Raw genomic sequence first — 56,131 nt, 5'->3', positions numbered from 1 at the left:
CCCGGAAGGATGATCAGTTGCGCATCGGCAGGCAATGGTTCACCGGCACGAACGAACACCAACTCCACATCCGGCTCAGCCAGCAGCGGATCGAGATCGTCGAAGTTGGCGATCCGCGGCAACACCGGCACGGCGATCTTCAGCGCCCCGGCCTGCCCCCGCGCCAGCCGCTCCAGCGCCACCGAATCCTCGGCCGGCAGCCGTGAGGCGGCCTTCAGCCACGGAACGACGCCGAAACAGGGCCAGTTAGTGAAACGCCCGACCGCACTGATCCCGTCGTCGAACAGCGACACGTCGCCGCGAAACTTGTTGATGATATAGCCCGAGATCATCGCCCGATCCTCGTCGGACAGGATGGTGTGCGTCCCGACCAGCGAGGCGATCACCCCGCCACGATCGATATCACCGACGAGCACGACCGGCACGCCGGCGCGCGTCGCAAAGCCCATATTGGCGATATCGCCTGGCCGCAGGTTGATCTCCGCCGGCGACCCCGCCCCCTCGACGATAACGAGATCGGCACCGCGCGAAATCTCTTGGAAGCTCTGGGTGACATAATCGAGCAATTGCGGCTTGAGACGCTGGTAGTCACGGCCCTTGGCCTGCCCCCAGACCTTGCCCTGCACGATGATCTGGCTGCCGACATCCGATTGCGGCTTGAGCAACACCGGGTTCATGTGCACGGAGGATGGCACGCGCGCGGCCATCGATTGCAGCCACTGCGCCCGCCCGATCTCGCCGCCATCATCGGCAACGGCTGCATTATTCGACATGTTCTGCGGCTTGAACGGGCGCACCGAGATGCCACGATTGGCGGCCAGCCGGCATAGGCCGGCAACAAGCACCGTCTTGCCGACATCCGAGCCGGTTCCTTGCAGCATGATGGCTTTGGTCATTGACGCGGCGCTCCTCAAAACTGAAGACGGCGTACAACGGCGTTTCAGCCCCGGTCAATCGCAACGGCTCAATCGCAAACGTTCTAAATGCGAAAGCCGCGCAGACCTTAAGGTCGCGCGGCTTGCCGAAATACGCTGGCGCTTTGCCCGAACACGGCCAAGCTCACGTTCCCCGGGACGCAATACCTGATCCGGAGAAGCAGCGGTTGTCCCCCGCCACGTCGCTATTCTTAGCGCCACATTGTTACCGGATGGTTAGTGAGCACTTAACCAAATATGAATTCGCGCTGTTTTGACGATTTTGTTTCGGCAACGATATGAGCGGGTTGAGACAGGCTGCCGCACGGGCAACAGGTTTCCGCAAGCAAGCACCTTGCATATAAGTCGCCGAAGACGACTCGCCGCTTCAAGCGACGAACGAATACTGACGACATGGAGAATGACGATGACCTCAGCCCCGTTTCCCGATTCCGAGACGATCGCCGCCAAGTTTTCCGCGCTGGGCGAACAGGACAAGTCCTATCTTGGGCTGATCATGGAAAATCCGGCGCAGGACGACAGCCTGCTCGATGGCATCCACCGTCACCTCGACAATGCGTCGCGCGCGCCGTTCCTGAATTCGCTGAAACTCGAGGCATTGGGAAAATGGGTCGGAGACGCAGCACCGCCGCGTCTCCAGATTCGTCTGATGGAAGCGTCCAAGTCCAGCCAGCATCCCGCTTATGCCGCTTTCCGCAAGGGCCTGACGACATCGGGTGGCCTGGAAAAAGCCTATCCGCAGGCGAAAATCTGAGCCGGCTTACTTCTTGGCAGCGTGATTGACGCTGCGGCCAGCATCCTGCGTAGCGTTGACGGCGTTCGCCGTATCGCGACCGACGCCACGGATGGTGTTGGCGCAAGAGGCAAGAGTGAACAGAAGCATGATGGCAGCACCAATCTTTACCGTGGTGGTCATAGTCGGAAATCCCTTGTTTAAAAAACCGCTCTCCGCAGCCAGTCGCACGACTGCTGCGCGCTGATAACGCACTGAACCCAAAAAGGTTTCAGCCGGACTTCTCTTTTTTAAATGAGCGATATTAGCCGGGCACGAACATCGAGCCCGGTTGGCCGTCAGGCGGCGATGGCCTTGGCCTTTTCGCTGAATGCCAGCCGTATGCTTTCGGCCACCGTTTTCATCGGCGCGGTCATCTGCGAGACGGTCAACAGGCGGATATCGAAGGAGCCGAGCTCGGGCAGTCCGTCCTGCGCGCCGAGGATTTCCATATCCTCTCCGACATAGGAGCGCGGCAGCGGTGCGATCGCGAGATCGGAGACCACGGCGGCGCGCTGCGCCATCGTGTGACCGCTCAGGAACGCCACGCGGAAATCCCGCTTCATTCGCTCGAGCTGCGCAAGCGCCTCAAGCCGCCAGATGCACCCCTCTTCCCAGATGGAGATCGGCAGGGGTTCGCGGCGATGCGCGGTGCCGCATTTGGCGCCGGCCCATACCAGCCGCTCGCGATAGACGATTTCGCCATCGGTCGGCAGCGGGCGCGTGGCGCAATTGATCAGCGCCAGATCGAGCCTTTGCTCCTCCATGCGCTTGCGAAGCCCTAGGCTCATGTCGATGGTCACATCGACCATGATGCCGGGAAAATTCTCGGCGAAGTTCTTCAGGATGCCGGGCAGGATGCGCTCGCCGATATCCTCGGGCGCGCCCAGCCGCACGACGCCGCTCAGCTCCGGCATGATGAAGCGCGACACCGCCTCATTGGAGAGAGCCAGCATGTTGCGCGCGTAGGATAGAAGAACCTCGCCATGCTGCGTCAGCGAAACCGAGCGCGCGTCGCGCAAAAACAGCGTCGCGCCGAGTTGCTCCTCGAGTTTCTTGATCTGCATGGACACGGCCGACGGCGTTCGGAAGACGGCTTCGGCAGCCGTTGAAAAATTGCCGGTCTCAGCGATCGCCACGAAGGTGCGCAGCACATCGTTGTCGAGAAGCGGAATGGGACGGCGAAGCGGAGCTGTCATCATCTCATCTTTCAATTTTCTTGATACATAACACAATATCATTTTGTTTGATTGAAAGTCAACCAAGGTTCAATCTGGCTGGTATCGGATCACTTCGATGAAGGAGACAAACCGATGACCACTCGAACCCTGATAGACAGCCTGCGCGACTTCATCGCCCGCCGCCGCGTTTTGGCGATGCGACGGACCGCCATTGAACAGATCGCCCGCCAGCCCGGCCACCTTGCCGCCGACGTGAGCGTGCCGCGCCGGTATGTGCCAGCGGGCATCACCGTCGTCATCGTCAGCGCCATTGGCTGCCCGATCCACATGCTCGGCCAATCATTCAAAATGATTGATGATAGCCATAAACTCTATTCGTTTGATTGATGGGCCGCAAAGGACCATATCAGTAACAACGAATTCACAAGCGAGAGACGTCGGTCGATACGAGAAAGGACATTCGACATGACCACGATCACCTTCAGAGACAACAAGCTGCCCCATGTGGCTCATCATGATCACTCCCTGTCAGCCTACGCCCGCAAGGTTGCCCGCGCATGGCATCAGTGGCAGGCCGCCCGCGAAATCGAAGCCATGCCGATCGACATGCGCAAGGATTTCGGCTGGCCGTCGGCGGATAATGTAGACGACCACAAGGCGATGTAATGGATGCGACATACCTCCCCGCATGAGAGCGGCGCCTGCTTCCCGGCAGCGCCGCTTTCGTCGTTTTAGGCCCCTCGTGATTTAATCTTGAATATCAGGAACATGTATTTCTGAAGCGGCTTTTGGCGAACATTTGTTCTTGTCAAAAGCCAATTGACCGACGTCAATTAAAGCAATGTCGCATTTTTGCTCTTTGCGGCCGCATTTTTCCATGAGAATGTCGCTTTCTGAATATCTAAGCGGCGCAATCCAAGCACCAATAGCGCATTGGCCCTCCATCATGGATTTCTCGCATGAGCAAGATGTCGCATAAGAAACGCTCCATCGTCTTCTTCATGGTACCGCAGTTTACGATGCTGCCCTTTTCGGCCGCGATCGATACGCTGCGCATCGCCAACCGCATGCTGGGCTACCAGGCCTATACCTGGCGCCTGACATCGGTGGATGGCGAAAAGGTCTATTCCTCCTGCGGCATCGGCGTCGAGGCCAACACGTCGCTGGCGGACGAGCGCCGCAACCTCGGCGGCGAGAACCGCCCGAGCATGGTGCTGGTCTGTTCCGGTATCGACGTCGAGGAATTCAACAACAAGTCCGTCAATGCGTGGTTGCGCGAATCCTACAATCGCAGCGTCGCCGTCGGTAGTCTCTGTACGGGCGCGCATGTGCTTGCCCAGGCCGGTCTCCTGAATGGCAAGCGCTGCGCGATCCACTGGGAAAACCTGCCGGGCTTCTCCGAAGCCTTCCCGCAAGCGGAGGTCTATGCCGACCTCTACGAAGTGGACAGCAATCTCTACACCTGCGCCGGCGGCACTGCCTCGCTCGACATGATGCTCAACCTCATCGGCGAGGATTTCGGCGAGACGCTGGTCAACCGCGTCTGCGAGCAGCACCTGACCGACCGCGTACGCAGCCCGCACGACCGTCAGCGCCTGCCACTGCGCGCCCGTCTCGGCGTCCAGAACGGCAAGGTTCTGTCGATCATCGAATTGATGGAAGGCAATCTCGCCGAGCCGCTGTCGCTGCTGGAGATCGCCGACGGTGCCGGCCTGTCGCGCCGACAGATCGAGCGCCTGTTCCGCCAGGAAATGGGTCGTTCCCCTGCCCGCTACTATCTCGAAATCCGGCTCGACCGCGCCCGTCACCTGCTGGTGCAATCGTCGATGCCTGTCGTCGAAGTGGCTGTTGCCTGTGGCTTCGTCTCCGCCTCGCACTTCTCCAAGTGTTATCGCGAACTCTACCACCGCTCGCCGCAGCAGGAGCGCGCCGAGCGGAAGATGACGATGGCGACCGCACGACAGGCCATCGCCGCCTGAGCCTTACGACAAGTGCCCACGATAGCGGCCGTAAACCGCTATCGCGGATGCGACATCACTCCGCCGCGTTCGTCACCACGCGCGCGTCGGAATAGACCTGGTTACGCCCATGATGCTTGGCCATGTAGAGATACTGGTCGGCGGCGTTGAGATAGTTCTCGAACGTCTCGTAACCACCGATTTCGGCGACGCCAATGGAGACGGTGACCGAAATGTCTTCCTCCTCGGCCACGATCTTCAGCGCTTGAATTTCCTCGCGCACCCGGTCGCAAAGCGCCGTCGCGGCCGCTGAGTCCAGCCCGGCAAATAGCATCGCAAACTCTTCGCCACCCACGCGCGACAGGAGATTGTCAGTGCCGATAAATTCGCTCTGCAGCCGCATCGCAACCGCCTTCAGCACCCGGTCGCCGATCTCGTGGCCATAGGTGTCGTTCAGCCGCTTGAAATGGTCGATGTCGAGAACGGCGACCGACGCGGGTCGCGAGCCGCGCAGACACTCCGTGATGATTCGCGGTCCCTGGTCGTAGAAATAACGCCTGTTATAGAGCCCGGTCAGATAGTCGCTCGCCGCCGCAGCCCGCAGCTGTTTGATCTGCGTCAGCGTCTCGATATTGTGCGAGATGCGACATTGAAGTTCCTCGGGCACGAAGGGGCGATAAACGAAATCGCTGGCGCCGGCCTTCAGAAAGCTCGCGGACAAAAACCGGTCTCCCGACGACGAGATGCCGATCACGCGGATGCGCTCGGTGCTGTAGCGATTGCGGATCCGCCGCGTCAGTTCGTATCCGTCCATGTCGGGCATGTGATGGTCGGTGAGAACGAGCTCGATATCGGCGTGCTTCTCCAGCACCTCCAGCGCCTCGATGCCAGTACCGGCCTGACACACCTTGAACTGCTGCGCCTCCAGAAGCTCGACGAGCGCGCTTCGGGCGGAAACGATATCGTCGACGACGAGGACACGCGTTCTCCGGTTGGAGATGGCGCGGCGCACCGCGGCGATCAGATTGTCGAGCGCGAACTCGTTATCCTTCAAGACATAGTCGATGACATTGCGCGATGTGATGCGGTTGCGCACGTCGGCATTGAACGATCCGGTAAAGACGATGGCCGGGATGTCATGCGCAAGAATTTGGTCAAGCGCTTCTCCATCCCGCGCGCCGGGCAGATTGAGGCCGACAACTGCCATGCTGAAACCGTCCTCGGCCTCCAGAAGCGCTGCATCGAGCGCCTCCTGGGATCCGCAATGCGTCACCGTCAGCCCGAGCTCCGTCTCGAAACGGTGCGATAGGACGGACGAGAACATGCGCGAATCCTCGACCAGAAGAACCGTGCGCCCCTCGCGTTGCGAGGCCTGTCGTTCACGCAGAATGTCTGATTTCATCTCGGTCACCCGCCTTGTTGGGCTTTGCCTGGCAAACAAAAATGCGTCCCGCGTCGCATCCGGTCCAAAGACCGCAGGCGGCGCGCGAAAGGCGATTTTCATCGGTTGGGTATGGGGGTGGACAGCGCTCCCGGGAGTGCTGTCCACTCCCTCAAGAGATGCCTGCACCCCGGTGCATGGATTAGCGAATGCGACCGCTCAGGCGCTCTTGCGCGCCGGCTGCATCGCCTGGATCTGCAGAAGCGTGTCGAGGTTCTGATTGACGCGGCAATAGAACTCTTCGTCGATGAACGGACGCAGCATGAAGTCGTTTCCGCCGGCCTTCAGGAAGCGCGCCGAGAGCAGGCGGTTGGAAGACGACGAGACGCCGATGATCCTCAGCTCATGCGAGCCTATGCTGGAACGGATGCGGCGGGTAAGCTCGAAGCCGTCGATATCGGGCATGTTGTAGTCGGTGATCATCAGGCCGATATCGCGGTTTGCCTTGAGGGTTTCGAGCGCCTTGGCGCCGCTATCGGCCGTGCTGACACGGAAATTGTAGCGCTTCAGGCGGCTGGACAGCAGCGCACGCGCCGTCGGGCTATCGTCGACGATCAGCACGTGGTGACGATGGTTGGTCAGGAAGCGGCAGACGGATTCAGCCAGGAGATCGACGGCGAAGACATTGTCCTTCAGGATGTAGTCGACGATCTCCTTGGCGACCAGCTTGTCGCGCATGCCTTCCTGGAAAGTGCCGGTGAATACGATCGTCGGGATGCTGAGATCAACCAGATATTCCAAAGCCTCGCCGTTTTCGGCGCCCGGCAGGTTGATGTTGGAAATGGCGAGTGTGATTTCCTGAGAGGACTTGTCGTAGCAGAGCTGCAACTCTTCGAAGTTGCGGCAGATCTCGACGTCGATGTCGAAAAGCTCCTTCAGGCGCTTGCTGATCATCGAGGTGAAGACATTGGAGTCTTCGGCGACAACAATACGTACATTCTCAAACGTGCCACCGGAATACTGCATCCCGGAAATACCCAAAAAAGCCATTTCAAAACCCCAAGAAGAAAATCGTCTGCTTGGTTCAAATCGCTACATCAGGGTGTTTGAATAAGTATTAAACGGACACGTTCTTGACCGGACAAACTAGCGTCCGGCGCAAAGGGCGGGGCTTTCTTGGCAACATGATTAAAGGACTATTCAGCGTGTTGTAATCTATAACCTAGTGATCGGTTCACTACATCACGTGCAGTCAACAACGAGCACAAGCAGAGCCTGTGCCCGCATTGATCTAGCCTTCAGACTTGCCACGAAGACGGCGCACCCTGCCATCACCCTCCTCGATATCACGGCTATCGACTGGCTCGTCCGCCACGGGCTCCGGCGCCAGTACCGCCGCATCCGGCGTGACCGTATCGGGTTGACGATGGAAAACCACATCGCTCTGCGGCAGCGGGATCTCGATCGCCTCCTGGCGGAAGCGCTTGAGGATCGCGATCCTCAGATCATTGCGAACCTTCAACCCGTCGCCCATGTCGCCGAGCATGAAGCGCAGCTCGAAATCGAGCGAGTAAGGACCGAAGCGCAGAAACTCGACATGCGGCTCGGGATTGCGCAGCACCAGCGGCACGGCGTTCACCAGCTCGAGCAGGATATCCATCACCTTCTGCGGATCGGAATCATAGCTCACTGAAACAGGGATTTCGGAGCGTCCCATCTTGTTGCGATGGGTCCAGTTGCCGACATTGGCGTTGATCAGCTCCGAGTTCGGCACGATGATCGACTGCTTGCGGAACGTCTCGATCTCCGTCGCACGCACCGAGATGCGCTTGACGATACCTTCAGCCGTGCCCGAGACCACGTGGTCCCCGACCTTGAACGGCCGCTCGACCAGCAGGATCAGGCCGGACACGAAGTTCGACACGATGTTCTGCAAGCCGAAACCGATACCGACGGACAGTGCCGAGGCAACCAGCGCGAAGCTCGACAGGTCGATACCCGCGGCCGACACGCCTATCAGCGCCGCGATGCCGACGCCCAGATAGCCGATGCCCGTCTTGACCGAATTGCGCACGCCAAGGTCGACATGGCTGCGGGCCATGACGTTGTTGTCGAGCCAGCGCTGGATCCAGCGCGTCAGGAGATAGCAGCCGACAAACAGCAGGATACCGGTGAGTATGCCGACCAGCGAAATGCTGATGCCGCCGAGCCGGACTTCCGTGAACAGGCGGTAGGCGATCAGCTGCAGGTCCTGTACGTGGAAGCCCCAGAGCAGCAGGATCAGCGGAATACCGGTCGCCAGCGCCACCCCATAAATGCAGAAGCCGACGAGCAGCCCGACCTGGTCGATCACGACCGGACCGAGCTTGAAGCGCGACGCCAGATATTGGCCCGGCCGCGTATCGCCGAAGGTTTCCGTACGCGAAATCGCCTTGCCCGAGAGCAGGCCGATATAGGTCGTCACGCCGATCGCGCCGGTAAAGATCAGCTGCGATGCGATGAAGCGCGCAAAACCGACATAACCGGTCAGTGCCGCGAAGATGAGACCGCCACCGAGGACACGCAGCACGATCGCCAGCCCCTTCGGCCAATGCCGGCCGGGCGCATCGGGATCACGGCTCTTCGCCATCATCGGCCGTCCAAAGGACGCCGCGATCAGGATCAGACCGATGATCAGCGCCGCGATCCAGCTGCGGACGACGGTGAGCACCAGAGGCGAGCCCATCGATTCGCTGATGCTGCCGAAGAAGAAATCCAGCGCATGGACGATCGCCATCGCCAACAGGCAGGCGCTGATCGAGCTCGCGCCACGATTGGACAGGCGGACGAGACGCCACTGCGGATCGCGTGGCGCGAACACCGCATTGGTGAAGCGCCGTACGAAATAGATGACACCGATCGTCGAAAACAGCGCCGCCACAACGGGCGCGATGTCGGGTCTCAGAACGTTGAAGCTATCGAGGAAGAGATAGGACGTGACCAGGAGCGTCGCGAGCGACAGCGTCCTGACCAGCGTCGACCAGAAGGCAATCGATAGCCGGCTGATATAGGAGGGCGGCTCATCGCTCTCCTTGCGCTGCAGATAGTGCCCGAAGAGCCGGTAGCTGCCCGACAGAAGGATCAGCGCCGTTGCAAGCGACATGAAGATGGCCGCGGCAAAGGCAAAGGCCTTGAACTTCAGCACGAAGCCCAGCCAGCTCGCCAGCGCCTGCTGGAACGCACCCACTTCCTGGACAAACGCGGTGCCGGCGTCGGCAAGCACGGAGGCGGAAATGTCGCTGCGGCGAAGCAGCGTCGCGGCAAACAGCTTGCGGCGCAGTTCCGCGATCTGGTTGCTCATCCGGCCGAGCGAGGCGGTCAGCGTTTCGGCGTCACCCTGCACCACGTTGAGCTGCGCGCGCTCCGCCATCAAGGCGTTTCGCTCGTTGGCGACGATCTCGGCCTCGGGCGGCTGCCCCTCCTTCGGCGGCTCGCCGAGTTCGGCCAGGCGCGCCTTGATCTGATCGAGACGCGGCGTGATACCGCCGGAAATCCCGGCAACGCCGCGATTGAGCTCATCGGCCCGCCCCGCCAGCGCCACCAGACCGTCATCGTCGTCGACGCTCTGCTTCACGCTCTCCTGAAGCGCTGCGAAATCGGCCTTGGCTTTGGCCATATGCTTGGCGGCCTGATCGCCTGGCCCGCTCTGCGCGGCGGCGTTCTGCTCGGCGGCGGGCTGAGCGCTTTGCGTCGGCGCGGCGGGTGGCGGTGTCTGCGCATGGCTGGAACCAGCGCCGGCCAGGGCCAGCGAGACAAACAATAAGCTCTGAAGCAGAAAACGTGTCAGCCGCAAGGTATCCCCGCCAAGTTTGGTAGCAACTTCGGTAGTAAGAACGAGCGCCCGCTTTTCATAGGAAAGAAAGGCGACAGAAAGGCGACACGGCTCGAAGCAATCATCGGAGCCCTCGCTATCATGTCACAATCCGGGCGGCGACGTGGAAATCGGCCGCACCTAGATCACCGTCTAGGCACTACCGCTGACGCTTGTGTCCAGAAACCTCGGCGCCGGCATCATGAGGCAATTGCAAAAACCGCAGCGTCGACACGACGCCGATCGCGCCGATGACAACGAAAGCCCAGCGAAAATCGACAAGTCCGGGATCGCCAAGCCCGCGAACGGCCGCCGACACGTTGAGAACGGCAGCCGCAATCGCGACACCCAGCAACATCGACACCTGCTGCAGCATGCTCGACAAGGTCGAGGCCGAACTTCTTTGAGCGCCGCTGATATCGGCAAAGGCAATCGTGTTGAGCGCGGTAAACTGCATGGAGCGCGACAAGCCGGTGATGAACAGCAGGGCATAGATCACCACACGCGGCGTCTCCGGCACGAGAAAGCCGCAAGCAGCAATCGTCAGCGCCGCGATCAGCCCGTTGAAGAAGAGCACCGTCCGGAAGCCGAACCGCGCAAGCAACGGCGTCGTCACCGTCTTCATGCTCAGATTGCCGAGGAAATAGACCAGCAGGTAGATGCCCGCCTCGATCGAGCTCAGCCCGAAGCCGAGCTGGAACAACAGGGGCAGCAGAAACGGCGGCGCGTTGATGGACGTGCGGCTTGCGGTTCCGGCCGAGAGCGTGGCGATCGCAAAGGTCTGCACCTTGAACGACGACAGATCGAGCAGTGGATTGTCGACCCGCATGAAATGCCTGTAAGCCATGAAAGACAGCACGATACCGGCAACCAGCATGGCGCCGACAGGCGCAACACCGCCATGCCATTTCGCCGATAGCTCAAGCGCCGCCAGAAGCAGCGTCAGTCCGGCGCCGCTCAGGATAAAGCCGCGCACGTCGAGCCGCCCGGCATCCTCCTCGCGCTGCTCCGGCACGAAACGCCATACCAGCGCCATGCCGAGCACGCCGATCGGAAGATTGATCAGGAAGTTCCAGTGCCAGCTTGCGTAGGTGGTGATGACGCTGCCCAAAAGCGGCCCGATGACGGGCGCCGTCAGCGCCGGCCACGTAATCAAAGCGATGGCCCGCACCAGTTCGGACTTGCGTGCGTTCTTCAACACGATGATCCGCCCCACTGGCGTCATCAGCGCGCTACCGGCGCCCTGGACCGCGCGGGCGAGCACGAATTCGGTCAGATTCTCGGAAAGCCCGCAGAGCAGCGAGGCGACAGTGAACACGGCGATGGACGCCATGAAGACGCGCCGTGCGCCATAGCGATCGCCAAGCCAGCCCGAGAGCGGAATGAAGGCCGCCATGGTCAGCATATAGACGGTGATGCCGATACTCATCGATATCGTGGGAACACCGAAGCTCGCCGCCATCTGCGGCAGCGAGGTGGTGACGATCGTGCCGTCAAGGATCTGCATGAAGAAGGATACGGCGACGACCAGCGCCACTATTTTCGAACGGCGCGCGCTGCCCGCGTCACCATCCGCCTCGACCGTCTCAACTGCTGTCATCAATCTGCCAATGTGAAATCTGGATCAAACGGCCGGCAACAGCACGTGCGGCGTGGGGCGTCGGTCGACCCGATCGTAGATAGGCCCATCCCGCCGAGTGGGGAAGAGAAAAACGACCGGCGCGGGCAATTTCCATGCGCCGGCGCACATGACATCAATCAAATCTGCGGCACCATCAGCCGAGGATATTGGTGATCGCCCGCATGAAGACGCCCGCTCCGATCGGGATCAACGCCTCGGGAAAATCATAATCCGGGTTGTGCAATTGCGGATGCGTTTCGCCCGACCCGAGGAAGAACATCGCCGATGGTGCGACGGTTCGAAACAGCCCGAAATCCTCCGAGCCCTTCATCGGCAGCAGGCGGCTATCGCTCTGATGGCTGACGCCCTCGTCATCCAGCGCCCGCCGCAGCGCATCGACGGCTTCGGGCGAATTGAAGCACTGATGAAACACATCCTCATATGTGATCTCGATCTCAAGCCCGGCGGCATCCGCCTCGCTTTTCGCCAGCATCTCGGCGCGCTGCACCAGACCGGCCATCCGCTCGTCGGTCAGCGTCCTCAACGTCGCCCATATCTCGGCCCGCCCGGGGCTGATACCGAAGGCGGGCTCGCCGAGCCGGGCATGAGTGACTGTCACCAGCGCGAAATCGGGACCGACAGGCGCGACGCTCCCGAGCGCGGTCAGCCCGCCAAGCAGGCTCGCCAGCGCAAATGTCGGCGCAATGCCATCCTCCGGGCAAGACGCGTGCGAAGTCTTGCCATCGAGCACGATCTTCATCCCGCGCGACGCGCAGTTGACGGGACCTGCGCGCAGCAGCACATGCCCCAGCGGCACGCCTGGAAGATTGTGCAGCGACAGCGCCATATCGGGCTTCAGCGTCGCGAACTCAGGATCGGCAAGCACCGCAGCAGCACCCGCGCCATTCTCCTCGGCCGGCTGGAACAGGAGGATCACACGCCCCTTGTTCGGCCGCTTCTGCCCGAGCGCGGTTGCGACCGCCATCACGATCGACATATGCCCGTCGTGACCGCAAAGATGCCCCTTGCCCGGGATCGTCGACCGATACTCTTCGTTGGAGATTTCCTCGATCGGCAATCCATCGAGCTCGCAGCGAATAAGCACCGTCGGCCCCGGAATAGCCCCATCATAGACCGCCGCGACACCGTGGCCGCCAAGGTTCGACACGATCCGATCAGGTTTTGCCAGAAGCAGCGCCTCCTGCACCCGGCGCGCGGTCTCGACCTCCTCGCCCGACACTTCGGGATAGCGGTGAAGCTCGCGGCGAAACGCGATGATATTGGAAAGCTCTTCCTGCGTCAGAAACATCGGCGTCATCCTGCAAATCAGCTGCATGCTATGTGCGCCAGAGATGGGTAGCAAGCCGCTTCGTGAAACCGGAAAGTTGTCCCGCACAGGCGATAGCACGTCCGAACTTTCGCTTTTCGGCCTGAGCTTATTTGTATATGTAAAGGCATATTCACAGGAGAACAGCATGGACGCGGATGAAGCCGACCGGTACCGGGCGCCTGCCTTGGACAAGGGGCTTGATATCCTCGAGCTTCTGGCAAGCGTCGAGGAGGGGCTGACCCAGGCGGAAATCGCCAAGCGCCTCGACCGCAGCCCCAACGAATTCTACCGCATGCTCGACCGGCTGGTGCGCCGCGGATATGTCACCAAGCTCGAGGGCGACCGCTTCACGCTGACGCTCAAGCTCTTCGGCCTGTCGCAGTTGCATGCCCCTGCCCGCCGCCTCGCCTCCTTCGCTATGCCGCTGATGCGCGACCTCGCGCAGCGCACCCGCCAGGCAAACCATCTGGTGGTCTTCGATCGCGGATCCGCCGTCGTCATCGCCCAGCACGAAGCACCAAATTACTGGGGCATATCGATCCGCGTCGGCTCACATATGAGCCTGCTCGAAACCGGCTCCGGACACGTGCTGCTGGCCTTCCGCACCGATGAGGAACGCGAAATGATGATCGCCGAGCACGCTCGCGATCCCAAGACCAAGCGGCCGGGAGCGGAGTTCTATCAGCGCCTGAGCGATATTCGCGAACGTGGTTACGAGAAGATGCCGAGCGCCCAGACCGCCGGCGTCCACAACCTGTCGGCCCCGATCCTCGGCCCCGACGGCCGCGTCATCGCCGCCCTCACCTGCCCCTATATCGGCCTCGTCAATGCGCCCGACGCACCCGATATCGAGCAAACGATCGTCATGCTGCAACAGGCCGCCCGCGACCTGTCGTTGCTGGCCGGATCGGACGTGAAGATCACGGGCTGAGCGGGCGCGAAAGCGTTCGCGATACGGCATCGCGCCAGCCGGCGATCTTCGCCTGCCGTTCGGTGTCCGGCATCGTCGGCAGGAACTGGCGGTCGCTGTGCCATGCTTTCGCAAAAGCGGCGCGATCCGGCCAGACACCCGCCCGCGACCCCGCAAGCCATGCAGCACCAAGAGCCGTCGTTTCTTGCGCTGCTGCGCGATCCACGGGATTGGCGACGATGTCGGCGAGACGCTGCATCGTCCAGTCGGAATTCGTCATGCCGCCATCGACCCTGAGCACGGTCCCGATCCGACGTTCGCCCCAATCCTTGCGCATGGCCACCAGCAGGTCCAGCGTCTGGTAGGCAACCGATTCAAGCGCTGCATGCGCCAGCTCCGCTGGCCCGCTGTTGCGCGTCAATCCAAAGATGGCGCCGCGCGCCTGCGGATCCCAATAGGGCGCGCCGAGCCCGGTGAATGCGGGCACCATGTAGACGCATTGCCCCTGGTCGGCCGCAACAGCCAAAGCGCCGCTGTCGGAAGCACGCGAAATGAGGCCGAGCCCATCGCGCAGCCATTGCACGGCGGCACCCGCGATGAAGATCGACCCTTCGAGCGCATAGGTCGTTTCGCCGTCCAGCCGATAAGCGATTGTCGTCAGCATCCGGTTTGATGAGGCAACCCGATCCCGGCCGGTGTTGAGCAGCGCGAAGCAACCCGTCCCGTACGTCGATTTCATCATGCCCGGATCAAAACAGGCATTGCCGATCGTCGCCGCCTGCTGGTCTCCGGCAACGCCCAGGATCGGGATTGCCGCTCCGAGGATCGACTTGTCCGTGACCCCAAAATCGTCAGCGCAGTCCTTGACGTCAGGCAGTAGCGGCGCCGGTATTGAAAGCACGCCCAAAAGCTCGTCGTCCCAGGTCGCATCGGTGATGTTGTAGAGCATGGTGCGCGAAGCGTTGGTCGCATCGGTCGCGTGAACCCGCCCGCCCGTCAGGTTGAAGATCAGCCAGCTGTCGATGGTGCCGAAGCAAACACCGCCCATCCGTGCGCGCTCCCGCAGCCCATCGACATTGTCGAGCAGCCAGCGCAGCTTGGTGCCGGAGAAATAGGGATCAAGCAGTAGTCCTGTCTTGGCACGAACCAGCTTCTCATAGCCATCCGCCTTCAGGCTGTCGCAGATCTCGACGGTGCGCCTGTCCTGCCAGACGATTGCCCTGTAAAGCGGCCTGCCGGTCTTGCGGTCCCACACCACTGTCGTTTCACGCTGATTGGTGATCCCGATCGCGGCGATCGCCGAGGCCGCGATGCCCGCCTTGTCGATCGCCTGCCGCGCGGTGGTGACGACACTCTCCCATATCTCGCACGCATCATGTTCGACCCAGCCCGCCTGCGGATAGTGCTGCCGGACATCCATCTGCGCCGAGGCGACCATCGCCATTGTGCCGTCGAAGATGATTGCTCGCGACGACGTCGTGCCCTGATCGATCGCCAGAATGAACCCGCCCATGATCTGTTCCGACTGAATAGGAGTACCGTTCCCGCCGCTCGATCGGCAGGTTGCCAACATGGATTTGAAAATGGAGAGAGCCGGCGGCAGCCTTCGCACGCCGCCGGCATGGAGATTGGCCGGGGATGCTAATCCCCGGCCGTGGCGCCCGTTACTGGGACTGCCAGCTCTTGACCAGTTCGTCGTAGTTGACGGTGACCGGCTTTTCCTTCTCGTTCTCGATCTTCAGCTGGGGAGCGAGGTTGCCCTTGGCGACCGCGTCCTTGTTCCAGTATTCGAGATCATGCTCTTCGGCGAGCTTCGGACCGATATCGCCCTGCACCTTGGCACGCTCCAGGCGCTGCAAGACCTTTTCCTGCTCGGCGCAAAGCGAATCCATGGCTTCCTGGGCGGTCTTGGCGCCGGAGGACGCATCGCCGACGGCCTGCCACCAGAGCTGTGCCAGCTTCGGATAGTCAGGTACGTTGGTTCCGGTCGGCGACCACTGCACGCGGGCCGGCGAGCGATAGAACTCGACCAGACCGCCGAGCTTCGGAGCGCGCTCCGTGAAGCTCTTGTCGCGAATGGTGGATTCGCGGATGAAGGTGAGACCGACATGGCTCTTCTTCACGTCGACCGTCTTCGAGGTCACGAACTGCGCATAGAGCCATGCGGCCTTGGCGCGATCGTCGGGTGTCGACTTCATCAGCGTCCAGGAACCCACGTCCTGATAGCCGAGCTTCATGCCGTCCTTCCAGTAGACGCCGTGCGGGCTGGGCGCCATGCGCCACTTCGGCGTGCCGTCCTCGTTGACGACAGGCAGGCCCGGCTTGACGGCATCGGCCGTGAACGCCGTGTACCAGAAGATCTGCTGCGCCACTTCGCCCTGCGCCGGCACGGGGCCGGATTCGGAGAAGTTCATGCCCTGCGCTGCCGGCGGTGCATAGGCCTTCAACCAATCCAGATACTTCTGGATCGAGTAGACGGCAGCCGGACCGTTGGTATCGCCACCACGCGCGACGCATGAGCCGACGGGACGCGAGTTCTCGTCGACCTTGATGCCCCACTCGTCGACAGGCAGACCGTTCGGGAGACCCTTGTCGCCGTTGCCAGCCATCGACAGCCATGCGTCGGTGAAGCGCCATCCGAGCGACGGGTCCTTCTTGCCGTAGTCCATGTGGCCGAAGACCTTCTTGCCGTTCACTTCACGACCGGTGAAGAACTCGGCGATATCCTCATAGGCAGACCAGTTGACCGGAACGCCGAGGTCGTAGCCGTACTTCGCTTTGAAGTCCGCCTTGTTCTTCTCGTCGTTGAACCAGTCGTAGCGGAACCAGTAGAGGTTCGCGAACTGCTGGTCGGGAAGCTGGTAGAGCTTCTTGTCCGGCGCGGTCGTGAACTTGGTGCCGATGAAGTCGTTGATGTCGAGTCCCGGGTTGGTGACATCCTTGCCTTCGTTCGCCATCCAGTCGGTCAGCGAGCGGGCCTGCTGGTAGCGCCAATGGGTGCCGATCAGGTCACTATCGTTGACATAGGCGTCATAGATGTTCTCGCCCGACTGCATCTGCGTCTGCAGCTTCTCGACGACGTCACCTTCGCCGATCAGGTCGTGGGTGATCTTGATGCCGGTGATGGCGGTGAACGCCGGCGCCAGCACCTTCGATTCATATTCATGCGTCGTCAGCGTTTCGGAAACGACCTTGATATCCATGCCGGCGAAGGGCTTCGCAGCATCGATGAACCATTGCATTTCCTTTTCCTGGTCGGCGCGCGAAAGCGACGAGAGTTCGCCGACTTCCTTGTCCAGGAATGATTTCGCCTCGTCCATGCCGGCATAGGCGGAACCCGCCATGGCCAGCAAGATGCCTGCTGTTGTCGCTAGTAGATGCCGTCGCATGATATCCTCCCAAGGTTTGCGATTGCAGTCTTCACGTCAGGCGGCCAGTACCCCCGGCCATCTGTATCTCCCTGGCCTCACACGTAGCGGAACACGCCGATGGCGTAGACTACGGCAAGCCCAAGAGCCCACCACAGGTTGGGCCCGACGAGGCCCAACCATGCGAGATGAATGAACGCTGCCCCCAGCAGCGAAATGAAGAGACGGTCTCCCCGCGTGGTCTCGAACCTCAAGCCCCCCACACGCGGCGATCCGCCCGGCGCCAGATATTCCCATATGCTCATGCCGATCAGGAGCACGAGAATCGTGAGAAAGAACAATGCGGTCGGCAGCGTCCACGCCATCCAGGAAAAGTTCATGTCTGGTCTCCCCTTTAGACGCGGCCGAGCGCGAAGCCCTTGGCGATGTAGTTGCGGACGAAATAGATGACGAGCGCGCCGGGAATGATGGTGAGCACGCCGGCCGCCGCCAGCACGCCCCAGTCCATCCCCGAGGCCGACACCGTGCGCGTCATGATCGCCGAGATCGGCTTGGCCGCCGTGGTCGTCAGCGTGCGGGCAAGCAGCAGTTCCACCCACGAGAACATGAAGCAGAAGAAGGCCGCCACCCCGATCCCCGATGCCACCAGCGGCATGAAGATGCGGATGAAGAAACGCGGGAACGAGTAGCCGTCGATATAGGCCGTCTCGTCGATCTCCTTCGGCACGCCGGACATGAAGCCTTCTAGGATCCAGACCGCCAGTGGCACGTTGAACAGGCAGTGCGCCAACGCCACCGCAATGTGGGTGTCGATCAGGCCGAATGCCGAATAGAGCTGGAAGAACGGCAGTGCGAAAACGGCGGGCGGCGCCATGCGGTTGGTGAGCAGCCAGAAGAACAGGTGCTTATCGCCGAGAAACCGGTAGCGCGAGAAGGCATAGGCCGCAGGCAGCGCCGCCAGCACCGAGATGACGGTGTTCATGACCACATAGGTGATCGAGTTGATATAGCCGTTGTACCACGACGGATCGGTGAAGATGATCGTGTAGTTCCGGAGCGTTGGGTTCTGCGGCCAGAGCGAGAAGGTGCCGGTGATCTCGGCATTCTCCTTGAAGCTCATGTTGACCAGCCAGTAGATCGGCAAGAGCAGGAAGATGATGTAGACGGTCGAGACGACCCAGGAGAAGTTGCCGGCCGGCTTGTATTTCATCGTCTGTGTCATTGCTTGGGCCATGGTCCTCTCCTCCTCACGCGTTCTCGTCGCCACTGGTCATCACGGTGTAGAAGATCCATGAGAGCAGCAGGATGATCAGGAAGTAGATGATCGACATCGCGGCCGCCGGACCGAGGTCGAACTGACCGACGGCCATCTTCACCAGATCGATCGACAGGAAGGTGGTCGAGTTGCCGGGGCCGCCGCCGGTGACGACGAAGGGTTCGGTATAGATCATGAAGCTGTCCATGAAGCGCAGCAGCACGGCGATCAGAAGCACGCGCTTCATCTTCGGCAGCTGGATGTAGCGGAACACCGACCAGCGCGACGCGCCATCGATCTTCGCCGCCTGATAATAGGCATCCGGGATCGACACGAGGCCGGCATAGCACAACAGCACGACAAGGCTCGTCCAGTGCCAGACGTCCATGACGATGACGGTGATCCACGCATCGACAGGATCGCGGACATAATTATAGTCGAGCCCGATCGCCTCCAGTGTATGGCCGAGCAGGCCGATATCGACGCGACCGAACACCTGCCAGATCGTGCCGACGACGTTCCACGGGATCAGCAGCGGCAAAGCCATCAGAACGAGGCAGACCGGCACGCCGATCCCCTTCTTCGGCATGTTGAGCGCGATGAAGATGCCGAGCGGGATCTCCAATGCCAGGATGATCAGCGAGAAGGCGAGATTGCGCTGCAGCGCTGCCCAGAAACGGTCGGATTGCAGCGTCTGCACGAACCAGTCCGTGCCCGCCCAGAAGAACTCGTTGTTCCCGAACGTATCCTGCACCGAATAATTGACGACGGTCATCAACGGGATCACCGCCGAGAAGGCGACCAACACCAGCACCGGCAGCACCAGAAACCAGGCCTTGTTGTTCCAGGTCTTGTTCATGGCTCAGCCCTCCCTGCCGACGCGCCAGGAATCGGCGTAGATGTTGATGGCCTTGGGATCGAAGGTGACCCGCGCCTCCGAGGGGATCTCGGCATCCTCCGTCAACACGATGGCGATCGGCTGGCCCGCGAAATCCGCCCGCACGATCTTCTGCCGGCCGATATCCTCGACCCGGTTGATGGTGACAGGCATGCCCTCGCGCCCGAGGCGGATGAACTCCGGCCGGATACCGAGCTCGGTCTTTGCGCCCGCGGCAGCCTTCGGCGCGTAGTCGAGCTGCAGGCTCTCAGCCCCCACCGTCACCCTGCTGCCATCGAGCTTTGCCGGCAGGACGTTCATGCCGGGTGAGCCGATGAAGTAACCGACGAAGGTGTGGCTCGGCTTCTCAAAGAGCTCGGCGGGCGTGCCGATCTGCACGATCTCGCCCTCATACATGACGACGACCTTGTCAGCGAAGGTCAGCGCTTCCGTCTGGTCATGCGTGACATAGACCATGGTGAAGCCGAACTGCTTGTGCAGCCGCTTCAGCTGCGAACGCAGCACCCATTTCATATGCGGATCGATGACCGTCAGCGGCTCGTCGAACAGGATCGCGTTGACGTCGCTGCGCACCAGTCCCCGGCCGAGCGAGATCTTCTGCTTCTGGTCGGCGGTAAGCCCCTGCGCCTTGCGCCGCGCCATCGGCGTCAGATCGATCATCTCGAGAATTTCGCGAACGCGACGATCGACTTCCGGCTCCGATACGCCGCGATTGCGCAACGGAAAGGCCAGATTGTCGTAGACGGTCATGGTGTCGTAGATGACAGGGAACTGGAACACCTGTGCGATGTTGCGCGCCTGCGTCGCGAGGTTGGTCACGTCCTTGCCGTCGAACAGGATGCGGCCATGTGACGGCTGCAGCAGGCCGGAGATGATGTTGAGCAGCGTCGTCTTCCCGCAGCCGGATGGTCCGAGCAGCGCATAGGCGCCGCCGTCGTTCCACTCGTGGTCGACTTCGCGCAGCGCGTAGTCCTTGTCCGATTGCGGGTTCGGCCCGTAGGCGTGGCGGATGTGGTCGAGCGTGATGCGTGCCATGTCCCTACCCCTTCAAGCCGTTGCGCCGGACGAGATCGCCCGGCCGCTGGTGTCGAACGCCATCAGGTGGCGGCCATCCAGAAACACGTCGATATCGGTGTCCGAATCGATGTCGTGAATGCCGTGCGCCAGCATCACCCAGCGCGCACCCTCGTAATCGAGATAGACGAAGCTCTCCGAACCGGTGATTTCAGACAGCTGCGTGCGCGCCTTGAGTTGCACAGCACCCGGCGTCTGCGCGGCAAGCCCGAGATGATGCGGATGAAACGCCACCGTCACCGGCCCATCGGCCATGCCGGCCAGATGCGTCGGCACCGTAAACACCGCGCGCCCGTCGCGCTGGAACGTCGCGCCCGCCTTCACCACGTCGATGAAATTGAGCGGCGGATCGGCGAAGGTCTTGGCGGTGGTGAGATCACGCGGTGTCCGGTAGACCGAAATCGTCGGCCCGAACTGCGTCACCCGCCCTTCTGACAGCGTCGCCGTATTGCCGCCGAGCAGCAGGGCTTCGGATGGTTCGGTGGTGGCATAGACGAAGATGGCGCCCGATTGCGCGAATATCCTCGGCAGTTCGGCGCGCAACTCCTCGCGCAGCTTGTAGTCGAGGTTGGCAAGCGGCTCGTCCATCAAGACGAGGCTGGCGTTCTTGACCAGCGCGCGGGCAAGCGCGGTGCGCTGCTGCTGGCCACCGGAGAGATTGAGCGGTGTGCGGTCGAGATAGGGCGTCAGCCGCAAGAGATCGGCGGCCTTGCGCACCTCGCGATCGATGGTGGCGGCATCCTTGCCCGATATCCGCATCGGCGAGGCGATGTTCTCGTAGACCGTAAAGGCGGGGTAGTTGATGAACTGCTGGTAGACCATCGCGACATTGCGCTTCTGCACCGGCATGCCGGTAACATCGACGCCGTCGAAATGGATCGTCCCGCTGGTCGGCCGGTCGAGCCCGGCCATCAGCCGCATCAGCGACGTCTTGCCAGACAGGGTCGGCCCCAGGAGCACGTTCAGCGTGCCGCGTTCAAACGCGAGATCGGTCGCGTGGATATGCGTATCCGCACCGACCGTCTTTGCGATGTTTCGCAATTCCAGCATTCAGGTTCCCGTGCCTCCTCACAGCGGGGACCACATGCCGCTCTTTTATCCGGCCATCTGAGCCGGTAGCGCGGCCATGTACTCCTCCAAAACCGCGGCTTGCTCCCTCGTCAGGCGCAAGCCCTCCTTCGTTCTCCTCCAGAGCACGTCATCGGCGTGTCTCGCCCATTCGTGCTCGATCAGGTAGCGAACCTCCACCTCATAGAGGTCGCTCCCGAAACAGCGCCCGAGATCCTCGGTCCCGCGCGCCTGTCCCAAAATCACCGCAGCCTTCGTGCCGTAGCGGCGAACGAGGCGGCGGGCATGCGTATCGATGAGAAACGGATAGCTGCCCTTCAGCTTGCGCACTTCCGCCTCGTATCCCTGCGCCGGAAAATCGCCGCCGGGCAGATGGCTCTTGGCCGTCCACGGGGCACCCTTGGCGCCGATTGCCGCGCCGATCTTCTCCAGCGCGTGTTCCGACAGCCGACGATAGGTCGTGAGCTTGCCGCCGAAGACGTTGAGCAACGGCGCCGGCGCGCCCTCGCCTTCGAGCTTCAGCACGTAATCGCGCGTCGCTTCCTGCGCCTTGGACGCGCCATCGTCGAAGAGCGGACGCACGGCGGAATAGGTCCAGACGATATCCTCCGGCCGTACCGGCTCGTTAAAATACTCGCTCGCGGCCTTGCAGAGATAGGTCGTCTCTTCGTCCGAAATCTTCACATCCTTCGGATCGGCCTTGTAGTCGCGATCGGTGGTACCGATCAGCGTAAAGTCCTGCTCGTAGGGGATCGCGAAGATGATGCGGTTGTCGGGGTTCTGGAAGAAGTAGGCTCTGGGATCGTTGAACTTCTTCTTCACCACGATATGGCTGCCCTGGACGAGCCGCACATGCCGCGCCTCGTTCTGCCCGAAGGCGGCGCGAATGACGTGATCGACCCATGGACCCGCCGCGTTCACCAGCATCCGCGCCTGGAAATGCCGCTTCTCGCTGGTCACCGTATCCACGGTCTCGATCGCCCAGACACCATTCTCGCGGTGCGCCGAGACCACCTTGGTGCGCGGCATGATCAGCGCACCCTTGTCGGCCGCATCGCGCGCATTCAGCACCACCATGCGGGCATCATCGACCCAGCCGTCGGAATATTCGAACGCCTTGGTGAATAGCGACTTCAACGGCTTGCCCGCCGGATCGCGGCGCATGTCGAGCACCTTGGTCGGTGGCAGAAGCTTGCGACCTCCGAGATGATCGTAGAGGAACAGTCCGAGCCGGATCAGCCACGCAGGCCGGATCCCGCCCTTGTGATAGGGCAGCACGAAGCGCATCGGCCAGATGATATGCGGCGCCATCGCCCAAAGGATTTCGCGCTCCATCAGCGATTCGCGCACCAGACGAAACTCGTAATGCTCGAGATAGCGCAGGCCGCCATGAATGAGCTTGGTGGCACCAGAGGACGTGCCGGAGGCGAAATCGTTCATCTCAGCCAACGCAACGGAATAGCCGCGCCCGATCGCGTCACGCGCGATACCGCAGCCATTGATGCCGCCACCGATAACGAAAAGATCGTGAATCTGACCGCTCACGCGTCCCATGCCCTCAGAAAATGCCGCAACGCAAACAAGACAACGCGATTGCGAAAGTGAAAACAGTTAAAGCGAAACTCATTCGAATGTCAAACGAATGTTTCGCACAGTTATGCGGCGCGCCGATGTCGGGCGTGTGACAGCGCGAAAGGCCTTCACTCGAAATTATCGAGGAATTTCAATTGGGCTCGGCAACCCTGAAATAGGCGCGCGGCGGCGCGCCAAGCATGCGCTTGAACATGGTGGTGAACGCCGCGACGCTTTCGTAACCGAGATCGAACGCAACTGTTGTCACCGGCTGGCCCGCTGCCAGCCGCGGCAACGCCGTAAACAAGGCAGCCTGCTGCCGCCAAGTCGAAAGGCTGATGCCGGTCTCCCGACGGAAAGCGCGGGTGAACGCCCGCCGGCTCATGTTGAGCTGCTCGGCCCAATCGTCGATCAGCAACCGCGCGGTTGGGTTCGCTAAAAAGGCACGGCAGAGCCCCGCAAGCCTTGCATCACCGGGAATAGGCAGGCCAAGCGAGCGATCAGGCAGCCGCGAAATCTCCTCGAGCAGCAGCGCCACCACCAGCCGCTGCCGCCGCGAACCCTTGAGGTCACCACTTGGAGACACCGCTTCGATGATCAGCGCACGCGCGAGATCGGTGAGCCCGACCACACGAATGGCCTCAGGCAGGGCAACCAGTGCATCGGAGCTGATATAGGCCGACAGCATGGTCACCTCGCCCAGCATATCCACCGAGTGGTCCAGTCCGGCCGGTATCCACAGCGCATGCTCCGGCGGCACCATCCAGCGCCCTTGCCGCGACGACACCATGACCACGCCGGTGCGCGCATAGACGAATTGCGCGCGGCTGTGCCGATGGGGCGCCACGTGATAGCCCGAGGGATACTCGGACGGGATGGTGTGAACCGGCTCCGACGCCGCCTCGATGGCCGCCAGCCGCTCGACATGGAGCTTGGCCAGTTCCGCCGACGTCATATTTTGCAACGCTTTCATAAGCCCTGGCCCAATCGCGAAAGAATGAGACCAAAACACGAAAGCGGGACTGCCGCAAGGAGACTATGCGGATAGTCAGGTTCTCAGGAGGAACATCGTGACAACAGGTACAATGACGGCGGAGAAACACTCCGCGGAACAAACGGTTTTCAGCATCATCATGGCAGTGAGCTTCTGCCATCTCTTGAACGATACGATGCAGTCGCTTATCCCGGCTCTCTATCCGATGATCAAGGAGGGCTACGGTCTCGACTTCACGCAGATCGGCCTGCTCGGCCTGGTCTTCCAGGTCACAGCCTCGCTGCTGCAGCCGCTGATCGGCATCTACACGGATAAGCGCCCACTGCCCTATTCGCTGTCGGCAGGAATGTTCTTTACCCTGATCGGCTTGATCCTGCTCGCCTATGCGCACGCCTATTGGGTGCTGCTCGTCGGCGCCGGCGTCGTCGGTCTCGGCTCGGCGGTCTTCCATCCGGAATCCTCCCGCGTCGCGCGCCTTGCGTCGGGCGGACGCCACGGTCTGGCGCAGTCGCTGTTCCAGGTGGGCGGTAATTTCGGCTCGGCGATCGGCCCGCTGGCCGCCGCCTTCATCGTGCTGCCGCGCGGCCAGACCAGCGTCGCATGGTTCTCGGTTGCCGCGCTGACGGGCATGATCATCCTGTGGCGCGTCGGCGTCTGGTACTCCAACCACCGCCGCACCAATGCCGGCCGCAGGGCCGCGGTGCCCGCCGTCGTGCTGCCGCGCGCCAAGGTGATCATGTCGATCGCGGTCCTCGCCATGCTGGTCTTCTCGAAATACGTCTACATGACCAGTCTTTCGAGCTACTACACCTTCTACATGATCGAACGCTTCCAGGTTTCGGTCCAAGAGGCGCAGATCCTGCTCTTCGTCTTCCTGGGCGCGGTCGCCATCGGCACGGTCGCGGGCGGCCCGATCGTCGACTGGTTTGGAACGAAGTTCACGATCTGGTTCTCGATCCTCGGCGCCCTGCCCTTCACCCTCGCGCTGCCCTATGCGGGCTACACCTGGACGATCGTGCTCACCTTCGTGATCGGCATCATCCTGGCGTCGGCCTTCTCAGCCATCGTCGTCTTCGCACAGGAACTGGTGCCCGGACGCGTCGGCATGATCGCCGGCCTGTTCTTCGGCTTCGCCTTCGGCATCGGCGGCATCGGTGCCGCTGCACTCGGCATGGTGGCGGACCGCATGGGCATCGTCTTCGTCTACCACGTCTGCTCGTACCTGCCGCTGCTCGGCCTGCTCACCGTCTTCCTGCCGGACCTCGGCAAAGGCAGGCGCCACGCAACAGCGGTGAAATAGCAGCAAAGACGCAGCACCACCAAAACCACAGAAGGCCGAAGCACCCGCTTCGGCCTTTTGTCTTTGAACATCACGTGAAGCTTTGAGCCGGCCCGAATTCCGGACAATAAAAAAGGCCGGGGCGAAACCGCACCGACCTTCCTATTCGCATCTCACACCAGTGCCAGTACATCCGTGGTCAAAAGCATAAACGCGATACCGGCAACTGCGAGCGTTCGCTGTGTGGAACACTGACCAGCAATGCCGATGGGCTTGATATGGTAGGTCAATGTGGCGAATTCAAGTCCGGGCGGGAAATTGCAGAAAATGAGGACGATCACATCCAGCCGGAATGGGTTGCACTGAAAACATTGTGTAATTGCACCTCTGGTATTCGCTGCAACGGAATGATCCTCGCATCAATCCGGAACGGAGTGCCGAAACCTCACATCCAGCCGGAATGGATTTCGGCCGAATATGTAATTGGTCGGCGACTACGCGCTGGAATGAATTTGCAATGGACTAGGGACAAGGGAGATTGCCAACGGGCTGAGAGCTAAGCCGCATCAATTAGAGTTTTTGCCAGGATTGATCGTGGCCCGATTAACCGCCAAACAGCAGGTTGACACCTGATTTCCTCGCGCCCACCATGTTCAGAACATCATTCTTTATTTGAGGCGTTATGTTGGGAAACATATTCTACGGTATTAAAGATTATTTTCGCGGTGTCCTTGTCTTGTTATCAGCGTTCATTCCGGCAGCTATCACTTACTGCGCCATTTGGGTCGCGATATTCCCGTGGCTTATCAACGAAGATTCGACCACAATCGTCTTTGGCCTTATCATTACGTCGCCACTGTTTTTCCCTTGGCTTCTGCTTTGGGGTCTCCTTGCCTTGAAGGTCGACAAGAAGCTTACAAGAGCATTCAACCTCAAAGAGGAATTGTTCTCGTCTCTTGGCAGTCACAGCGAGGCTTGACATCGATATCGTACGACGTCAGTGACACCGTTGCGTTTGATAGATATTGTTAAGCTTTCAAACTTTCACGGCGCTCACCACCGCATGGTATTCAGCCTTTGTAGACACAGATCACGCGGTCCAGATTGAATTATTCAAAGACGATTGCGCTCAAAAGTGTCGTCACGGAAATAAAGCGATCTGAGCCCGGTGCGAGCAATGTCTATCCCCGCTGGCCTGAGCTTCCGCCGAAGACACGAAACGAGCACGTGACCGGTGCTAAGGCCAGCGGCTCTCGCATAACCGAGAAGCGTCTTCATCTCATTGGTTGCGACGTCGTCCGTCAAAGCGCGGAACCGTTCGACGATCTCAACGACCTCACTCGCCAGATACTTTGGACCGCCTACCCGGTTGATCGGCAGGCCCGTGATCTCCTGAACGAACCCAGCGTTCGCGACTGGCCGGAACTCGTGTCCAGGGATGCCAGTGATCGAAGTGGTCTGCGGCAGCGTGATCAGATTGTCGATGGTCGCCCTCAAGGTCTGAAACGTCGCTGGATCGATGGATAGAGCGTCACCGTTCCACTTGGCGTCCGGCAGCAGCCCGAGCTTGCGGATAAACTTGCCGAGCGCCTTCGGTGGCACCTTCAGCTCGCGGGAGGCTTCGAGGAGCGTCATCTCGTTTCGGTTGGCGCTACGACGGGTACGCTTCCGGCCTAGTGTTCCTACTTGGGCAAAGCCTTCCTGTTGAGCGGTCTCCAGCGCTTCCCAAAGCAGATTGTTTGCACGACCGCCGTCCGCCTTCGACGTTGCCGGTGTCGATGCGAAATAGCCCTTCCGCCGCTTCTCTTTGTCGATGACGGTTTCATACCAGGTCGCGAACCAGGCCACGCGCTCGGCGTGAGGGATTACCAGGAGGGCGAAGCCAGCTTCGATATCTCCGATGGGGTTGTTGCGCGGATGGACGAGCTGACCGGCGTTGCTGTACCGGCCGAAGAACCGGGCGGGTTCGATGATGTCGTGAAGCTCGAACTCCGCTGTCGGCCCCGACTCCCGTTGTCCAAACTCCAACCTGGATCGCAGCATTTCATGGAACGGCAAGCTGACCTCCGCTTTCGGAGACCGCCGGTCGATCAAGCTCTCGCCTTCAGGGGAGACGTCGAAGTGCGGCCACCACCAGCCGAGCTTCTTACCGTCGACACTGTCAATCAGCGCCGTTCCATGGATCGGGCAATGCGTGGCGACAACGATATCCCACTGGATACGATGATGAAGCCGCTCGGCCAGGCAATGAGGACAGAAGCGGCGGTGTTTGAACGACAGCTGGCGGGGGCGTACGCGCTCGTTGCCGATATGGTAGATGCCGTCCCGAAGGACCGGCGTTGAGTGTCGCAGGCGCTCGTGATCCTCAGGAGCGAGCGGCAGTTGTTGCAAAACGTGCAACAACTCTTCAGGCACGATGCTGCGGCCGTTGATGCCGATCTCGGTCGCATAGACCTTCAAGCTGGCATGGCCTTCGTCTGCGACCAGGCGGGCGAAGTATCCGTACGAGGGTTCGGCGGGCTCGGGACGGAGCCGCCACTGCGAGAACGGGAGATCACGATTCACCGGCATGCCTGGCTCCTAGCGGAAATACGAGTGGCTGTCGTTCGCAGCAACCAGCATCGTGGCTGCCGAGCGCAGGTGCTCGATCATGATCTTGGACGTCCCGGCATTGATCGCCTCGAAGGCTGACGCCTGGACCAGGTTCATCACCCGGCCGATAAGCCCGCCACTGAAACGGTGAATATCGGCAGCGATCTTCGCATCCGAAAGGTTCGACTTCATGAGGAACGGCAGGCGGTTGTCGATCCCTTCCAGCATCAACGTGAACTGCTCGAACTCGTCGGTGGTATCGCCGAGCGGCACGAGAGCTTCATTCGGAAAGCCGCCACGGCCGACCAGATAGTCCACCGCCGTAACCACGTCCTTGATGATCGGTTCCCCCACCAGAAGTGTGTTGAACGCATTGCGGTCGCTGGCGAGCTTGATAAAGCTCTTGAAGTTGCGGACCTGGTCCACACGGCGGCCCATGAACATGAACTGAGCGTCGTCGATGATCAGCAGCTCGGTCTTTGCCCGTACCAGACGATTGATACAGGTGTCGATCAAGGCCGGGGTTTTCATCTGCGCCAGGGAGCGGGCTCCCGTCGCCTCACAGATGCGTTCCGCCATCGTCCGGGGCGTCATGTCGTCCGAAGCCTGGAAGTAGACGACCGGGTAAGCCTCGCCGTCTTCCTCGATCCGGGCCGGATGATGAGAACGGTAGAACTTGCAGATTGCCGACTTGCCGACGCGGGACGGCCCAAGCAGTCCGCCGATCTTCCCCGTACCGTGGCGACCGCCAGTTACCGGGTGGTGGAACTTGCCGATGAACGCGTTGCCCTTCTTGAACAGGGGTGACGGATACAAGAGCGTCTCGATCATATGCTGGCGCACCGCCGGAGGCTGGGAGGAGACTACGACACGCTGCTCAGTCGACAGCTTTTCCATGTTGAACGGCAACGTGATGTAGGCGTCAGTCATCCTATTCCTCCCAATCCGAGTGGCGAGATTTCAGTTCTTCGATGTCGACAGCGGCGATTTCGGCACCGCCCTCTTCCGCCGTTTCCGGGATATCCGGCATCAGGTCAGGTCCCGTCGGCGTTTCGCCAGGCAACAAGCCCTGCGTCTTCGGCGAGACCTTGGCCTCTGGCTGCTGAGGCATCGGGTTGGCTGGGTTCATCCAGCCGTCCACGGCCGGGTTCGCCGTCAGCTCGATGATCTCGGCGCTGCGCAGCTTTGCCGCCTGGCCCGACACGAAGCGGGCAAGCTTCTTCGCCGTCCCGTGCTTCTTGCGTTTGGCGTGCATATCGGCCAGCTGCAGTTCCAAGCTGCGGCGGGCATCCGTAAGCTCCTCGACGCCTGGCTGGCTCTTCTTCTGTTCGAGGTGGTACTTGATGATCTGACGATGCTGATACAGCGTCAGGCCGGTTGCGTAGCGCTTCTCGATATCCTGTACCGGGACCTCGATCATCACCTTGCGATAAGGGTCGTTGACCCAGATGCGACCGAGATCGTTCGGATCACGCGTCACCGTGTACTTAGTCGCCCGGTGCGCCCGGGTTCCCATCTTGTGCTTCGGGTGCGTGCGCAGCGCTACCAGCTCGGCAGACTGATAGTGGAGGTAGTCGATACGGACACCATCAGCCTGGACCGTCACCTCTTCCGTGATACCGACCAGCCGCGTGAACACCGCCGGATCAACGACAGGCCGCATCGTTGCGTGCGGAATGCCTTCCTCCCAAAGCTTTGCGGGCGTGTCCGAAAGTGTCACAAGCGGCCCGAGCCCGGCGTGCTCCGAGCGGTTGTAGACCTCCCCGAAGTAATAAAGCAGGAACCCGTAAAGCTCGCGGATCGACAACACCGGCTTGGCGATATCGTCCTCCTTGGTGAACTTCTTGCGTTCGCTCGGTGAACGGGTCGTGGTCCCGAGGAGGCGGTCCGTCAGCTGCATGCCAAGGATTGAAAACAGATGCTCCATTGCGCCCTTCTCCCATGGGCGTCCCGGACGGTACTCGATGACCTGGAAACCAAGTTCACGCTCGGCATTCTCCATGCTGCCGCCCGTGAAGTGACTGGCCTGGTCGACACCAAGGCGCGTCGGCATCCCGTACCACGGGAATGTCATGCCTCCCGGCAACGAGCGCGGGTCCTTCGGGTAGACGGTATGCTTCAGACCTGCAACGAAGCCCGCAAAGGACGGTGCCTCGAAACCGATATGGAAGCCGATCACCGCTGCCGAGTGGCGGTCGCGGAAGACGAGGATGTCGGGCTTGCCGAACGCCACCGGGACCAGATCGTCGTAGACGACCACATTCAGCTCCGTGTGGTCGATATCGACGACGTCCAGCGGATGATCCGGGCGAGCTAGGCGTGCTGCCTGCATCGAAAGGCGGTTGGCCTCTTCCTCGCTGTAGCGCAAGAAGGTCTGCGTCCAGAGATCGACATTAGCAAAACGACGCTGCAGCGTGCTCTTGGACACCGCCTTCGCCAGCTCTTCCTGGTCGGGAAAATCCCCCTTGTCCGAGCACAACTCGCCGAGCGCGGCCTTCACTGTCAGCCAGCTGCCGCGCGGGTCGGTCCAAGCCGTCTTCACAGCCTGACGCATTGCCTCCTCCAGGCGCGGGTTGAAGCGCTCGATGGCGTTGCCATTGCTCGGAAGCGGCGCAACGGCCAGAACACGGTCCATGTTGCGGCGATCCTTCAGCTTCGCCATAGCCTCGTAGAGTGCCGTCTTGCCGACCGGCTTTTCGCCACGGCGCTCGCCGACCTCCTGACGAGCACGGTCGAGAAGGCGGACGCACCCTACTCCCTTGTTCTCGTCACGGCAGATGCGGACATAGTGATCGATATAGTCGAGAAGCTGGTGTGCCTTCTTCGACTGGTTCGGCGTCAAGCTGAGGCTGCTGCCGGGCAGGATCGTCTTGCGGTGTGCGCGGGGCTCGAAATGCACAGAGCGCAGGCGACCGTGGCTGTTGAGCCAGTCGATCTGCCAGGGCGAAAGCCATAGCGGCGACTGGAACTTCGAGTCCAACAGCGTCAGCAGGCGCGGCGTCTGCGGAGACCCGTTCGTCCACGCCTGCGCCGTGTAGATGCCGTAGGTGCTGCGGTCACCGTCCGCGAAAATCGCAAACTGATCACCCGGGACGATATCCTGAGCAGGCGCGTTCACGTGCTCCACAGGCGTATTCGGGAGGATCAGCTGCTCCGGCGTCAACAGGCGCATCGAGCCCTTCAAAAGGAAGTCAAAGTGCTTGGCGGTCAGGGTCATGCTGTCACCTCGTAAATGATGGAGTCGAGCGTCAGGGACTTGCCAAGGTCGAGGCGAACCTCGCCGCGCATGGCGAGCTGCATCACGGCAGTGAAAATGAGGTTGGTCTCATCAAGGACCGTCGGCGCATCATCCCCCTCCCAGAGGATTGCCTGGCGGGCGAAGTCTGCCTTGTCCGAGATCGAGCGGATCGTCGCCGGGAGCTTCACCTCACGGATGACCTGACGGGCGTGAGCCAGCGAAGTCGGTTCGGTGCGACGGGCACGGTGCGTCCACATCAGACGCAGGTTCGTCAGACGAGGCTCGATCCGGATCGAACGTTCGTCGTGCACCGCATAGTCGCAGTCGAACTCCTCGCGGAAATGACGGGCACGTTCCTTCACACGACGCCAGAACAGGCGTGTGTCCAGCTGCTCGTTCCACGGCACGTAGTCGATGAACACCACGCTGTCGTCACGGAGCTTGGCCGCAATGTCAGGGATGTGGTCGCGCTTTTCCGGCGTCTTGCCGTCCTTCGTCGACCAGTATGCCACCTCCAGCGGATAGGCAGACAGCTGCACGACGTCCGGACTGGTGTCCAGATGCAGCAGCCCGTCCGCCATCAGTGTCGAATGAGCGCGGATAATACCCGAAGGCACCTTGTTGGTCGGGAACGAGACCGCGTGACCCCGGCCGTACATGCCGTGACCGATCTGGCGGAGCGGCTTATGGCTGTCGGCGAAGATCGCTTCCAGGAGTGCGGGATTGGGATCAGCCACGGCGACCTCCCTTCACGGACAAACCCGTCGTAGGGATGACACCGATGCGCATCAGCTCTGCCACGGTCGTTGCCGGGACACCGAGAGCCTGCAGAATGTTCGACGGCACCGGCATTGCCTGGCCCGTGAACGGATAAAAATGCGTCTTCAAGACACACCTCCAGCGCTACGCTGTGACCGCAATCCGGGCCACAATCGGAACAACCGGGGAATAATCACCTCCCGACAGCGGAGGTGGCACACCCGGTCATCTTCGCCGGTAGACGCATATGTACTGGTGGTAAGACACGGAGAGCACCTCGGAACGATGGGACAGATGTCCCAGGGAAACGAACGGATTGTGAGGTTTGGAGATCATGGGCCACCTGTTTCGCATCATGCGGAAGGTGGGATGAGAAGCTCAGCCAGGACCGGCTGGGCCGACGTGGTGTCAGGCAGCCGAAAAAGCCGAGCGGTCATCCCGCGAAGGCCCAGATATTCGGTCTATCTGCTGCACGTCTCACCTCGTTCGTTAAGTCCGAAGCGGACCGCCATTTGCATGAAGCGGTGCCGTTGGCGCAAGCGTTGCTCAGTGGATCGGTAAACGATCCGTGGAAGGTGTCCTGTTTTGGGACGCCGAGGCGGAGGATCAGGGAAAGATGGGCTGGGAGTCAAGAGACCTAGCCGAAAGGGTTAACGTATGGTTAACGCGCGTTGTCTCCCTCCTGACGGAGTGGCGCTCTTCAAATCCCTGCCTCGGTGAACTACCTTAGAAACAACGAGGTAAGGCATCGAGTGATTTCCAGCAGGAGCATGGGAGTGTCTGATGATTGATATGGTGCTGAGTGGGAATCAACGTTATCAAGAACGCCGTCCAAATCGACGACACACATCAAAAGCGCGTAAATACCTCCGTTGATGACAATCCCACCCAGGTAGAACTGGATGGAATTCCAGTGCATTACGTTTTCACTCGAAGCAAATACAATTACGACAAAGGTGACGGCAATCCCCTTATCTACGCGATGAAGAGTTTGAACCGCTTCACCATCGTTCCAGTTTTCAGGAAGAAGGTTCTGGAACGATGTGCCGTTATCGTCAGCAAAATGAAAATCGAAGCCGACGTTGTAATTCCTGTACCTTCAGGAAATGGGTTTTGCCTCGAAATTGCGGAAATTGTTGCAGAGGTGACCGGTCTCCCGCTTGCTGCCCCGGACTTTATCAGAAAGAAGACTTTTACGGAGATGTACGCGGAATACGGCAGTGTGCCGTCCGGTTTGATACCTGCGGAAATCGATGAGTACAAATCTCAATTGAAACTCTGGTCTACAGCGTCCGGGGATAAGTCGGTCGTCATGAAGATGGTTTCTCCAAAGATACGGCACCTATTCGATCCGTTCACGCGGTCCGACGCCCCGGCTGGACTTCAAGACAAGCGTGTCGTATTGGTTGACGACCTTCTATCTTCTGGTTCATCATTATCAGGAGCGGCCAGGGTCTGTACTTCTGTCGGCGCATCATCGGTGTCAGGGATTTGCTTCATGAGCGCTCTGGCGAATTGACGGCGGGTTGACTTATGCGAATTTTGGCTTATCTATCACGTAGTGACGGATGGAAACATCCCGACCATGTTTATGCCTCATGGTCGTGAAAAATAAGGTGTGGTTAAGAGCTGCACAGGTCCGAGCGGCACCGGGTAGGGTCAGACGGTAAGCGTCAAATACTACCGCACCATGTAGCGGGTGGTGAGTTTAAGGGGAGACCGGAAACGGCCTCCCCTTTCTCGTTCTAGCTCACGTCGAGCTGAGGCCCTTCAGTTCGATGCAAGTCGCCGCCGGTTTCTTGCAGGCTGTTGATGAAAGCTCGATCATCTGATGCCACACAAGCGTTCCCATGACCTTTCACCCTACCCGTCTCGTTGGTTCTCCTATCGAAGGATTTTCTAGGCCCGGAAGTGCCAAAGCTCCACGGTACGCAAATCTTCGACTGTTAGCTCGGAATGTGATGAAGGAACCGATGGCCCCAGCGATCTTCGACGTGAGCGCCCTTTTACCGAAGCTACCCGATCACTCGGTGGCAGACTACGATCTGGGTCCGACCGCCGAGTTGCCGGGTGGGACCAACATCTTCCTTCATTTCGGTCGCCAACAGAAATTGATGGTCATGGAGGAAATAGGCTTGCACTTCGAGGGAGCCTACGTAGAGCAGCGCGGCGATAAAGGCGACATGAGCTTCGGAATCCACCTAGTGTGCAATTGGCCGAGCGAACAAAGCAATTCCGTCAGGGTCTGGTTCCACCCAGGGCAAACCGTAAAAGGGAATGTAGAGAAATGCGCCGACCTTCAGTCTTATTGGACCGACCCGGTTCTTGTCGAAAACAATAAAGCGGTGAACGCGGCGTTGAATTCGACGATCAAATCTTTGCTGTATCTGGGTTCGCCCGAGCCAGACATTCAATTGGGGAGGTCCGATAATGGGCTGGTCGTACAGACCGTCGGGCGAAACATCGATCCTATCAGGTACTTACCTCAACCTGTCGACGAGGAAATACTGGCAAATTTCAAGATTTGATTCCGGATCGATTGAAGCTGGTTCGGGTAGAAGTGATGCTCGAAAGAAAATGGCGACCCCTGCAGGATTCGAACCTGCGACCACCTGCTTAGAAGGCAGGTGCTCTATCCAGCTGAGCTAAGGGGCCACACTGCCGATGCGCAAGCGCGCATCGAAGGCATGGGCTCTGGAAGAAATCAGTGCGTCCAGGGCTGCGTGCGCGTATAGCGGAAATTATCCGGATACGCCACCGTCTGACGCTGCGGATCTTTCGGCGCGATCACCCGGTATTCGATGCCGTTGCGCTGCGCATAGGCTTCAGCCAGTTCCTGCGTTTCGAAATTCAGCTTTACCTGCTGGCGCATGTCCGACGAAGAGGTGTAGCCCATGATCGGGTCGATCGTGCGCGGCGTTTCCTGATCGAACTCCAGCACCCAGAGATGAGTCTTTGCCTTGCCGGATTGCATGGCGGTCTTTGCTGGACGATAGATCTTGGCAGACATAGCTGCACGCCTCCGAATTATGGCTTTCGCAATCAATGGACTGCCCCCGTGCGGGACATCTTCATCTACGATCGCACAGATAGATGAATTTTGCTTAGCGGCGAATCCCTTCCTTTTCAAGCGAAAAGCCATGAGGTCCGCGCGCCAACAACCTACCCTTTGAACGAGGCTTGCACCGCCTTGTCCGGCGCCTTCCGGCAGCCGGAAAACAGGTCGAGCTTCGCATCGTAGACGCTGGTTTCGACATCCATCAGCCCGAGAACGCTGTGGAAGAAATTGTCGTGCGACACCGGATTGGAAGCGCTCGCCGCAAGACAGGCCGTATCGATGCCGGAGGCCACGCTGAAATCGGGCGACAGCCAGACGATGATCGGCGCCCGCGTCTGCTCCGCCGGGGCGATGATATAGGGCGCGCCGTGAAGATAGAGCCCGTTCTCGCCGAGCGACTCGCCGTGGTCGGAGACGTAGAGCATCGACGCCGAAATCGTGTCCTGGTGCTTCTTCAGATTGTCGATGACCTTGGCCACCACGTGATCTGTGAAGAGGATCGTATTGTCGTACGCGTTGACGATCTCCTCCGGCTTGCAGGCGCCGAATTCCGGCGTCCGGCAATCCGGCGTGAAGCGACGGAAATCGTCGGGGTAGCGCCGGTAATAGGCCGGCCCGTGGCTTCCGAGCTGGTGTAGTACCAGAACGCTGTCGCTTTTCACATTCGAAAGCCAGTCGCCGAGCTTGTCGAGCAGCACCGTGTCGAGGCATTCGCCATCCGTGCAGAAACGCGGATCGGCGGCATCGGGCAGGAAGCGATAGGGAATGCGATTGGCGACACCATAGCTGCCGGTATCATTGTCCCACCACTCGACGTCGACCTTGGCATGGCCGAGAATGTCCGTGAGGTTATCGGTCTCGAGCCCCTTGCGATGCGTGTAGTCCGCCCGCGTGTAGACCGAATACATGCATGGCAGCGAAACCGCCGTGGAGGTGCCGCAGCTCGTCGCGTTCTTGTAATAGATGACGCCGCGCGCCTTCATCTCCGGATTGGTCTCTCGCGGATAACCGCCGAGCGAAAAATTCTGCGCCCTGCCCGTCTCGCCGGCAACGATGATCGTCACCCGGGGCTTACCATTGGCGCTCGCCGTGCGCTGATGCGCATCGGTGCCGAGCGGCCGGCGCACAACGGTGCGATCGTTCTCGGTGGCGAAAACGAAGCGCGCAGCGTTTCCGATCGGAATGAACGGGTTCAGCGTCAGCATGATATCCTTGTGCAGACGCCCGACCGCGGCATAGGTCTGCGAAAAGCCGAGACCGGCAGCGACGAAAATCGCCAGGCACGGCACAATAACGGCCATGTTCCAGGCAAACTTCTTCAAAAACGGCCTGTGAACGATCTTGACCCAGGCAATGAGAAGCGACGGCAGCACGCCGAACAGGAGAATGTGAAGCACGAAGGAAAAGGTGATCAGATGCGCCGATTCCGCCCGCGTGGTCACCGCTGCGTTGCGGATCATCTCCTTGTCGATGATCACGCCGAACTGATCCGTGAACCAGGAGGATACCACCGCCACCATAACGAAGAAGATCAGCGCCGGCTTGGTCAGGTATTTGACAGAAAATGTGGTCAGCGCCGCGATGGTGATTGCGAAAATCCCGAGCACGAAGGCGATGAACGCCATTGGCGTGGTGGCCAGATAGCCGAAAGCCCGCATCCAGAATGTCTGGTTCGCCACCGCCAAAATGTAGACCGCCGTCAGCACCGACAGCGTGACACTTCCGATCTTCGGCCGATAGCCGGCCCGCGCACTCGATGAACCCGTATTTTCCAAAATGCATCCCAATGCCAGAACGCGCACCAGCCAAGGCTGCCACGCCAACCAGGCGGGGATGGCATTGCTTACTGACATCAACCTGAAAGCCTCGGAAAGACGATCCGTGGGAAAACACCATTTTAGTTATTGCAGCGCACGATCGAACCGTGTATTGCGCTCCTCGTTGGCACGGAGTGTAGCGCAGTCTGGTAGCGCATCTGGTTTGGGACCAGAGGGTCGGGAGTTCGAATCTCTCCACTCCGACCATCATCATCACGCTGAAACAGCTGATAAATTTCCCTGAAAATCTAAATGGCTGACTATCGCAAGGCGCATGCTTTGCTGGAGCATATTCGTATGCGGCTCTATCTGGCGCGAGGCACTTCGCGACCACCCGCCCGCTCCGCCATGTGTACGAACACGAAGTCATGACGATGCGGCAGCTCGCGCGCCTGCGCGCTCGTCATGATCCCGAGCGGAATCAGCCGGCCATCCCTTTGAATTGACACCTCGACAAGTGGCATGCAGTCCTTCGTCATTCCTGTTCCCTCCTTATGACTGTCCACCGCAATCCTCGCGCAGGCTATCGAGCGCCGTGGATAGGAACGCCGGAAGCGTGAATTGCCAGTAGAGCCGTTCCCAGAGCGACGCATCCGGATCCATATCGAGCAGCGCCTCGAGCGGCATCGAAGGAAATGGCCGTGCCGGCGCGGATGACGGTTGGCATGCGATGCTGTCGCGAAATGCCTGGGTGGTCATGACGCATCCCTTTCGTTCTCTGAGAGGAGCCTAGGGCCAGGGCTACGATCTCGAAATCGTATTGGGGTGTAGCTGCGACCATACCAAGGTATGTGACTGCGCCATTCAATCGACGAGACGCAAGCGGCCAAGGCGCATATGGGCTCCGCTGCACGCGGGGCATATCCGCTCGAATGGCCGGACGCATGCGAATCAAGAAACCATCCCCAACCGGCAAGGTCAGGGATGGCTGGCGCTAGGGTAATCGCATAAGCTTACGCGCCGCGGCGCGTGCTCTCGAACAGGAACCAGGCGCGGCGCTCGGCTTCGTCGATCCAGTTTTCGATAAGGCTCGTCGTTGCGACATCGTTATGCTCTGATGTCAGTTCATGCAGCTGGCGCATCAGGCCCACAAGCTGCTTGTTGTCGTCGCGCAGCTCGGCAAGCATATCCTCAGGCGTCACGTAATCCGCATCGTTGTCGAGCAGCCGCTGCAGCCGTCCAATGTGGCCGATGGAGCGCAGCGTCGTGCCGCCGATCTTGCGGACACGCTCGGCTATGTCGTCGGTCATGGCGAATATCTGCTCGCCCTGCTCGTCCAGCATCAGGTGATAATCGCGAAAGTGCGGGCCGGACATGTGCCAGTGAAAATTCTTCGTCTTCAGATAGAGCACGAACACGTCGGCAAGCAGCGCCGTCAGCGCCGCCGCGATATCGGTCGTGGCGTTCGAGGAGAGATCGGTCGGAGTGGCGAGCGCCGCACGCTGGATCCTGGATGCGGGTTGATAGGTCATGGTCGTCTCCTGGTGATGGTGTGATGAACGTGGATGGGATCAATGAATGGTCGGCGCTATCAGCAAGACCGGCAAACGCCTCTCGTCGTGATCGACGGTGATCGCGATCCGCTTCGGTCGCTGCGCCTCGGGCAGCTGTGCCGGTGGGCTGGTTCCGGCTCGTTTGGCTGCCAGGGAAAACGTCTTCTTGAACGACGACATGGGATTAGCTCCAGTCCGGTGAATGTGGCTGGAGCTTAGGCGGCCTTCTTCGGTCGGCCTATTCTATGGTCGTCTAGTCTGACCACACCTAAGTATAGTTATGGAGCGGATGGGAACGGAGTAGCTTCCTCTCATGCCTCACGTCCCCTCCGTGAGGCGGTAGCGCCGAGCGCTACCTGTCGTCGATGCCGCCCCCGCATCGACGCCGCGGATCGCTCCCCCTCGATCCGCCAGAGACCGCCCCCTACCCCGGGGCGGTCTTTCCTTTTTGGGGTGAAGTTAGAAAATCACCCGCTGCGGATGCGTGAAGATTTCGAAATCCTCTCCGCGCGCAACGGCGATCATGGTGATTCCGGCCTCCTCGGCCGTGCGTATCGCATAGGCCGTCGGCGCCGAAATCGCGATCAGGATCGGGCTGCCAAGGAACCCGGCTTTCTGGATCATCTCGATCGAAAGCCGGCTGGTCACAACGACCGCGCCGCTGCCGCCGGAAACGCCCGAGGTGACGACTGCACCGCAGAGCTTGTCCAGCGCATTGTGCCGGCCGACATCCTCGCGCACTGCCAGAAGCCCTTTCCCCGGCACGAAAAACCCGGCGCCATGCACCGCGCGGGTCTTGTGGTTGAGCTGCTGGTGATCGCCGAGGCTCGCCACGGCGCGCGCGATCTCATCAGGCGTGATCGTCAGATCGGACGACAGTACGGGCCGAACCGTGCGCACGGCCTGCTCCAGCGATTCGATGCCGCACAGACCACACCCCACCGGCCCCATCATGTGCCGCCGGCGCGCGCGCAGCTTCTCCTCGACATCGTCGGCAAGCGTGATCTGCACGTCGATGCCGATCTCGTCCTGGACCACCTCGATCGCCTCGATCTGCGAGACGGCGTCGATCAGCCCCTCGGCAAGGCTGAAGCCGACGGCAAAGTCGACCAGATCATCCGGCGTCGCCATCATCACCGCATGCGAGCTGCCGCCATAGGAGAAGGCGATCGCCACTTCCTCGGGGACGCTGCGCGTCGCGGGCGCTGCAACCCCGCCCCGAAAGGCAATCGTGTGCACCGCTTCATGGCTCGCTCGGCTATCGACGAAACTGATATTCACTCTGCTCTTCCCTGAACAACGCGGCATAGCCGGACAGTCACCGTTCAAGACGCACTATAGGCCGGGACCGGGCGGTCTGTCCTCGTCAAAGAACATGGACCTCTGGTCCACACCACTGCCAATCCAGCCGCACACACGGTCAATCGCTTGAAACAGAAGGCAAAACCACCTTTTGCGCAAACGACACCTATGTATAGGTTAGAATGACGGTCGCGATCGCTATCATGCGCGCCAAGGTAGATGGGGATCATATCATGAGCGCGGAACGAGCCGGTGTGCTGTTCAATCAACGTGGCGGCACGGGCCATCGCGTCACAGTCGCGCTGATATCAGCCTTCCTGATGGCGATCGTCTTTGTGATCGATACCTTCACCGACATCGAAGGCGCCATCGCGGTTCTTTATGTCATGGCTCTTCTGCTCGGCTCGGAGATCCTGACCCGCACCGGATTGCTGCTGACGTCGATCGTCTGCATCTTCTTGACGGTCCTTTCCTATTTCCTGACCCACGGCCCCGATCCCGACCTGCAGACCTTCATTCGTCTCGCGGTCGCGCTAGCGGCGCTCGCCATCACCATGGCCCTGCTGTTGAGAAACGACGCCTTCCGCGCCGAACTGATCGAAAGAAATGCCGAAATCCGTGAAAGCGAAGCCCGCTACCGCTCGATTTTCGACGGTGCGCGCGTGGCGCTCTGGGAGAGGGATTATTCGCAGCTGCGCGCCTATCTGATGGGCCTGAAGGCATCAGGCATCTCCGATCTTGAAGAACACGCGAGCCGACATCCCGAAGTCATCGACGATTGCATCGGCCTGCTGCGCACTGTTGCAGCGAATGAAGCGGCCCGGGAGCTTCTGGGCACCACCTCCGGCGGCGAAGTGCGGGATTCCATGGTCCATTTCATCGCGGCCGGAGACCAGACATTCCTGCGCGTGATGAACGCCATTTTCAACGGCCAATCCTATTTCGAAGGCAAGGGCACGATCACCACCGACGGCGGCGAAGTCAGGCAGGTTCTTTTGAGCATCAGTTTCCCTGAAGACATCGCCGCCTTCAACCGCGTCGTCGTCGGCATGGTCGACATCACCCAGCGCGAAATGACGGAAGCCGCGTTGATCGAGGCGCGCGCCGAATTCGCCAAGGCGTCGAAAGCGGCCACCATCGGCGCCCTCTCCGCGTCGCTCGCGCATGAACTGAACCAGCCGCTCGGCGCAATTGCCGTCAACGCGCAGACGCTGCTTCGCTGGCTGGATCGCGACCCGCCGGATCTATCGGCGATCCGTCGTTCCGCCGAACGCATCATCCGCGACGGCCAGCGTGCCAGCGACATCATCCACAACACCCGCAACCTCCTCACTCAGCAGGAAAGCAAGGCCGAGTGGATCGACCTGTCGACGCTGATCGATGAAACCCGCTCGCTGGTCGAGCACGACCTGAAACGCGATGGCATCACTGTCACCGTTCATCCGGGCGCAGGCGTGCCGCGCGTGAAGAGCGTGCGGGTGGAGATCCAACAAGTGATGATCAACCTCATGACCAACGCCATCCAGGCGATCAACGGCGCAAAGTGCCCCGTTCGCGAGATCATCATCGAGATCCAGCCGGCCGAGGGCATGGTCGGTGTGTCGGTCAGGGATAGCGGCCCGGGCATCAGCCCAGAGGGAATGGAGAAGCTGTTCACGCCCTTCTACACCACCAAGGTCGAGGGACTCGGAATGGGGCTGTCTATCTGCCGCAGCACGCTGGAAAGCCGCGGCGGCAGGCTCGACGGCTTCAATCATCCTGATGGCGGCGCGGTGTTCAGGATGACGCTACCGATCGAGGATCCACATCTGTAACCGCCCGCAGCAGCAGCCGGTTGTGCGTCCCGCTCAGCGCGCGGCGGACGTGAACAACCTAAACCCTTGTATGATACCGTTTCCCGGTATCGGCGCGCATATTAGGGGAAACAAGCAAGCATCCGAGTCCGAAATACCCACGTGCCGGAATACCCATATCAAGGTCCCCTCTCTTGCCCCACATTTCCACCATTGCCATCGTCGACGACGACCAAGCCATTCGGGAGGCGCTCGACGATCTCGTCCTGTCCTGCGGCTATCAAAGCCTGCTATTCGCCAACGCCGAGGAGTTTCTGGCCTACGAGGATCGCGCCTCGATTGACTGCATGCTTCTTGATGTCGCCATGCCCGGGCTGAGCGGTATCGAGCTGCAAGCCGAACTGAACAAGACACCGCCGAGACCGCCGATCATCTTCATGACCTCCTATCGCGACGAGCGCACCAGATCGGCAGCGCTTGACGGCGGCGCCTTCGCCGTTCTCGGCAAGCCCGTTGATATCAAGCACCTCCTCGCCTGTCTTGAATCGGCGCTTCAACGCCAGAGCTGACGGAAGGCCGCCACCTTTGCGCGGCCTGAAACGCAAAACGCCAGGCCTTTCGACCTGGCGCTTAAAAGGAGCGGCTCTCTTTTAAGCCGCGGAAGATCGCCGCTTCGGCAGCTTCCAGCCTGGACGGACGAAGTGGCAGGTATAGCCGTTCGGAATCCGCTCCAGATAGTCCTGATGCTCCGGCTCCGCCTCCCAGAAATCGCTGACTGGCGCGAGCTCGGTGACGACCTTGCCAGGCCACAGGCCGGATGCATCGACATCGGCGATAGTGTCTTCGGCGACACGCTTTTGCTCATCGTTCGCGTAGTAGATGGCCGAGCGGTAGCTGGGGCCGAGATCGTTGCCTTGGCGATTGGGCGTCGAGGGATCGTGGATCTGGAAGAAGAATTCCAGAATGTCGCGATAGCTGGTCTTGGCGGGATCGAAGAGGATCTCGATCGCCTCGGCGTGGTTGCCGTGATTGCGATAGGTCGCGTTGGCGACCTCGCCGCCGGTATAACCCACGCGCGTCGTCTCGACACCCGGCATACGCCTGATCAGATCCTGCATCCCCCAGAAACAACCGCCTGCAAGCACTGCGCGTTCGATAGTCATCGAATATCTCCATTCCCTGAGGTTCGTTACGGAATTCGTCGGGCAGCAGTCCTGATGTTTCCACCCGTCCTGCCTGAGCCACCTGCAAAGGCAACTCGCCGCGTGGCCTACAGATAGGGATTCGACGTCATCTTTGCCAGTGCCATAGCATCGAGCTCGCGCATATCAGCAGCGAGACATTCAGCCAGCGCTGATCAAAGACCGTGTCCAACCAATTGATTTTACTTTGGCGGCTCCAGCCTCTAGGGAAGCATCATAAGTTGCGTGGCGCAGGCTCGATAACCCAACGTGATGTGAATCACGTAACGGGAACCGCAGGCGCGCCATATCCCTCATATCCAACAAGCAATTTAGAAAAGCGAGATCAACATGACCGACGAACCAATCGTAAGAGACAGCAACGGCGCTGAACTCAACGACGGCGATTCCGTCACGCTCATCAAGGACCTCAAGGTCAAGGGCACATCGGAAACCATCAAGCGCGGAACGCTGGTGAAGAACATCCGCCTCAACGGAAACCCCGGTGAAGTGGAATGCAACACCAAGCAGGTCAAGGGCCTGGTGTTGAAGACGGAGTTCCTCAAAAAGGCGTAGGCAGCAGTGATATGTGTGCCAGATCGCAACGTTTGATGCAGATCAATGTGGCGACGGCGCACCGCGCTATTGTCCGCTCATGAGCTTCATGCACGTCGCTCATAACCGTACAACTTGGCTCGTCCTGGCGATACCGCGGGACGAGCCTTTTTTTATGTGAGCAGAAATGAAACGGTAGCCGCTCTCGGCTACTTGTACTTGGTGATCGTCGGGCTGGTCACGCGGTCGCCCGCCTTCAGGCCGAGCTTGGCGGCAGCACCCGCATTGAGCTCGATCACGTACTTCACCGGGGTCACCGAATCGATGATATCGCGAGAATACGGCACCGCATTCTGCTTGACGCCGCGAACGATGCCCGCCCGATCGACGAACAGCATGTCGAGCGGCAGCACCGTATTTTCCATCCACATCTGCACGCGCTTCGACGCGCCAAAATCGAAAATCATTCCCGCATCGGCAGGCATTTCCTGCCGGTACATCAGCCCGCGCTGGCGCTGTTCATTGGTATCGGCGATCTCGACGGTAAAGTTGTACTTCTGTCCTGCCGTCGTCTCGATGACCAGCGGCTCCTTGTCGAACTTGACGACGGACTGGGCGAATGCCGGCAGCGCCAACATGAAAAAAAGCGCCAAGAAGGCGCTTCTGATCCGGTGCAAAACCATGTTCATCAGTGCGCCCGGCTCACAGGCGTCGGCGCATCCGGATGGATTTCGGCTGCCATCAGGCCCTTGTCGCCATCGCCAAAGCGAACGAGCACAACCTGGCCGGGACGAAGCTCGGTAAGTCCGAAGCGACGCAGCGTCTCCATATGCACGAAAATGTCCTCGGTTCCCTCACCGCGCGTCAGGAAGCCGAAGCCCTTGGTGCGGTTGAACCACTTGACCAGCGCGCGCTCCAGACCGCTCGTCGCTGTGACCTGCACATGGGTGCGAACCGGCGGCAGCTGCGACGGATGAACCGCCGTGGACTGGTCCATGGAGAGGATCTTGAAGGCCTGGTATCCACGATCGCGACGCTGGATAAGCGCGACGATGCGCGTGCCTTCGAGGATGGTCTGGTAACCGTCGCGGCGCAGGCAGGTCACGTGCAGAAGCACATCCTGCATGCCGTTGTCAGGAACGATGAAACCGAAGCCTTTCGCGACGTCGAACCACTTCACGACACCGGTGATTTCGATGAGGTCAACCGCATCGCCCGCGAGTTGTTCGAGGTCAGTGAATTCCGTCGATGAAATCCTGTCAGCCATTTCGCCAGCCCCTCAATACGCGTCACACTGTTACGGTTAACTGATTCTTGAGATCAAGATTAACATGTTGGTAACGGATTAGCGCAAGCCCTACTTTTCGTTTATTCGCAGCTGCCAATCTTACCCCCTAGTCTTGCCTGAACCTGACGTTCCGCCACATAAGGGGCACGCCAGCATTTAGAGAGGAAACAGAATGCGTTATCTCCACACCATGGTCCGCGTGAAGGATCTGGATGCATCGCTCCATTTCTACGCGACGCTCTTCGGGCTCGAAGAAACCCGCCGCATCGACAACGAGAAGGGCCGCTTCACCCTCGTGTTCCTGGCAGCCCCCGGCGACAAGGCCGACGCCACCGCCAAGGGCGCCCCATGCCTGGAACTGACCTATAACTGGGACCCCGAGGACTACACCGGCGGCCGCAACTTCGGTCACCTCGCCTATGAGGTCGACGACATCTACGCGACCTGCCAGAAGCTGATGGACAACGGCATCACCATCAACCGCCCGCCGCGCGACGGACACATGGCTTTCGTGCGCTCGCCTGATGGCATCTCGATCGAGATTCTGCAGAAGGGCGGCAGCCTGGAAGCGGCCGAACCATGGGCATCGATGGGCAACACCGGCGCCTGGTAAGCCGAGGCTTTTGCGAGGCTTGCGGCTTTTTCGATTTCCGGCCACTGCGTCCGGATCGTCCTTGCCGCACAACTTTGCTGCGGGCACTCTCCAGATGACTCGATGGGAAACGTGCGTTTTGCACGCCCCTCGCCTTCATTTTGGAGAATGCTCGCTTGCTCGCTGTTGAAAAGCGCACGCCCATCAAGGCGGCACTTCTGATCGCCGCCTCCGCCTTGGCGCTGTCGGGCTGCGTGTCCGACAAGCCCGCTGTCGACGCGCTCGCATCCGCCGCCGCCGAACCCGCGCCCGCGCAGGATCAGCAGACGGCCGCAAACGCGCCGACAGCGGCTGGCGCCCAACAGGCCGGCTACCGCGACCCCAGGATAACCAATGTCTCCGGGATGACGAATGTCTCCGGGATGGCCAATGCCCCCGGCGCGCAAGCCGCCAATCTGGCACAAGCGCCCGGCCAGCCGGCATCGGCAGCGCCGGAAGCCATGGCTCCCGCCAACATCGGCGGCCTCGCCATGCAATCGACCGGCATCAACGCCCAGGCGATGAGCATCTTCTCGGTCAAGCCGAAGGTCCAGAACAACCCGACCTCGACCACGTTGCAGCCATCGACCGGCGTCGGCGCAACGCGCTCCAGCGTCTATTCGAGCCAACTCCCGGTCGAGGAGGCGCCGCAGCAGCAAACGCTCCAGCCGCAGCAATCCTCGCAGAACACCAGCACCAGGATCGATCCGGTGCAGACCGCCTCGCTGGCGACAAGCTCTCTCCCCGGCCAGAGCATGAACGCGCTCTACGCAGCACCGAAGCAGAACCTTCTCACCAGCCTCTCCGGCCTCATCAAGAAGGCGTCACTCCCCGGCATGACCCGCATCGCGCCGAACGGATTGCACCTGCAGAACGACAAGGTCGAGGTCGGCTGTTTCAAGCCCAACCTTCTGAAGGTGATCAAGTCGGTCGAGACCCATTTCGGCAAGCCTGTGGTTGTCACGTCGGGCTACCGCGATCCCGAACACAACCGCATGGTCGGCGGCGCCGAGGAATCGATGCATATGAGCTGCGATGCGGCCGACATCCAGATCGACGGCGTCTCCAAATGGGATATCGCCAGCTACATCAGGTCGCTCCCCGACCGCGGCGGCGTCGGCACCTATTGCCACACCGATTCCATCCATCTCGACACCGGCCGCAACCGCGACTGGAACTGGGGCTGCGGCGGCAAACCGGCCGCTGCCACGCTCGCCCGCGCGCTCTGATACAAAGCTTATTCCACTGACCGCCGTCCGTTGCCTCTCCCGGCAGCGGACGGCTGCTTACATTTAGGCGTTTGATTTCAAGACAATACGCCCGTTTTTCCACACGCTGACATTTCTTGTCATTTTTTTGCAAAAAATCACTTCTTGCCGCTTGCGGGAATCCAAGTGCCTGATTATAAGGGCGCCACCACGAAGGAAGCGCCCTTCGTCTATCGGTTAGGACACCAGATTTTCATTCTGGGAAGAGGGGTTCGACTCCCCTAGGGCGTGCCACTTCTCTCGTAATCATTTGAAATGAATACGAATTTCGGCCTATTTTTGATGTGCGGCAAATGCATCCTCGAGAATGACGGCCCTCACAATCCACGTCACTGAATGAAAATCAGTCCATCCCTTGAAAGCCGTTGTCTTTTCGAGGAAACCCGTCGCTGAGCGGCAAACGCACGCGGCGGCGCCACCCCCATCATTCCCAGCCTCTTAAGACGTAACACGGTGTGCTACGTTTCCATTGCGTTACGCTGCATGCGATGCTACGTTTCAAACAATGACGATCATCAGCTATCGCGGCGATTGGGCGCCGGCCCTCATAGATGGAAAGTCTCCAAAGGGGTTTCCACCCGATCTTGTTAAGGCGGCAAGGCGAAAACTGTTCATGCTCGACAACGCTTCGGCCCTATCCGACTTGTTGTCCCCTCCGGGCAACCAGTTGGAGAAGCTGAAACGCGACCGGGCGGGCCAGCATTCAATTCGGATAAACGACCAATGGCGGATTTGCTTCCGTTGGACGGATGCCGGGCCTGAGAACGTCGAGATTGTTGACTATCACTGACTGCCAACTGCAAGGGAAAGCTACAATGGTAACTCGCTTCCACCCACCGATTCATCCTGGCGAGATACTTCGCGAAGAGTTCATGGTGCCCAACGGCCTCAAGGCTTACACGCTGGCTAAGCTATTGAACGTACAGCGCGCCCGCATCGAGCGGATTGTTGCTGAAAAGAACCCGATTACAACCGATACCGCTTTACGTTTGGCCAGATTGTTCAGCACGACGCCGGAGTTCTGGACCAACATGCAAACCGCCTTCGACCTCTCAACAGCGGAAGCAAACGCGGGCGCGGAGCTCGATGCTATCGTTCCTCTGAAAGCAGCTTGAGACGTCATAGCCAAGAGCCCAGCGAATGCCGCCGATAAAGCATCACCGGCCTGCGGGCAGAGCACTGCCCCACACTCAAACCCCGCTAATCAACTCGATCTTCGACCCATCGCTGAACCGCGACAGCCGGAACGCCTTGGGGCCCACGATCGGCGCCCTGCCCGTCACGATATCGGCCATCAGCCGCCCGGCGGCGGGCGCGATGCCGAAGCCGTGGCCGGAAAAGCCGGTTGCGATGTGAAAGCCGGGAATGGTCTCGACCTTGGAGATAACCGGCACTGCATCGGGCGTCACGTCGATATAGCCCGCCCAGCGCTGGGCGATCTCGGCCTTCTCGAAGACGGGAAACGCGGCCTTCAAATCCGCCAGCGCCTTGTCCTGCTTGCGCCTGGATGGGACGGGATCGAGCACCCTGTTATATTCGAAGGGACTTGCCTCATCGAGCGACCACTGGCGCGGGATGCGGGCTTCGTCGAGGAAGCGCAGGCCGAGCCGGAAGGAGAGCGCCTTCCACTCCGAGCGCAGCGCCGGTAGAAAATCCATGGCATGGCGAAACGACGCCGGCACGATATCGACGATATTGTCGTAGCCCGACGCCACCGTATATCCGCCGTCCTGGCGCTTGCGGATGGCGAAGTCGTTGGCCCAGATCGTCTGCTCCGGCCCGCCCTCGAGCGGCTTGGTTCTCAGAACGCTGTTCATAACCTTCAACTGCGGAAGATCGATCCCGAAGCGGCCCGAAAACAGGCTGGACCACGCCCCACCGGCGAGCACCACGGCCTGGCAGGCGATCGGCCCGCGTTCCGTCACCACGCCGCAGACCGCGCCCGCAGCCAGTTCGATCCCGCGCACCGCGCATGCGGTGAGGATGGTAGCGCCCTTGTCGCGCGCGGCCTCGGCAATCGCGGGTGCCGCCTTCTGCGGTTCGGCGCGGCCGTCGGCGGGTGTATAGAGCGCGCCGGCCATGGGTAGCTTGGAGCCGGCAAAGAGATCGCCGAACTCGCGGGCGCTCAGCATCCTCGTGTCGATCTGATAGTCCCGGAGATTGGCGCGCCAGCGGTCGTGATCCGACAGCTCCTTCTCGTTGGCGCAGGTAAAGATGATGCCGGCGCGCTTGAAGCCCGTATCGCGCCCCGTACGAGCGTCGAGATTGTCCCATATGCGCAGCGCCTCGGCCATCAGCGGCACCTCGCGCGGATCGCGCATCGAGATGCGCACCCAGCCCCAGTTGCGGCTGGATTGTTCCTGCCCGATCCCGCCCTTCTCGCACAAGACGACTTTCAGCCCACGCTCGGCGAGCTCCAGCGCCGTCGAGCACCCGACGATCCCGCCGCCGATCACCACGACATCGCAGGCATCGGGAAGCGTTTCATCGCCATGGACGGGAACGACATAGGGACCGGGCATAGAGGATCTCGCGGATGGTGGTTGTTTCACGAGATGGTCTAGCGCCCGCAATAAGCGCTAGAAACAGCAAATCCGCCACAAGCGCGAATTTGCCGCGGATAAGAACAACTTGCGACGATCGAGGGGCCGAGCAACGCGCACCGCGACCACCAAAAGCGATCGGCTATTTCAATGGAAACGCAAACACGTCGACCGGTTCGCCAAGCCCGCGAAGCGGAAACGCACCCAGGCTGTCCATCTCGTCTTCCTGGCCCGCCATCTCCACGAATGCCCGGGACAGAAGCACCGGCCGCTTGATCTCCTTCGTCAGGCTCTCCAGTCGTGAAGCGACATTCACCGCCGGGCCGATCACGGTGAAATCAAGCCGCCGGCGCGATCCGATGTTGCCGTACATCACCTCTCCGACGTGCACGCCGATCCCATAGCGAAGAACCTCGCGCCCCTTGCGCTTGTTCTCTGCGTTCAGCTCGACCATCGACGCCTCGGCGGTCTTGATCGCCTGCAACAGGTTTTCGCAGGCCTGAGGGTTGCTGAGCGGGAAGATCGCCAGCATGCCGTCGCCCATGAATTTCAGGATTTCGCCGCCATGCTTCTCGATCGGCTCCGACATGGCGTCGAAATAGCCGTTGAGGAGCTCGATCACGTCGTCGCGCGGCCAGTGGTCGGAAATCGTGGTGAAGTCACGAAGATCGCAGATCAGGATGGCTGCTTCCACCGTGGCGCCGCTGCCGCGCGTCGTGGCACCGGCCAAAATCTGCTCGCTGGCATGCGGCCCGACATAGGTCTGCAACAGCGTGCGCGCCATGATGTTCTTCAGCCGGATCTCCGTCACCAGCGTCAGCGCCGGCAGCAGGTCCTTCAGATAATCGACATGCTCTTCCAGGAAGCCACCGGGACGATCGCTGGCGAAGGTCACGATGTGCCGCTTGCCGAGTGTGTGCTCCATCGGCCAGGCGATATACTCGGTCACGCCCTCGCGCTTCAGGTCGTCATAGAATTCGGCATGTCCGTCGCCGGGGCGCAGCGCCTCGATATCCTTGCGCACCTCGCTGGCGCCGCTGAAGATCTCGTTGACCGGGCTTCGCAGGAACTGCGGCGTGTTTTCGATGCCGTAGTCGAAGGTGGTGATCTTCGCCTCGGCCATCCCGGTCTGCCAAAGAATGCGCGCACCCAGCCATTGCGGATGATGCGTCCTGAAATGCATCGTGGCACGGCTGACGGGAATGCCCTCGTCGCGCAGCCGGTCGCAGAGTTGGACCAGAAGATTGTCGATATAGCGCTCGTTGCGCGTCTCGTTGACCAGCCAGTCGAGGCTGGCTGTCCTCTGCCTTGGCCACTGGCCAACGCTCAGCTCTGAAGGCTGTGGAGCCGGGTTTGATTGGAATTGCATCGCCCTACACTCCGCGAGATCCCGCGGCCTTCTCAACATCAAAACAAAAAATCATTCCTACGCCAGCTAAATGGGGTGGCCGGTCGTGGAATGGAATGCCCTATCGGCAACAGCTAACGGAAAAAGTTTCGGCAAGTCCTATCGATCAGCCAAGCAGCCGCCGTGTCTGCTCGATCGTTTGCGCGCTGGGCTGTGTGGGCCGGTACTCTAGCCCGAGAGCGCCGCGATAGCCCTGAGCCACGAGCCAGTCGGCACGCGACTTAAGGTCGATCGAACCGCTGCCCGGTTCGTTGCGGCCGGGATGATCGGCGATATGAACGTGGAAGACCTTGTCGACATCGCCGCCGATCACCGTGGCCGTATCCTCGCCCATGACGGCGGAGTGGTAGATATCGTAGATGATCCCGATCTCCGGCCTGCCCGTCTCCTTGACGATATCGAGCCCTTCCCGCGTCGATTCCAGAAAGTAGCCGACATGGTCGATCAGCGTGTTCAAAGGCTCGACGCCGAGCCGCACGCCGCTGTCCGCAAGCACCTCGCCGGCGCGGCTCAGCGTTTCGGTCAGCGCCGCCCGTTGCTCCTCGCGGGTTTTTCCGGTCAGATCGTCGCCGGCCTGTGCGATCAACGTCCTGGCGCCAAGCCGCCGCGCGACCTCAATCGTCCGCTTCAGCCCCTCGAGAAACGCCGCCTGGTTGGCGCGGTCCGTGAGCGGGATCATCGGCTCGGCCACGAAGCTTGCAAGCTCGATGCCGGTCTCGTTCAAGGCCCATTCGATGCTGCCGACATCCTTGTTGGTCCACCGCCAGAACTCGACGGCTTCCACACCGTGGCGATGCGCCAGCCTGATACGATCGGCAAAGGTCTCGGCTTCATCGGCGAAAAGCCATTCGATACAGGCAGAAAGCTTCATGACATCCCACTTCGTTTCAGCAAGGCAGACGGCGCGATCCGAGCCATTTGCCCAGACTCTAGGCGCCCCAAACCATCCGCGCCAGCATTAGACTCGTCGTGGCCACATTACAAACCACAGCGATAGTTTTCACGCAAAATACACGCATCATGTTTATTTTTGATTGTGTCGGCGAAATCCCAAACTAGGATATTGCCAGCGCCGATCTGCGCATACCCACCTGGAGACACCAATGCAGCTCGCGCCGCAGCACCGAATCTATGTCTGTTTCTTCCTTTTCGCCGTATCGATGGGCGCCCTGCTTGCCCGCATGCCGGACCTGCAGCTGGCGCTCGGCGTCGATCGCTCGGAACTGGGCCTGACGCTGATCGGCGCCGCCGTGGGCGCGCTCACCGCGCTGACCTTCGCCTCCCCCATCATCGAGCGCCTGGGCGCCCGCACGACGGCCTTCATCACCGTGCTCGGCACATCGGCGCTGATCGCGACGGTGCCGTGGATGGCAAGCGCTCCTCTCGTGTTCTGCATCCTCATTCTCGAAGGCCTGCTGGCAGGCTCGCTGGAAATCAACCTCAATGTCGAGATCGACCGCATCGAGGCACAGCTCGGTCGCGGCGTGATGAACCGTGCGCACGGCTTCTGGAGCCTCGGCTTCTTCCTGACGGCACTTGCCGCATCGGGCATCCGCCAGGCAGGCGTGCCGATGCATATCCATCTCGGCCTGACCTTCGCTTTCGTGCTCATCGTTGGCACCTGGGTCATCTCGGGCATGCGCAATGCGCCCGCGCGCGTCACGCACCATGAGGAAGCGAAAGCGCCATTGATCGCGCTGCCGACGGCAGGCCTGCTGCCGCTCTGCGGCATCGGCATCGCCGCCTTCCTGATCGAGGGCGCCGGCATCGACTGGTCGGCGATCTACATGCGCGACGTCTTTAATTCCGAACCCTTCATCGGCGGGCTGGGCCTCACCTCGTTCACCTTCTTCATGGCAGCCGCCCGCCTGCTGGTTGACCCGCAGGTCGATCGCTTCGGCGCACGCGCCGTGGCGACCGTTCTGCTGGTGCTGGCGGCGGCCGGCGTCATCGCCGTCTGGGCGGCACCGCACCCCTTCGTGGCATTGCTCGGCTTTGGCCTCATGGGCGCCGGCTGCAGCGCCGTCTATCCCCTCAGCGTCTCGGCAGCAGCTCAACGCACCGATCGCCCGTCCCACGTCAACGTCGCGGCCGTGGCGCAAATGTCCTTCGTGGTGTTCTTCCTGGCGCCGCCGCTGCTCGGCTTCATCGCCGACCACGCCGGCATGCGCATCGCCTACCTCATCTGCCTGCCGCTGATCATCTACGCGCTGCTGTCGATCAAGTCGCTGCCCAGCCGCCGACGCGCCGACCAGCCGACCGATGCGAGCGCCGGAAGCGCGGCCTAAATAACGACGGTAAACTCGGAAAATGAATTTTCGCGACCGCCGATGGCGTTCGCGAGGGCACAGCGAATCGCTGAGCCGGCAAATCATGCACTGCGCAAAAAGTCCCGATTCGAGTGGGTCTCGGACATGCTTTTCAGCATGACCCGCGCACGCGCGCCCGTTGTGATTCGCGCGGTTGAACGAAGACCAAAAACCGTCGGATAAAGTGCAGGCCCCGCAGTCCCGGCGGCACTCGCCGAAGCGAGTGTTGCATCTGCAATACTTTGATTTCTTTGAAGAAATGGTGGGTGATGTAGGGCTCGAACCTACGACCCGCTGATTAAGAGTCAGCTGCTCTACCAACTGAGCTAATCACCCGTCCGCGCTATGTTGCGTGGTGTGAGAGGGCGTATAAACAGGATCGTTCGGCTTGTCTAGCGCCCTTCCGAAAATTCTTTCAACAAACGCGATTTTTTTGTGCGTTGCCGAAATCCAATGAAATCAAAGGTCCAGCGTACCGGTCGCAAGCCGCACCGCCTGGCCGCCGATCCGGGCGTTCGAAATTGCCCCGCCTTCGATATCCATATGCAGGTGGATAAAGGACGGGCGCCCCATCTCCACCCCCTGCTCGATCATGACGTCGTGATGACCGTCCGGCAGCCGGTCGAAATGGTGGATCGCACCTGATAGTGCCGCCGCCGCCGATCCCGTCGCCGGGTCCTCGACGATCCCCATCCCACTCGCAAACATCCGCGTATGGAATTTCGCGACGTGGTTCACGCCACCACGGCAATAGATGTAGGCGGAAGCCAAGGCCCCATCGACGAAGGGCACGGTCGCCTCCCAAAGCTGCGGATCGAAATCCAGCCGCTCGGCCACGCCGATATCGCGCACCGGCACCAGGAGGAACGGTACGCCGGCCGTCCACAGCGAGGGAACGTGATTCTCGAAGCCGATCTCGCTCGTCTTCAGCGATAGCGCCTTGCCGATGCCGATCCGATCGAGCGGCATGGTGATCTGCTGCGATTTGCGCGGCAGGTCGAATTCCGCGAAGCTCGCCTCCCCCTCGTTCAGCCGCACCGCGCAGCGCACCGGCCCGATATTCTCTTCCAGCACCGAGACAAGATCGATCGTCGCGCCGCCATGGATGCGTTCAGCAAGCGCGATCGCGGTTCCAACGGTCGGATGCCCGGCGAAGGGAAGTTCCCGGCCCGGCGTGAAAATGCGGATCTTGGCGACATGGGCCGGATTGCCGGATGCCTGTACGAAGACCGTCTCGGAGAGATTCAGTTCCTTGGCGATGGATTGCATCGCCTCGTCGCTCAGATCGTCGCCATCGAAGATGACCGCCAGCGGGTTGCCCGTCAGCTTGCGATTGGTGAATACGTCATAGACGCTGTAGCTGCGCGCCACATCGGCCTCCTTGTATCGATCCTCGTGTCGCCAACCTGCCCGACCGCTTGAGCGAGCGCAAGGCGTTAGGTGAGCGAAGACTTATGGAAGTACCAGTCGATGACGGGTAGCATCGCGAAGTTATAGGAATAGGCCTCCGGATCAGCCGAGCGGATGGCAACGGCACCCGCAATTTCCTTGTCGTCGGCAACCAGCATATGGGCGTGGATCCGCTCGACGATCTCGTCGGCCGTCAGGTCGAATCGGAACATCTTGAGCACGGTGACCGTGCGCCGATGATAGGTCGCGAAATATCCTTCGCCGGCCTGCGCATCACGAAGGTCGAAACCCGTCTCCTCCAGCACCTCGCGGCGCATGTTGTGTTCCAGATCGCAGCGTCCGTCGAACGTATCCTCCGGCTCCAGCGAACCCGCCGCGAAATAGACCTGCCCGGGATTGGCCGTATGCGCCCCCATGCGGATCGCCACCAGCGCTCCATCGCTGCTTTCGATGACGGGATAGGCGAAGAGATGGATGCCGCCCTGCCGCTCCGGCTGCCGCCGCCAATACATGAAGGTGGAGAAGGGAATCATGTACCCTTCGCCCGCAAGCCCCTCGCTTGTCAGCGCCAGCCGCTTCTGGAAAATCATCCGGCCATCGAAAAGATGTAAATTGGCCGCCGTTTCGCTGACCCAGTTCTCCGCGATCGCCTCGCGATTGGCGCTGTAGAACGGATGGTCGCCAGGCAGAACCCTGAGATCGACGCCCGCGATCGGAAACACCGTGCGCGGCTCCGGCCAGCCGACGAAATCCTCTGAAAAATCCATCTCAAATCCATTCATTTCAAATCGAGTTCCATGACAACGGGGCAATGATCCGACGCCTTCGGCCGGTCCCAGCCGGTGCGGGGATAACGCTCGACCTCCTGCCCCGGCGGAAACACCGTGCGGAAGGGCTGACCGTTGCGAATGATCTCCGGCAGCCGCCCGGCATTGGTCTTAGCCAGCGCCGGCGACAGCCAGATGTAATCGAGCTGGCACAGCCACTGCTCCTCCGGCCCACGCGCGTGATAGAGCGTCCAGCGGTCGAGAGGATCACGACGCCGCACGACGTTTTCCGCGAAGCCGTCGCGGCTGAATTCGTCGAGCGCGCTTTCGCTCTCGTCCTCATATTTGAACGAATAGCCCGTCCGCCGCCGCCCGATCACGTCGACGCGCTCCTGATAGTCGTTCATGTCGCCGCAGATGACGAAGCGCTTTCCATCGGTGTTGCCGGCTCCGAATCGGCCCTCGATAATCCCCCGCACCGCCTTTGCCTCGGCCCGGCGAACCGGCATCGTGTAGCGTCGACCGTCGACACCCTCGCGCGGCCCGCCCATCGACTTGAAGTGCACGACATAGAGCGTCACCGGCACGCCGCCGATCCTGAGATCGAGTTCCAGGCAGTCACGCTTGAAGATCTTGTCGTCGAGATGCGCGTGCTCCGCGAGCTCGTCGTTGAAGAGATCAAGATCGCGATAGGTGGTCATCGCATGGCTCTTGATCTCGACAAGCTCGATCTTCTGTCCGTCGCGTGTCTCCTCGCGCATCAGCACGGCGACGTCGATGCCACGGCTGTCATTGCCCTCGACCAGATATTTCTGCCGATAGCCGTTGCCGACCATGCGGAAGAGATAGCCGTATTCGAAGGCCTGCAGCGCCTCCATGTTGTCGATCTCCTGCAGACAGAGGATATCGGCATCCGCGTCGGCAATCGCCAGCGCCGTCATCTGCCTTGTATCGTCTGTGGACGCGACCACGCGCGCCTGTTCCAGCTGTTGGTAGACGCCCTCGCTTCTGACCTCGAAGAGCTTGATCACCCGGTCCTGGCGCAGCTGGTTTCGAAATCCGGTGAAGTCGAACCGCGTCATGAGGTTTTCGACGTTGAAGGTGGCAATGCGTAGCGACATCAGGCACTTCCGATTGGCGTTGCGCCAACACTAGAGAGCAAATCCCGCTTCGGAAAGCCCGCTTCGCCGATCATAGCCGCCATGCGCCGCGCACGATGGCCCGGACCTCATCGCCGACGGCAAGCCTCGACCGGCTGAAAGCCCTGAGAATC

At 60.6% G+C, this 56,131-nt stretch carries 56 protein-coding genes and 4 tRNA genes (2 of these 60 cut by a window edge); 18 read left to right on the top strand and 42 right to left on the bottom strand.

Annotated elements, in window-relative coordinates; all coding sequences use genetic code 11:
- On the bottom strand, window positions 1-896 hold the 5' portion of the coding sequence (locus ACCD05_RS04970; protein ID WP_413391400.1) for a cobyric acid synthase. It extends 559 nt beyond the left edge of the window; only the first 896 of its 1,455 coding nucleotides appear in the window; its start codon is at window positions 894-896; its stop codon lies beyond the left edge, outside the window.
- Between the two features lie 445 nt (window positions 897-1,341).
- Between ACCD05_RS04970 and ACCD05_RS04965 the strand changes: the two genes are divergently transcribed.
- Complete coding sequence (locus ACCD05_RS04965) at window positions 1,342-1,689, top strand: hypothetical protein (RefSeq protein ID WP_413391398.1); 348 nt, start codon at window positions 1,342-1,344, stop codon at window positions 1,687-1,689.
- A 6-nt stretch (window positions 1,690-1,695) separates the two neighbouring features.
- Here ACCD05_RS04965 and ACCD05_RS04960 read toward each other — a convergent pair whose 3' ends face one another.
- On the bottom strand, window positions 1,696-1,851 hold the full coding sequence (locus ACCD05_RS04960; RefSeq protein WP_018900667.1) for an entericidin A/B family lipoprotein: 156 nt from the start codon (window positions 1,849-1,851) through the stop codon (window positions 1,696-1,698).
- A 155-nt stretch (window positions 1,852-2,006) separates the two neighbouring features.
- The gene (locus ACCD05_RS04955) at window positions 2,007-2,948 is read right to left on the bottom strand and encodes a LysR family transcriptional regulator (RefSeq protein WP_026283379.1); all 942 of its coding nucleotides are present in this window, start codon (window positions 2,946-2,948) and stop codon (window positions 2,007-2,009) included.
- Between the two features lie 72 nt (window positions 2,949-3,020).
- On the opposite strand from ACCD05_RS04955, the gene ACCD05_RS04950 reads away from it, so the two are divergent.
- Both ACCD05_RS04950 and ACCD05_RS04945 read left to right on the top strand, forming a co-directional pair.
- On the top strand, window positions 3,021-3,275 hold the full coding sequence (locus ACCD05_RS04950; RefSeq protein ID WP_413391395.1) for a hypothetical protein: 255 nt from the start codon (window positions 3,021-3,023) through the stop codon (window positions 3,273-3,275).
- Window positions 3,276-3,353: 78 nt separating this feature from the next.
- Window positions 3,354-3,554, top strand: coding sequence for a hypothetical protein (locus ACCD05_RS04945; protein WP_111561972.1), 201 nt, complete (start codon window positions 3,354-3,356; stop codon window positions 3,552-3,554).
- Window positions 3,555-3,635: 81 nt separating this feature from the next.
- Here the strand turns inward: ACCD05_RS04945 and ACCD05_RS04940 are convergent, their stop codons facing one another.
- Window positions 3,636-3,836, bottom strand: a complete 201-nt coding sequence (locus ACCD05_RS04940; RefSeq protein WP_162735104.1) for a hypothetical protein — start codon at window positions 3,834-3,836, stop codon at window positions 3,636-3,638.
- An 11-nt stretch (window positions 3,837-3,847) separates the two neighbouring features.
- Here ACCD05_RS04940 and ACCD05_RS04935 point away from each other — a divergent pair, with 11 nt between their 5' ends.
- A complete protein-coding gene (locus ACCD05_RS04935) occupies window positions 3,848-4,867 on the top strand; it encodes a GlxA family transcriptional regulator (RefSeq protein ID WP_018900461.1) in 1,020 nt (339 codons plus the stop codon).
- A gap of 55 nt (window positions 4,868-4,922) precedes the next feature.
- Here the strand turns inward: ACCD05_RS04935 and ACCD05_RS04930 are convergent, their stop codons facing one another.
- From ACCD05_RS04930 to ACCD05_RS04910, 5 genes are all read right to left on the bottom strand, one after another.
- Window positions 4,923-6,248 (bottom strand): diguanylate cyclase, encoded by a 1,326-nt coding sequence (locus tag ACCD05_RS04930; protein ID WP_413391392.1) that lies wholly within the window; start codon window positions 6,246-6,248, stop codon window positions 4,923-4,925.
- 198 nt (window positions 6,249-6,446) lie between these two features.
- The gene (locus ACCD05_RS04925; RefSeq protein ID WP_047505493.1) at window positions 6,447-7,277 is read right to left on the bottom strand and encodes a response regulator; all 831 of its coding nucleotides are present in this window, start codon (window positions 7,275-7,277) and stop codon (window positions 6,447-6,449) included.
- A 241-nt stretch (window positions 7,278-7,518) separates the two neighbouring features.
- Window positions 7,519-10,059: a mechanosensitive ion channel family protein gene (locus ACCD05_RS04920; protein ID WP_413391390.1), complete on the bottom strand. Its 2,541-nt coding sequence runs from the start codon at window positions 10,057-10,059 to the stop codon at window positions 7,519-7,521.
- Between the two features lie 178 nt (window positions 10,060-10,237).
- Window positions 10,238-11,677 (bottom strand): MFS transporter, encoded by a 1,440-nt coding sequence (locus ACCD05_RS04915; protein WP_413391388.1) that lies wholly within the window; start codon window positions 11,675-11,677, stop codon window positions 10,238-10,240.
- A gap of 175 nt (window positions 11,678-11,852) precedes the next feature.
- Window positions 11,853-13,007: an amidohydrolase gene (locus ACCD05_RS04910; protein ID WP_413391386.1), complete on the bottom strand. Its 1,155-nt coding sequence runs from the start codon at window positions 13,005-13,007 to the stop codon at window positions 11,853-11,855.
- 166 nt (window positions 13,008-13,173) lie between these two features.
- On the opposite strand from ACCD05_RS04910, the gene ACCD05_RS04905 reads away from it, so the two are divergent.
- Window positions 13,174-13,959 (top strand): IclR family transcriptional regulator, encoded by a 786-nt coding sequence (locus tag ACCD05_RS04905; protein ID WP_413391384.1) that lies wholly within the window; start codon window positions 13,174-13,176, stop codon window positions 13,957-13,959.
- On the opposite strand, the gene glpK is transcribed toward ACCD05_RS04905, so the two are convergent.
- The 9 genes from glpK to ACCD05_RS04860 form a co-directional block, all read right to left on the bottom strand.
- Window positions 13,949-15,451, bottom strand: coding sequence for a glycerol kinase GlpK (gene glpK, locus ACCD05_RS04900; RefSeq protein ID WP_413391382.1), 1,503 nt, complete (start codon window positions 15,449-15,451; stop codon window positions 13,949-13,951). The genes ACCD05_RS04905 and glpK overlap by 11 nt on opposite strands.
- Window positions 15,452-15,602: 151 nt before the next feature.
- A complete protein-coding gene (locus ACCD05_RS04895) occupies window positions 15,603-17,327 on the bottom strand; it encodes an ABC transporter substrate-binding protein (protein WP_047505507.1) in 1,725 nt (574 codons plus the stop codon).
- A 77-nt stretch (window positions 17,328-17,404) separates the two neighbouring features.
- On the bottom strand, window positions 17,405-17,686 hold the full coding sequence (locus ACCD05_RS04890) for a DUF2160 domain-containing protein (RefSeq protein ID WP_413391380.1): 282 nt from the start codon (window positions 17,684-17,686) through the stop codon (window positions 17,405-17,407).
- A 14-nt stretch (window positions 17,687-17,700) separates the two neighbouring features.
- Window positions 17,701-18,528 carry a carbohydrate ABC transporter permease gene (locus ACCD05_RS04885; RefSeq protein WP_113198533.1) on the bottom strand — a complete coding sequence of 276 codons (828 nt, stop codon included), beginning with the start codon at window positions 18,526-18,528 and terminating at the stop codon, window positions 17,701-17,703.
- Between the two features lie 25 nt (window positions 18,529-18,553).
- Window positions 18,554-19,420 (bottom strand): carbohydrate ABC transporter permease, encoded by an 867-nt coding sequence (locus tag ACCD05_RS04880; protein ID WP_037178749.1) that lies wholly within the window; start codon window positions 19,418-19,420, stop codon window positions 18,554-18,556.
- A 3-nt stretch (window positions 19,421-19,423) separates the two neighbouring features.
- Window positions 19,424-20,494: an ABC transporter ATP-binding protein gene (locus ACCD05_RS04875; RefSeq protein WP_413391378.1), complete on the bottom strand. Its 1,071-nt coding sequence runs from the start codon at window positions 20,492-20,494 to the stop codon at window positions 19,424-19,426.
- A 12-nt stretch (window positions 20,495-20,506) separates the two neighbouring features.
- Window positions 20,507-21,583, bottom strand: coding sequence for an ABC transporter ATP-binding protein (locus ACCD05_RS04870; protein WP_413391376.1), 1,077 nt, complete (start codon window positions 21,581-21,583; stop codon window positions 20,507-20,509).
- A 45-nt stretch (window positions 21,584-21,628) separates the two neighbouring features.
- Entirely contained in the window at window positions 21,629-23,155 is a 1,527-nt protein-coding gene (gene glpD, locus ACCD05_RS04865) for a glycerol-3-phosphate dehydrogenase (RefSeq protein ID WP_413391374.1), read from the bottom strand.
- A gap of 169 nt (window positions 23,156-23,324) precedes the next feature.
- Window positions 23,325-24,146: an AraC family transcriptional regulator gene (locus ACCD05_RS04860; RefSeq protein WP_047505518.1), complete on the bottom strand. Its 822-nt coding sequence runs from the start codon at window positions 24,144-24,146 to the stop codon at window positions 23,325-23,327.
- Between the two features lie 112 nt (window positions 24,147-24,258).
- Here ACCD05_RS04860 and ACCD05_RS04855 point away from each other — a divergent pair, with 112 nt between their 5' ends.
- Window positions 24,259-25,467 carry an MFS transporter gene (locus ACCD05_RS04855; RefSeq protein ID WP_413391636.1) on the top strand — a complete coding sequence of 403 codons (1,209 nt, stop codon included), beginning with the start codon at window positions 24,259-24,261 and terminating at the stop codon, window positions 25,465-25,467.
- A gap of 1,092 nt (window positions 25,468-26,559) precedes the next feature.
- Here ACCD05_RS04855 and ACCD05_RS04850 read toward each other — a convergent pair.
- Genes ACCD05_RS04850 through ACCD05_RS04830 form a run of 5 tightly spaced genes read right to left on the bottom strand, consistent with a single transcriptional unit; the run spans window position 26,560 to window position 32,164 of the window.
- The gene (locus ACCD05_RS04850) at window positions 26,560-28,017 is read right to left on the bottom strand and encodes a TniQ family protein (RefSeq protein WP_413391372.1); all 1,458 of its coding nucleotides are present in this window, start codon (window positions 28,015-28,017) and stop codon (window positions 26,560-26,562) included.
- Window positions 28,018-28,026: 9 nt separating this feature from the next.
- Window positions 28,027-28,968, bottom strand: coding sequence for an AAA family ATPase (locus ACCD05_RS04845; protein ID WP_413391370.1), 942 nt, complete (start codon window positions 28,966-28,968; stop codon window positions 28,027-28,029).
- A 1-nt stretch (window position 28,969) separates the two neighbouring features.
- Window positions 28,970-31,255: a Mu transposase C-terminal domain-containing protein gene (locus ACCD05_RS04840; RefSeq protein WP_413391368.1), complete on the bottom strand. Its 2,286-nt coding sequence runs from the start codon at window positions 31,253-31,255 to the stop codon at window positions 28,970-28,972.
- A complete protein-coding gene (locus ACCD05_RS04835) occupies window positions 31,252-32,013 on the bottom strand; it encodes a hypothetical protein (protein ID WP_413391366.1) in 762 nt (253 codons plus the stop codon). Before ACCD05_RS04835 ends, ACCD05_RS04840 begins: the two co-directional genes overlap by 4 nt.
- Window positions 32,006-32,164, bottom strand: coding sequence for a hypothetical protein (locus ACCD05_RS04830; protein ID WP_413391364.1), 159 nt, complete (start codon window positions 32,162-32,164; stop codon window positions 32,006-32,008). The genes ACCD05_RS04835 and ACCD05_RS04830 overlap by 8 nt, the downstream gene beginning before the upstream one ends.
- 673 nt (window positions 32,165-32,837) lie before the next feature.
- Here ACCD05_RS04830 and ACCD05_RS04825 point away from each other — a divergent pair.
- Window positions 32,838-33,554 carry a phosphoribosyltransferase family protein gene (locus tag ACCD05_RS04825; protein WP_413391362.1) on the top strand — a complete coding sequence of 239 codons (717 nt, stop codon included), beginning with the start codon at window positions 32,838-32,840 and terminating at the stop codon, window positions 33,552-33,554.
- Window positions 33,555-34,008: 454 nt separating this feature from the next.
- Window positions 34,009-34,563, top strand: a complete 555-nt coding sequence (locus ACCD05_RS04820; RefSeq protein ID WP_413391360.1) for a hypothetical protein — start codon at window positions 34,009-34,011, stop codon at window positions 34,561-34,563.
- A gap of 50 nt (window positions 34,564-34,613) precedes the next feature.
- On the opposite strand, the gene ACCD05_RS04815 is transcribed toward ACCD05_RS04820, so the two are convergent.
- The 3 genes from ACCD05_RS04815 to ACCD05_RS04805 form a co-directional block, all read right to left on the bottom strand.
- Window positions 34,614-34,690 (bottom strand) — tRNA-Arg (locus ACCD05_RS04815).
- 49 nt (window positions 34,691-34,739) lie between these two features.
- Window positions 34,740-35,045, bottom strand: a complete 306-nt coding sequence (locus tag ACCD05_RS04810) for an ETC complex I subunit (RefSeq protein ID WP_018900450.1) — start codon at window positions 35,043-35,045, stop codon at window positions 34,740-34,742.
- A 152-nt stretch (window positions 35,046-35,197) separates the two neighbouring features.
- On the bottom strand, window positions 35,198-36,946 hold the full coding sequence (locus ACCD05_RS04805) for a phosphoethanolamine transferase (RefSeq protein ID WP_413391358.1): 1,749 nt from the start codon (window positions 36,944-36,946) through the stop codon (window positions 35,198-35,200).
- 94 nt (window positions 36,947-37,040) lie between these two features.
- On the opposite strand from ACCD05_RS04805, the gene ACCD05_RS04800 reads away from it, so the two are divergent.
- Window positions 37,041-37,117: transfer RNA gene (locus tag ACCD05_RS04800), tRNA-Pro, on the top strand.
- Window positions 37,118-37,215: 98 nt separating this feature from the next.
- On the opposite strand, the gene ACCD05_RS04795 is transcribed toward ACCD05_RS04800, so the two are convergent.
- From ACCD05_RS04795 to fdhD, 5 genes are all read right to left on the bottom strand, one after another.
- On the bottom strand, window positions 37,216-37,389 hold the full coding sequence (locus ACCD05_RS04795; protein WP_413391356.1) for a hypothetical protein: 174 nt from the start codon (window positions 37,387-37,389) through the stop codon (window positions 37,216-37,218).
- A 13-nt stretch (window positions 37,390-37,402) separates the two neighbouring features.
- Entirely contained in the window at window positions 37,403-37,609 is a 207-nt protein-coding gene (locus ACCD05_RS04790; RefSeq protein WP_413391354.1) for a hypothetical protein, read from the bottom strand.
- Between the two features lie 254 nt (window positions 37,610-37,863).
- Entirely contained in the window at window positions 37,864-38,382 is a 519-nt protein-coding gene (locus ACCD05_RS04785; protein ID WP_111561986.1) for a Dps family protein, read from the bottom strand.
- Window positions 38,383-38,421: 39 nt separating this feature from the next.
- Entirely contained in the window at window positions 38,422-38,583 is a 162-nt protein-coding gene (locus ACCD05_RS04780) for a hypothetical protein (RefSeq protein ID WP_413391352.1), read from the bottom strand.
- A gap of 279 nt (window positions 38,584-38,862) precedes the next feature.
- A complete protein-coding gene (gene fdhD / locus ACCD05_RS04775; RefSeq protein ID WP_413391350.1) occupies window positions 38,863-39,684 on the bottom strand; it encodes a formate dehydrogenase accessory sulfurtransferase FdhD in 822 nt (273 codons plus the stop codon).
- A 254-nt stretch (window positions 39,685-39,938) separates the two neighbouring features.
- Here fdhD and ACCD05_RS04770 point away from each other — a divergent pair, with 254 nt between their 5' ends.
- Both ACCD05_RS04770 and ACCD05_RS04765 read left to right on the top strand, forming a co-directional pair.
- Entirely contained in the window at window positions 39,939-41,519 is a 1,581-nt protein-coding gene (locus ACCD05_RS04770) for an ATP-binding protein (protein ID WP_413391348.1), read from the top strand.
- A 173-nt stretch (window positions 41,520-41,692) separates the two neighbouring features.
- A complete protein-coding gene (locus ACCD05_RS04765) occupies window positions 41,693-42,067 on the top strand; it encodes a response regulator transcription factor (RefSeq protein ID WP_413391346.1) in 375 nt (124 codons plus the stop codon).
- A gap of 81 nt (window positions 42,068-42,148) precedes the next feature.
- On the opposite strand, the gene msrA is transcribed toward ACCD05_RS04765, so the two are convergent.
- Window positions 42,149-42,661 carry a peptide-methionine (S)-S-oxide reductase MsrA gene (gene msrA / locus ACCD05_RS04760; RefSeq protein WP_112980569.1) on the bottom strand — a complete coding sequence of 171 codons (513 nt, stop codon included), beginning with the start codon at window positions 42,659-42,661 and terminating at the stop codon, window positions 42,149-42,151.
- A 369-nt stretch (window positions 42,662-43,030) separates the two neighbouring features.
- On the opposite strand from msrA, the gene ACCD05_RS04755 reads away from it, so the two are divergent.
- Entirely contained in the window at window positions 43,031-43,255 is a 225-nt protein-coding gene (locus tag ACCD05_RS04755) for an alkylphosphonate utilization protein (protein ID WP_018900360.1), read from the top strand.
- Between the two features lie 188 nt (window positions 43,256-43,443).
- On the opposite strand, the gene ACCD05_RS04750 is transcribed toward ACCD05_RS04755, so the two are convergent.
- A complete protein-coding gene (locus ACCD05_RS04750; protein WP_413391344.1) occupies window positions 43,444-43,923 on the bottom strand; it encodes a DUF192 domain-containing protein in 480 nt (159 codons plus the stop codon).
- Window positions 43,923-44,501: a cold-shock protein gene (locus ACCD05_RS04745; RefSeq protein ID WP_018900358.1), complete on the bottom strand. Its 579-nt coding sequence runs from the start codon at window positions 44,499-44,501 to the stop codon at window positions 43,923-43,925. The genes ACCD05_RS04750 and ACCD05_RS04745 overlap by 1 nt, the downstream gene beginning before the upstream one ends.
- 193 nt (window positions 44,502-44,694) lie before the next feature.
- Between ACCD05_RS04745 and ACCD05_RS04740 the strand changes: the two genes are divergently transcribed.
- From ACCD05_RS04740 to ACCD05_RS04720, 5 genes are all read left to right on the top strand, one after another.
- Window positions 44,695-45,135, top strand: a complete 441-nt coding sequence (locus tag ACCD05_RS04740) for a VOC family protein (RefSeq protein WP_018900357.1) — start codon at window positions 44,695-44,697, stop codon at window positions 45,133-45,135.
- Window positions 45,136-45,290: 155 nt separating this feature from the next.
- The gene (locus tag ACCD05_RS04735) at window positions 45,291-46,382 is read left to right on the top strand and encodes a YcbK family protein (RefSeq protein ID WP_413391341.1); all 1,092 of its coding nucleotides are present in this window, start codon (window positions 45,291-45,293) and stop codon (window positions 46,380-46,382) included.
- 198 nt (window positions 46,383-46,580) lie between these two features.
- Window positions 46,581-46,655, top strand: a tRNA-Glu gene (locus ACCD05_RS04730).
- A 271-nt stretch (window positions 46,656-46,926) separates the two neighbouring features.
- Window positions 46,927-47,211, top strand: a complete 285-nt coding sequence (locus tag ACCD05_RS04725) for a type II toxin-antitoxin system RelE/ParE family toxin (protein ID WP_413391339.1) — start codon at window positions 46,927-46,929, stop codon at window positions 47,209-47,211.
- Window positions 47,212-47,236: 25 nt separating this feature from the next.
- Window positions 47,237-47,536, top strand: a complete 300-nt coding sequence (locus tag ACCD05_RS04720) for a HigA family addiction module antitoxin (RefSeq protein ID WP_209233716.1) — start codon at window positions 47,237-47,239, stop codon at window positions 47,534-47,536.
- 75 nt (window positions 47,537-47,611) lie between these two features.
- Here the strand turns inward: ACCD05_RS04720 and ACCD05_RS04715 are convergent, their stop codons facing one another.
- The 3 genes from ACCD05_RS04715 to ACCD05_RS04705 form a co-directional block, all read right to left on the bottom strand.
- Entirely contained in the window at window positions 47,612-48,943 is a 1,332-nt protein-coding gene (locus ACCD05_RS04715; RefSeq protein ID WP_413391337.1) for an NAD(P)/FAD-dependent oxidoreductase, read from the bottom strand.
- Between the two features lie 163 nt (window positions 48,944-49,106).
- On the bottom strand, window positions 49,107-50,333 hold the full coding sequence (locus ACCD05_RS04710) for an adenylate/guanylate cyclase domain-containing protein (RefSeq protein WP_413391335.1): 1,227 nt from the start codon (window positions 50,331-50,333) through the stop codon (window positions 49,107-49,109).
- A gap of 145 nt (window positions 50,334-50,478) precedes the next feature.
- On the bottom strand, window positions 50,479-51,243 hold the full coding sequence (locus ACCD05_RS04705; protein WP_413391333.1) for a TIM barrel protein: 765 nt from the start codon (window positions 51,241-51,243) through the stop codon (window positions 50,479-50,481).
- A gap of 232 nt (window positions 51,244-51,475) precedes the next feature.
- Here ACCD05_RS04705 and ACCD05_RS04700 point away from each other — a divergent pair, with 232 nt between their 5' ends.
- Complete coding sequence (locus tag ACCD05_RS04700; RefSeq protein ID WP_413391331.1) at window positions 51,476-52,660, top strand: MFS transporter; 1,185 nt, start codon at window positions 51,476-51,478, stop codon at window positions 52,658-52,660.
- A gap of 281 nt (window positions 52,661-52,941) precedes the next feature.
- On the opposite strand, the gene ACCD05_RS04695 is transcribed toward ACCD05_RS04700, so the two are convergent.
- The 5 genes from ACCD05_RS04695 to ACCD05_RS04675 form a co-directional block, all read right to left on the bottom strand.
- Window positions 52,942-53,017: transfer RNA gene (locus ACCD05_RS04695), tRNA-Lys, on the bottom strand.
- A gap of 123 nt (window positions 53,018-53,140) precedes the next feature.
- Window positions 53,141-54,052 carry a PhzF family phenazine biosynthesis protein gene (locus tag ACCD05_RS04690; RefSeq protein ID WP_113010188.1) on the bottom strand — a complete coding sequence of 304 codons (912 nt, stop codon included), beginning with the start codon at window positions 54,050-54,052 and terminating at the stop codon, window positions 53,141-53,143.
- A 65-nt stretch (window positions 54,053-54,117) separates the two neighbouring features.
- Complete coding sequence (locus ACCD05_RS04685) at window positions 54,118-54,858, bottom strand: NUDIX hydrolase (protein WP_413391329.1); 741 nt, start codon at window positions 54,856-54,858, stop codon at window positions 54,118-54,120.
- An 11-nt stretch (window positions 54,859-54,869) separates the two neighbouring features.
- The gene (locus tag ACCD05_RS04680) at window positions 54,870-55,979 is read right to left on the bottom strand and encodes an endonuclease/exonuclease/phosphatase family protein (RefSeq protein WP_413391327.1); all 1,110 of its coding nucleotides are present in this window, start codon (window positions 55,977-55,979) and stop codon (window positions 54,870-54,872) included.
- A 70-nt stretch (window positions 55,980-56,049) separates the two neighbouring features.
- On the bottom strand, window positions 56,050-56,131 hold the final stretch of the coding sequence (locus ACCD05_RS04675) for an ABC transporter ATP-binding protein (protein ID WP_413391325.1). It continues 947 nt past the right edge of the window; only the last 82 of its 1,029 coding nucleotides appear in the window; its start codon lies off the right edge, out of view; its stop codon occupies window positions 56,050-56,052.

Source organism: Rhizobium sp. Rhizsp42 (assembly GCF_047304155.1).
Lineage (GTDB): Bacteria > Pseudomonadota > Alphaproteobacteria > Rhizobiales > Rhizobiaceae > Rhizobium.
The sequence above is the reverse complement of the archived record's forward strand: the minus strand, read 5'-3'. Positions and strand labels throughout refer to the sequence as shown.

Bases quoted from the DNA above. Each gene is read 5' to 3' on its own strand.
- ACCD05_RS04840 (WP_413391368.1), bottom strand. From the start codon at position 31,255: ATGACCCTGACCGCCAAGCACTTTGACTTCCTTTTGAAGGGCTCGATG.
- ACCD05_RS04700 (WP_413391331.1), top strand. From the start codon at position 51,476: ATGCAGCTCGCGCCGCAGCACCGAATCTATGTCTGTTTCTTCCTTTTC.
- ACCD05_RS04780 (WP_413391352.1), bottom strand. From the start codon at position 38,583: ATGTCGTCGTTCAAGAAGACGTTTTCCCTGGCAGCCAAACGAGCCGGA.
- ACCD05_RS04785 (WP_111561986.1), bottom strand. From the start codon at position 38,382: ATGACCTATCAACCCGCATCCAGGATCCAGCGTGCGGCGCTCGCCACT.
- ACCD05_RS04845 (WP_413391370.1), bottom strand. From the start codon at position 28,968: ATGACTGACGCCTACATCACGTTGCCGTTCAACATGGAAAAGCTGTCG.
- msrA (WP_112980569.1), bottom strand. From the start codon at position 42,661: ATGACTATCGAACGCGCAGTGCTTGCAGGCGGTTGTTTCTGGGGGATG.
- ACCD05_RS04945 (WP_111561972.1), top strand. From the start codon at position 3,354: ATGACCACGATCACCTTCAGAGACAACAAGCTGCCCCATGTGGCTCAT.
- ACCD05_RS04880 (WP_037178749.1), bottom strand. From the start codon at position 19,420: ATGAACAAGACCTGGAACAACAAGGCCTGGTTTCTGGTGCTGCCGGTG.
- ACCD05_RS04740 (WP_018900357.1), top strand. From the start codon at position 44,695: ATGCGTTATCTCCACACCATGGTCCGCGTGAAGGATCTGGATGCATCG.
- ACCD05_RS04810 (WP_018900450.1), bottom strand. From the start codon at position 35,045: ATGTCTGCCAAGATCTATCGTCCAGCAAAGACCGCCATGCAATCCGGC.
- ACCD05_RS04680 (WP_413391327.1), bottom strand. From the start codon at position 55,979: ATGTCGCTACGCATTGCCACCTTCAACGTCGAAAACCTCATGACGCGG.
- ACCD05_RS04915 (WP_413391388.1), bottom strand. From the start codon at position 11,677: ATGACAGCAGTTGAGACGGTCGAGGCGGATGGTGACGCGGGCAGCGCG.
- ACCD05_RS04910 (WP_413391386.1), bottom strand. From the start codon at position 13,007: ATGTTTCTGACGCAGGAAGAGCTTTCCAATATCATCGCGTTTCGCCGC.
- ACCD05_RS04705 (WP_413391333.1), bottom strand. From the start codon at position 51,243: ATGAAGCTTTCTGCCTGTATCGAATGGCTTTTCGCCGATGAAGCCGAG.
- ACCD05_RS04805 (WP_413391358.1), bottom strand. From the start codon at position 36,946: ATGTCAGTAAGCAATGCCATCCCCGCCTGGTTGGCGTGGCAGCCTTGG.
- ACCD05_RS04895 (WP_047505507.1), bottom strand. From the start codon at position 17,327: ATGCGACGGCATCTACTAGCGACAACAGCAGGCATCTTGCTGGCCATG.
- ACCD05_RS04725 (WP_413391339.1), top strand. From the start codon at position 46,927: ATGACGATCATCAGCTATCGCGGCGATTGGGCGCCGGCCCTCATAGAT.
- ACCD05_RS04925 (WP_047505493.1), bottom strand. From the start codon at position 7,277: ATGGCTTTTTTGGGTATTTCCGGGATGCAGTATTCCGGTGGCACGTTT.
- ACCD05_RS04720 (WP_209233716.1), top strand. From the start codon at position 47,237: ATGGTAACTCGCTTCCACCCACCGATTCATCCTGGCGAGATACTTCGC.
- ACCD05_RS04930 (WP_413391392.1), bottom strand. From the start codon at position 6,248: ATGAAATCAGACATTCTGCGTGAACGACAGGCCTCGCAACGCGAGGGG.
- ACCD05_RS04755 (WP_018900360.1), top strand. From the start codon at position 43,031: ATGACCGACGAACCAATCGTAAGAGACAGCAACGGCGCTGAACTCAAC.
- ACCD05_RS04955 (WP_026283379.1), bottom strand. From the start codon at position 2,948: ATGATATTGTGTTATGTATCAAGAAAATTGAAAGATGAGATGATGACA.
- ACCD05_RS04905 (WP_413391384.1), top strand. From the start codon at position 13,174: ATGGACGCGGATGAAGCCGACCGGTACCGGGCGCCTGCCTTGGACAAG.
- ACCD05_RS04940 (WP_162735104.1), bottom strand. From the start codon at position 3,836: ATGATGGAGGGCCAATGCGCTATTGGTGCTTGGATTGCGCCGCTTAGA.
- ACCD05_RS04890 (WP_413391380.1), bottom strand. From the start codon at position 17,686: ATGAACTTTTCCTGGATGGCGTGGACGCTGCCGACCGCATTGTTCTTT.
- ACCD05_RS04860 (WP_047505518.1), bottom strand. From the start codon at position 24,146: ATGAAAGCGTTGCAAAATATGACGTCGGCGGAACTGGCCAAGCTCCAT.
- ACCD05_RS04790 (WP_413391354.1), bottom strand. From the start codon at position 37,609: ATGACCACCCAGGCATTTCGCGACAGCATCGCATGCCAACCGTCATCC.
- ACCD05_RS04960 (WP_018900667.1), bottom strand. From the start codon at position 1,851: ATGACCACCACGGTAAAGATTGGTGCTGCCATCATGCTTCTGTTCACT.
- ACCD05_RS04885 (WP_113198533.1), bottom strand. From the start codon at position 18,528: ATGACACAGACGATGAAATACAAGCCGGCCGGCAACTTCTCCTGGGTC.
- ACCD05_RS04875 (WP_413391378.1), bottom strand. From the start codon at position 20,494: ATGGCACGCATCACGCTCGACCACATCCGCCACGCCTACGGGCCGAAC.
- glpD (WP_413391374.1), bottom strand. From the start codon at position 23,155: ATGGGACGCGTGAGCGGTCAGATTCACGATCTTTTCGTTATCGGTGGC.
- ACCD05_RS04710 (WP_413391335.1), bottom strand. From the start codon at position 50,333: ATGCAATTCCAATCAAACCCGGCTCCACAGCCTTCAGAGCTGAGCGTT.
- ACCD05_RS04750 (WP_413391344.1), bottom strand. From the start codon at position 43,923: ATGAACATGGTTTTGCACCGGATCAGAAGCGCCTTCTTGGCGCTTTTT.
- ACCD05_RS04820 (WP_413391360.1), top strand. From the start codon at position 34,009: ATGGCCCCAGCGATCTTCGACGTGAGCGCCCTTTTACCGAAGCTACCC.
- ACCD05_RS04935 (WP_018900461.1), top strand. From the start codon at position 3,848: ATGAGCAAGATGTCGCATAAGAAACGCTCCATCGTCTTCTTCATGGTA.
- ACCD05_RS04850 (WP_413391372.1), bottom strand. From the start codon at position 28,017: ATGCCGGTGAATCGTGATCTCCCGTTCTCGCAGTGGCGGCTCCGTCCC.
- ACCD05_RS04795 (WP_413391356.1), bottom strand. From the start codon at position 37,389: ATGACGAAGGACTGCATGCCACTTGTCGAGGTGTCAATTCAAAGGGAT.
- ACCD05_RS04745 (WP_018900358.1), bottom strand. From the start codon at position 44,501: ATGGCTGACAGGATTTCATCGACGGAATTCACTGACCTCGAACAACTC.
- ACCD05_RS04965 (WP_413391398.1), top strand. From the start codon at position 1,342: ATGACCTCAGCCCCGTTTCCCGATTCCGAGACGATCGCCGCCAAGTTT.
- ACCD05_RS04770 (WP_413391348.1), top strand. From the start codon at position 39,939: ATGAGCGCGGAACGAGCCGGTGTGCTGTTCAATCAACGTGGCGGCACG.
- ACCD05_RS04855 (WP_413391636.1), top strand. From the start codon at position 24,259: ATGACGGCGGAGAAACACTCCGCGGAACAAACGGTTTTCAGCATCATC.
- glpK (WP_413391382.1), bottom strand. From the start codon at position 15,451: ATGGGCGGGTTCATTCTGGCGATCGATCAGGGCACGACGTCGTCGCGA.
- ACCD05_RS04870 (WP_413391376.1), bottom strand. From the start codon at position 21,583: ATGCTGGAATTGCGAAACATCGCAAAGACGGTCGGTGCGGATACGCAT.
- ACCD05_RS04685 (WP_413391329.1), bottom strand. From the start codon at position 54,858: ATGGATTTTTCAGAGGATTTCGTCGGCTGGCCGGAGCCGCGCACGGTG.
- ACCD05_RS04950 (WP_413391395.1), top strand. From the start codon at position 3,021: ATGACCACTCGAACCCTGATAGACAGCCTGCGCGACTTCATCGCCCGC.
- ACCD05_RS04715 (WP_413391337.1), bottom strand. From the start codon at position 48,943: ATGCCCGGTCCCTATGTCGTTCCCGTCCATGGCGATGAAACGCTTCCC.